This window comes from Actinomadura sp. 7K534 (genome assembly GCF_004348575.1).
Classification (GTDB): domain Bacteria; phylum Actinomycetota; class Actinomycetes; order Streptosporangiales; family Streptosporangiaceae; genus Spirillospora; species Spirillospora livida.
Genome location: NZ_SMKB01000043.1, coordinates 1 through 40507 on the forward strand (window position 1 = coordinate 1; position 40507 = coordinate 40507).

A 40507-nucleotide genomic window follows, 5' to 3' on the forward strand; every position below is an offset into this window, starting at 1 on the left:
TATAAGAGACAGCCGGAACTCCGGGTGCGCCTGCGTGCCGACGAAGAACGGGTGCTGCTCGCGGGGCAGCTCGACGTACTCGACCAGGCGGCCGTCGGGCGACAGGCCGGAGAACCTCAGCCCGGACTCCGCCAGCCGGTCCCGGTAGGCGTTGCTGACCTCGTAGCGGTGCCGGTGCCGCTCCGACACCTTCGCCTCGCCGTACAGCTCCCGGACGATCGACCCCTCGGCGAGGTCGGCCGGGTAGAGGCCGAGCCGCATCGTCCCGCCCATGTCCCGCTCGCCGGCGACCACGTCCACCTGGTCGGCCATCGTCGCGACGACCGGGTGGGCGGTGGCGGCGTCGAACTCGGCGCTGCCCGCGCCGGTGAGCCCGGCCAGCGTCCGCGCCGCCTCGATCACCATGCACTGCAGACCGAGGCAGATCCCGAGGAGCGGGACCCGGTTCTCCCGCGCGTGCCGCACCGCGCCGAGCTTGCCCTCGATCCCCCGCACCCCGAACCCGCCGGGGATGAGCACGCCGTCGGCGCCGTCCAGCTCCCGCTTGGCGCCCTCGGGGGTCTCGCAGTCGTCGCTCTTCACCCACCGGATGTGGACCTTGGCGTCGTTGCCGAACCCGCCGTGCCGCAGCGCCTCCGTCACCGACAGGTACGCGTCGGGCAGGTCGATGTACTTGCCGACCAGCGCGATCGTGACCTCGCGGGCCGGCTTGTGGACGCGCCGCAGCAGCTCGTCCCACGCGCCCCAGTCCACGTCGCGGAACGGCAGGTCCAGCCGCCGCACCACGTACGCGTCCAGGCCCTCGGAATGCAGCACCTTCGGGATGTCGTAGATCGACGCCGCGTCGACCGCCGACACCACGGCCTCCCGGTCGACGTCGCACATCAGGCTGATCTTGTGCTTGAGCCCGTCGGTGATCGGCCGGTCGGACCGGCACACGATCGCGTCGGGCTGGATGCCGATGGAGCGCAGCGCCGCGACCGAGTGCTGCGTCGGCTTGGTCTTCAGCTCCCCGGACGGGCCGATGTAGGGCAGCAGGGACACGTGCAGGAAGAAGCAGTTGTCCCGGCCGATCTCGTGCCGGATCTGGCGGACCGACTCCAGGAACGGCAGCGACTCGATGTCGCCGACCGTCCCGCCCACCTCGGTGATGACGATGTCGACGTCGCCGTCGGCGCCCATCCCGATGATCCGGTCCTTGATCTCGTTGGTGATGTGCGGAATGACCTGCACGGTGTCGCCGAGGTACTCCCCGCGCCGCTCCTTGGCGATCACGTTCGAGTAGACCTGCCCGGTGGTGACGTTCGCCGACCCGTGCAGCTCCGTGTCGAGGAACCGCTCGTAGTGGCCTATGTCCAGATCGGTCTCCGCGCCGTCGTCGGTGACGAAGACCTCACCGTGCTGGAACGGGTTCATCGTGCCGGGGTCGACGTTGAGGTAGGGGTCGAGCTTCTGCATCGTGACGCGGAGGCCGCGAAGGGCCAGAAGCCGCCCGAGGCTGGACGCCGTCAGCCCCTTGCCGAGGCTGGAGGCGACACCGCCCGTGACGAAGAGATGCTTGGTAGGCCGCGAGCTACCAGTGGCTGCCGAAGGCAAAGAAGATGCTCCCGTGGTCGTTGCGAGGCGGACAACGCACTGTCCACGGGCTCTCAGCTTATTGCATTTGCTGTGCTTGTTTGCATTGCCCTTGGCGTCGGGCCCTGGGGGCCCTCCTTCGGCGGGCAATGCGTGCGATCGCTGCATCGCTCCGGCTCGCCCAGGGGCTCGCTGCGCGATCAGGTTTCTCGCAGGCTCGAAACCTGCCTTCGGACGCGATCGCGACGGTTCTGGTTGTTGCGGGGTTGCGGCGGTGGCTGATGCAGCAGCGTCCGCAAAGACCCCTCTGCTCCCGGCCAGCGACCCTCCGCTCGCTTCGTGGCCGGTCTTCTGGCAGGTGTGGAAGCCGGCTGCGAACGTGAGCGCAGGCGTTGACGTTGTCGCAGGTTGGTCTGTGCCTGTGCTGGGTGGTCAGAGGCGGGGGGTGGCGGCGGTGGGCATTATGGTGCGGAGTTGGCGGGTCAGTTCGTCGATCAGGGAGCGGGCCTGGTCGGCGGCGGTGCGGGCGGCGTCGCGTTCCTGGGAGAGTTCGGCGATCTGGGCGCGCTGCTCGGTGACGGCCTGGGCCAGCTGATCCACCCACTGGTCGCGTTCGGCCAGCTTCTCGGCGATGGCGTCGCGTTCGGCGGCCATCTGGCGCATGGCCGCGACGGCCTTGTCGCGTTCGCGGCCGGCCTGGTCGGCGCGGCCGCGGGCCAGGGTCAGCTCCGACTCGGCGCGTGCCTGGGCCTGGACGGCGGCCTCGCGGGCCCGCTCGGCGGCCTCCTTGGCCTTGGCGTTGCCGTCGCGCTCGCGCTCGGCCTTCTTGGCGGCCTCCAGCGAGTGCGAGGCGGTGTCGAGGGCCTGCTGGCGCTCGGCCTCGGCGTTCTCGGCCCGTCCCACGGCCTCCTGGAAGCGGCGCTCGGCCTCCTGCGCGCGGCGCTCCGCCTCGATGGCGCGGCGCTCGTTCTCCTGGGCGCGGTGCTCGGCGACCTCGGCGCGGCGGCGGGACTCGTCGGTCTCCTTCCCGGCCGCGACGACGGCGTGCTGCAGGTTCTGGGCGGTCATCTCGGCGTCGGTGACCTTGGCGCGCAGCGCCGACAGCTCGGCGTGGGCGGCCTCCAGGCTGCGTGACAGATCGCCGGCCTGCTCGGCCACGCGGTCGCGTTCCGCCTCGGCGGAGCGGCGCCCGGTGACGGCCTCCTCGACGGCGCGGAGCGCGTCGTCGCGGGCCTCGCTCATGGCGTCGCGCTGCTGGATGGCCTGCCGGACGGTGGCCTCGGCCTCGGCGACGCGGCGCTCGGCCTGCTCGACCTGGCCCTGCACCTGCTCCATCTGCGCGCGGGTCTGCTCGGCCTGCGCGCGGGCCTGGTCGGCCTGGACGCGCGCCTGCTCGGCCTGGCCGCGGGCCTGGTCGGCCTGGGCGCGGCCCTGCTGCGCCTGGTTCCACGCGGCGGCGGCGTCCCGCTGCGCGTTCTCCTTCTCGGCCTGGAGCGCGGCGATCTGCGTGACGGCCTCGTTCTGGACCTCGGCGATGCGGCGGTCGGCGTCGGCGAACTGGCGCTCGGCCTCCACGGCGCGGCGCTCGGCCTGCTCGGCCTGGCCGCGGGCGCGCTGAACCTCGCCCCAGGCGGCCGCCGCGTCACGCTGGGCGGCCTCCTTCTCCGCGGCGACGGCCGCGACCTGCGAGGCGACCTCGTTCTGCGCATCGTTCAGGCGGCGCTCGGCCTCCACGGCGCGGCGCTCGGCCTGCTCGGCCTGGCCGCGGGCGCGCTGAACCTCGCCCCAGGCGGCCGCCGCGTCACGCTGGGCCGTCTCCTTCTCCGCGGCGACGGCCGCGACCTGCGAGGCGATCTCGCTCTGCACCTCGCTGACCTTGCGCTCACCGGCGGCGAGCGCGTCGCCGATGAGGTCGGCCATCTGGCGGAGCCGCTCGACCATGTCCCAGGGCTGGGCCTCGGGCTTCTCGAGTTCGGCGCGCACGAGCTCGGCGCGCACGAGTTCGCCGGGACGGCCCTGGCGGCCGTGCTGCCCCTGCGGTGCTTGGTGGGGCGGCTGCTGGGCCTGCTGCGGCTGCTGCTGGGCGGGTTTGGACATCTGGATCGGCTGCTGGGCGGCCGGCACCGGCGCCTCGGGTGCGCGGTTCGGGTCGCGCCCCATCGCGTTCCAGGGGGAACCCGCGTCCGGGACTCCGCGGGAACCGCCCGATCCGTTCAGCTCACTCACTGCTCTCCTCGCCTCACGGCTCGGTGCCACGTGAACGCCATGGCCCTGCTCGTCCCGCTCGCGGCGATCCTCGCCCGGCGGCTCGTCATCTCGCTCACGCGTCTCCTCGCCGGGCGGCGTCCGGCCGCGTTCGCGGGGGTAGGTCTGCACATCTCGTTCGCTCCGCCACCGGCCCTGCGCCTCGTCGCTTCGCTCACTGAAGGCACTCTAGTCGCGACCAGCGGAACCTTTGCCCAGTTTGGGGTTTACTTTCTTGATCCTCGCAGGGTATCCGCGCACACGGCGTCCCTGCTCGGGGCCAGTGCGGGCCGTCCGCGGCGGGCCCGGCGGGTGCCGCGGGTCACACCGCGCGGGACGGTGTGACGGGTGGGACAATCGCGCTCCATGGAGCTTCGCACCCTGTATCCGCCCATCGAGCCGTACGACTCCGGGCTGCTCGACGTCGGCGACGGCAACCGACTCTACTGGGAGGTGTGCGGGAACCCCGAGGGGAAGCCCGCGGTCATGCTGCACGGCGGGCCGGGCGCCGGGTGCAGCCCGGCGCACCGCAGGCAGTTCGATCCCGAGAGGTACCGGATCGTCCTGTTCGACCAGCGCAACTGCGGCCGGAGCCTGCCGCACGCGAAGGACCCGGAGGTGTCGCTGGAGGCGAACACCACCTGGAACCTGGTGGCCGACATGGAACGGCTCCGCGAGCACCTGGGCATCGAGCGGTGGCTGGTGTTCGGCGGGAGCTGGGGCAGCGCGCTGTCGCTGGCGTACGCGCAGACGCATCCGGAGCGGGTGACCGAGCTGGTGCTGCGCGGCATCTTCACGCTGCGGCCGTTCGAGCTGTACTGGTTCTACCAGGAGGGTGCGTCGCTGCTGTTCCCCGACCTCTGGGAGAAGTACCTGGAGCCGATCCCCGAGGACGAGCGGGAGGACCTCATCTCGGCGTTCCACGAGCGGCTCAACTCCCCGGACCGGGACGTGCGCGTCGCGGCGGCGAAGGCGTGGTCGACGTGGGAGGGCTCCACGATCACGCTGCGGCCCGACCCGGAGCTGGCCGGGGCGTTCGGCGAGCCGGACTACGCGGTGGCGTTCGCCCGCATCGAGAACCACTACTTCATGAACGAGGGGTTCTTCGAGGAGGAGCAGCTCATCCGCGACGTTGACAGGATCCGCGACATCCCGGCCGTCATCGTCCAGGGCCGGTACGACGTGTGCACGCCGGTCGCGACCGCCTGGGACCTCCACCGCGCGTGGCCTGAGGCGGAGTTCCACATCGTCGACGACGCCGGGCACGCCTTCAACGAGCCGGGAATCCTGCATCACCTGATCGAGGCGACCGACCGCTTCGCGGGAAACGGCCGTCCGGAAGCGACATAGGCAGGGACCGCGGAATCCGACCAGAATCGGATGGGTCACGTAACCCACTTGTGACATGTCCGTAAACGGTGCCGGCGCGGCGCCCATGCCGCGCCCCGGCCGGTCTCCTCGTGACCGAAACACCTGATTCCTTACCTTTCAGCCATCCCGCTCTTACCCGTTCGTGAGTGAACCTGCCCCTTGAAGGGCAGGGACGGGGACTCCCAGAACCCGCGCCAACGCCTTGCTCCACACGCGTCCCAGCACGCCCGCGACCGGACGACCTCGCGCGATGCGACGTGACGTCCGCCGCACCCGGGACGTTCACAGTGAATTTGTGTGACTTACCTCACACAACCGATACACAAAACCCCTCGCGCGGTCACGACAAAACATTAAGCTGACGTTCAGGAAGCGTCCCGGCACGTCCGGCCGCGGGTTCGCCAGTAACACCTGCGTAACACGGAGAAATGCGCGGAAGCGCCCGCGCAGGGCCCTCGCGAATTGCACCCAATTCGACAAAGCCTATTACCCTACCCAGCGGACCGGACCGCTAAACATCTCGCAGATAACATTCCTCTGCGATCACGGCGCGAGATTCGCTAAATTGCCTGGACATGGCAGCGCAACCCCTGGAATCACCGACCCGACGCCCCGGTCCGAACGAGACGAACGCGGACGTGCAACTCCAGGAGCCGAGCCTCTCCGACGGCCCAGAGCTCTGGCGGATGGCCCGGGACTCGCAAGTCCTGGACGTCAACTCGCCGTACAGCTACACGCTCTGGTGCCGCGATTTCGCGGACACTTCCGTGGTGGCATGCGACGCCGGCGCTCCCTGTGGGTTCATCACCGGCTACGTCCGCCCGTCCCGGCCCGACACGTTCTTCGTGTGGCAGGTCGCCGTAGACCACGACCATCGCGGCCAGGGCCTCGCCCGCCGCATGCTCGACCACCTCGCCGACCGGCTCGCCCCGCGCGGGCACCGGTTCATGGAGGCCACGGTGACCCCGGACAACACCGCTTCCACCGCGATGTTCGAATCGTTCGCCCGGGACCGCGGCTGCGAGGTCGCCCGCAGTCCGCTGTTCGGCACGGAGCACTTCCCCGACGGGGGACACGAGCCCGAGGTGCTCTTCCGGATCGGCCCGATCACCGACGCGAACTGATCCATCACATCCCAGTCCGCTCCCCCACGACGACCTGCCTGGAGGCAGACATGGACGTTTTCGCCAGCCTGGAATCGGAAGTGCGCGGTTACTGCCGCAGCTGGCCCACGGTGTTCACCACCGCGAGGGGCAGCTACATGACCGACGAGAACGGTAAAAGCTACCTCGATTTCTTCGCCGGTGCCGGAACGCTCAACTACGGGCACAACAACCCGCAGCTGAAACGGCGGCTGATGGATTACCTCGCGAGCGACGCCATCGTCCACAGCCTCGACATGTACAGCTCCGCCAAGCGGGAGTTCCTGGAACGGTTCAACGAGTACGTGCTCCAGCCGCGGGGACTCGACTACAAGGTCCAGTTCCCCGGGCCCGCGGGCAACAACTCGGTCGAGGCGGCGCTGAAACTCGCCCGCAAGTACACCGGCCGCGAGACGGTCGTCAGCTTCACCAACGCCTTTCACGGCATGACGCTCGGCGCCCTCGCCGTGACGGGCAATTCGATGAAGCGCACCGGCGCCGGCGTACCGCTCGGCCACGGGGTCGCGATGCCCTACGACAACTACCTGGACGGCCGGACGCCCGACTTCCTGCTGTTCGACACGATGCTGGACGACAGCGGCAGCGGCCTGGACAAGCCCGCCGCCGTGATCGTGGAGACCGTCCAGGGCGAGGGCGGCATCAACGTCGCCACCCCGGAGTGGCTGCGCGGCCTGGCGGACCTGTGCCGCCGGCACGAGATCCTGCTCATCGTCGACGACGTGCAGATGGGCTGCGGCCGCACCGGGTCGTTCTTCAGCTTCGAGGAGGCCGGGATCACCCCGGACATCGTCTGCCTGTCCAAGTCGCTCAGCGGCTACGGGCTGCCGTTCGCGATCACGCTGATGAAGCGCGAGCTGGACGTGTGGGACCCGGGAGAGCACAACGGCACCTTCCGCGGCTTCAACCCCGCGTTCGTCACCGCCGTCGGCGCGCTCGAGGACTACTGGGGCGGCGACGACATGGAGAAGGAGACGCTCGCCAAGGGCCAGCAGGTCCAGGCGGCCCTGGAGTCGATCGCGATCACGCACGCCGGCGCCGTCGACTCCGTCCGCGGCCGCGGCCTCGCGTGGGGCCTGGTGATGAACGACGCCGAGATGGCGCCGAAGGTGTGCGCCGAGGCGTTCGAGCGCGGGCTGCTGATGGAGACCTCCGGTCCGGAGGGCGAGGTGGTCAAGCTGCTGCCGCCGCTCACCACGACCGAGGCCGAGCTGGGCCAGGGGCTGGAGATCATCTCGGACTCGCTGGAGGCCGTCCGCCAGAAGGTGGCCGTCTGAGCATTTCCGCCCACATTGGGTCATAACGGGCCGTCAGCGGCCCGCTGAGCCGCTCGCACCGCTCCGGACCTGCCGGGACACCCCCGGGTCGTTCCGGGTCGCCTCGGGCCTGCTGAGCCGTCCGGCTCCGGACGGCGGGGGCCGCCTGACCGGGTGCCCCGGGACGATCAAGGCCTGACCGGGCACATACCTGGCGGACGCGGTCCGGCGACCCGAGTGAAACGCGACGAGGACGACCCCAGCGAACACCGCCCGAGCGGCACCGGGCCCTGCGCGGGCCCCGGTCCCCGGGCACAGCCGGAAAGAGGAGATTCATGATCGTTCGTTCCCTTGACGAGATCATCGGCACCGAGCGGGACGTGCAGGCGCCCACGTGGTGCAGCCGCCGGTTCGTCCTCGCCAAGGAGGGCGTCGGCTTCTCGATGCACGAGACGATCCTGTACGCGGGGACCGAGACGAAGATGTGGTATGCGAACCACGTCGAGGCCGTCTACTGCATCGAGGGCCAGGGAGAGCTGACCAACGACGAGACCGGCGAGAAGCACAAGATCGAGCCGGGCGTGATGTACCTGCTGGACCAGCACGAGCACCACACCCTCAGGGCGCACACCGACGTGCGGACCGTCTGCGTGTTCAACCCGCCCGTCACCGGCCGGGAGGTCCATGACGAGAACGGCGTATACCCGCTGCTGACGGAGGAGGACGCATGAGCATCATCGAGTCGCATCCGACGATCGACGACACCTACCCCACCCGGAAGGCCGCCGAGGCGGCGCTGCTGTACCGGCAGGACCCCGTCGTCTACGGCGCGCCGGAGGACGGCCCGATCGACCGCTCCACCCTCGACTCCTACGAGGCCGACGGCTTCCTGACGGTCGACCGGCTGATCTCGCCGGAGGAGGTCGAGGACTACCGCGCCGAGCTGCGCCGGCTGTCCGCGGACCCGCAGATCCTCGCCGACGAGCGCACGGTCACCGAGCGCGGTTCGGACGAGGTCCGCTCGATCTTCGAGATCCACAAGATCAGTGAGGTCTTCGCCCGCCTCGTCCGCGACCCCCGCGTCGTCGGCCGGGCCCGGCAGCTGCTCGGCTCCGACGTGTACGTCCACCAGAGCCGGGTCAACTACAAGCCGGGCTTCAACGGCAAGGACTTCTACTGGCACTCGGACTTCGAGACGTGGCACGCCGAGGACGGCATGCCCCGGATGCGCGCGGTGAGCATATCCATCGCGCTCACGGAGAATTTCGTGCACAATGGCGGGCTAATGATTATGCCCGGTTCCCACAAGACCTTCGTGGCGTGCGTCGGGGAGACGCCGGACGACCACTACAAGGAGTCCCTGCGCGGGCAGGAGATCGGGACGCCCGACCCCAGCAGCCTGTCGATCCTCGCCGAGAAGCACGGGATCGAGCTGTTCACAGGGGCTGCGGGCTCTGCCACCATGTTCGACTGCAACTGCATGCACGGCTCGAACGGGAACATCACCCCGTTCCCGCGCTCCAACGTGTTCATCGTGTTCAACAGCGTCGAGAACGCGTGTGTCGAGCCGTTCTCGGCACCGGCACCCCGCCCGGAGTTCATCGGCGCCCGCGACTTCACGCCCGTGGGCGACTGAATGAATACAACAATTCGATAACCCGACCCACCTCTGCTCCCGCGCCCGGGGGAGGCCGCGCCGGCCTCCCCCGGGCGCGGGAGCGCACCCATCAGGAGATCGATGATGACTTCCTCGAGACGCGACTTCCTCCGTACCGCCGTGCTGCTGTCCGCCGCGGTACCGCTGGCCGCGGCGGGCTGCTCCACGACGGATCCGGAAGAGGAGCGGTCCGGCGGCGGGACGCTGGAGAAGGCCAGGGAGGCCGGGACGATCACTGTCGGCTTCGCCAACGAGCCCCCGTACGGCTTCACCGACCAGTCCGGCAAGCTGACCGGCGAGGCGCCCGAGCTGGCCCGCGTCATCTTCAAGGAACTCGGCATCGACGAGATCAAGGGCGTACAGGTCGACTTCGGCGGCCTGATCGGCGGGCTCAACGCCAAGCGGTTCGACGCGATCGCCGCCGGCATGTTCATCACACCCGAGCGCTGCGCGTCCGCGGCGTTCGCCGACCCCGAGTACGTCGCCAAGAGCGCCTTCATGGTCAAGGAAGGCAACCCGATGGGCCTGGAGGGCGCAAAGGACCCGGCCGAGAAGGACGCCAAGGTCGGCGTCCTCACCGGCGCGGTCGAGGGGGACTACGCCGAGAAGACCGGCGTCTCCAAGGGCAATATCAAGACGTACGCCGACCCGCCGAGCGCCTACGAGGCGCTCAAGGCCGGACGCATCGACGCGATCTGGCTGACCCGCATCTCCCTCGCCGACCTGCTGTCCAAGCACGAGGGCGAGGGCTATGAGGTCACCGAGGCGTTCACCCCGGTCATCGACGGCAAGGAGCAGTTCGGCGCCGGCGCGTTCGCGTTCCGCAAGGCCGACACCGACCTGGTGAACGCCTGGAACGAGCAGCTCGAGAAGCTGAAGCAGGAGAACAAGCTGCTGCCGGTCCTGCAGCCGTTCGGCTTCACCGAGGCCGAGATGCCCGGCCCAGAGGACACCGCCGCCAAGTTCTGCCAGGGCTGATCCCGTGGGGGATGTCCTCGGCAGCTGGGAACAGTGGCTGGAAGGTGCGTGGCTCACCTTCCAGCTCACCGTGTACGGCGGCGTGCTGGCGCTGGTGCTCGCCCTCGTCTTCGGGATGGCGGGCACCTCGCGCCACGCGTGGGTACGCGTCCTCAACCGGGTCTACGTGGAGTTCTTCCGCGGGACCGCGACGCTGGTCCTGCTGTACTGGTTCTTCTACGCGCTGCCCCTGATCGGGCTGCGGTTCACCACCATGTTCGCCGCGGTCCTGGCGCTCGGCATGAACGTCGGCGCCTACGGCGCGGAGGTGGTCCGCGGCTCGATCAAGGCCGTGCCCAGGGCGCAGTTCGAGGCGACGGTGGCACTCAATTTCACGCCCTACCAGCGGATGCGGCGCGTCCTGCTGCCGCAGGCCGTCGCGCTGATGCTGCCGCCGTTCGGCAACCTGATCATCGAGCTGATGAAGGCGACGGCCATCGTCTCCCTCGTCGGCCTGGTCGACCTCACCCGCGTGTCGAAGAACATCCAGGGCAGCACCGGCGAGACGATCGCGGCGTTCACGGTGGTGCTCGTCCTGTACTTCGTCATCGCGCAGTTGCTGCAGTTGCTCGTCCGCTACGCGGAGCGCCGCGTGGACCGCATGCTGGGACGCAGGCTCCCCAGTGAGCCGTCGCTCGGGACGATCGCGGCCGGCGCTCCCGGAGCGGGGGTGTCGGGCTGATGACCTGGGACTGGCAATACACGGGCGAGATCATCCCGGACCTGCTGCACGGGCTGCGCTACACGATCACCGCCACCCTGGTCGGCTACGTGATCGCCCTGATCCTCGGCCTGGTGTGGACGCTGCTGCGCCGCACGCCGTACACGGCCGTCAACCAGACGGTCCGGTGGGTCACCGAGTTCATCAGGTCGACGCCGCTGATCCCGCAGCTGTACTTCGTCTTCTTCGTCCTGCCCGCGTGGGGCATCACGCTCGGACCGCTCACCGCGGGCATCATCACGCTCGGGATCCACTACTCGACCTACACGGCCGAGGTGTACCGGGCGGGCATCGCCGACGTGCCGAAGGGGCAGTGGGAGGCGTGCACCGCGCTGAACCTGCCCAAGTCGCGGGTCTGGGTGGACGTCATCCTGCCGCAGGCGATCCGCCGCGTGATCCCGACGCTCGGCAACTACCTGATCGCGATGTTCAAGGACTCGCCGATGCTGCTGGCGATCAATGTCACGGAACTGCTCTTCTCCGCCTACCAGGTGGGGGCGCGGACCCTGCAGTTCCTGGAGCCGATCACCATGGTCGGCCTGTTGTTCGTCTTGGTCAGCGTCATATCCTCGATACTGGTCCGCCGCTTGGAGAGTCGCTATGCCACCCACTGACACCACGCCAGAAGCACCGACGCCCCAGGACCCCAAGCGCGGCTCGACACCGGAGGACGCCCCCGAGGGCGCCAAGGACCCGGCGGGCAAGAGCGTCTCCACGCGCAAGGAGGACGCGGCCGGGGGCAGGCCGGCCGCGGACCTCCCGCGGGGCGGCGCGCCCGGCATCCGCTTCGAGAAGGTGGTCAAGCGGTTCGGCAGCAACGTCGTGCTCCGCGAGCTCGACTTCACCGTGGAGCCCGGCGAGCGGGTGACGCTCATCGGGCCGAGCGGGTCGGGCAAGACCACCATCCTGCGGTTGCTGATGACGCTGGAGACCCTCGACGAGGGCGTCATCTGGATCGGCGACCAGACGCTGTGGCACATGGACCGGGACGGCAAGCGCGTCCCGGCCAACCAGAGGCACCTGCACGAGATGCGCAAGCAGGTCGGCATGGTGTTCCAGCAGTTCAACCTGTTCCCGAACATGAACGTGCTGCGCAACCTCACCGAGGGGCCGGTGCGCGTGCTCGGGGTGTCGAAGGACGAGGCGGTCGAGCGCGCCAGGAGCCTGCTGGACCTGGTCGGCCTCGCCGACAAGATCAATGCGCACCCGACGCAGCTGTCGGGCGGCCAGCAGCAGCGGGTGGCGATCGCGCGGGCGCTCGCCATGCAGCCGAGGGTGCTGCTGCTGGACGAGGTCACCTCCGCCCTGGACCCCGAGCTCGTCGTGGGCGTCCAGGACCTGCTGCGCGACATCGCCCGGCAGAGCGACCTCACCCTGCTGTGCGTCACCCACGAGATGGCCTTCGCCAAGGACATCTCGGACCGGGTCCTGATGTTCGACCAGGGCCAGATCGTCGAGGAGGGTCCCCCGGACCAGATCTTCGGCGAGCCGGCCGAGCAGCGCACCCGGGACTTCCTGCAGGCGGTCCTGGCCTCCTGACCAACGCATCCGGTACCGGTCCGGTGGCGTGGCACGTCCAGGACGGTCCAGCGGATCGTCTTCTCCGTGGGCACAGCAATAAGGATCTACCGAAAGGGGCTGTCCGGCAGAGCCGGGCAGCCCCTTTGCATGCGTCGCCGTAATTAAGTCGTGTATTCCGCAATGCTTCGAACAGGCGAATGCCGCGCTGCACCGCGACGACCTCGCACCGGCATTTCACCGCGGCGGCGACCGGCCAATCCCCGTGTCCACATCCGGCCACCGTGAAGATCATCTGTGCTGTTTACCGCCCTCATCCGCACACCTACACTCCCCCAGAAAAGCGGTGCGGGTTGCATACTGTCGCAACCCCGTCTTTCATTGAGGTCGCCTCATCGTCCACCTCGACGCGCAGACGGGAGCTTCGATAAGGTGATCAGGACACTTATCGGCATTGAGGATCCGCTCGCCCGGTTCGGCCTGACCTCCCTGTTCAATCACGTGGACGGCATAAGTGTCGTCAATGATGTCGAGAACCTCGAGCAACTCATCGTCGAGTCCGTCGCCGCCCGCCCCGACATCGTTGTCATGGACGTGTCCTCGATCGCACAGGGCAGCACGGCGACCGAGCGCATCCTCGCCAGCTCGGGCTACGACGGACCACGCATCATACTTTTAACCGATTCGCTCGAATCCGAGCACGTCGCTCACGCAGTGCGAACGGGAATAGCCGGCCTTCTTTGCAGGGAAACCACTCCCGAGGAGATGATCCACGCAGTACACGCCGTGTCGGCCGGTAATGTGATCCTGCCACGACAACTGGCATCCGGCTTGTCAGAAAATGGAGGCCCGGACACACGCGATCCCACGGAGGGCCGGGACTCGATGATCGACAAGCTGACCCGACGGGAAGAAGAAATCTTCTGGATGGCCGTCAAGGGACTCTCGAACCCGGAGATCGCCAGCCATATGGGAGTGAGTCAAGCAACCGTGAAGACGCATCTGCACCGGCTCATGTCGAAACTCAGTCTCTCGAGTCGGGCGCAGACCATCGTGTTCGCATATGAGACCGGCCTGCTGGTGCCGAGATATCTCCGGGGGAGGCGCGTAGTCGCGCGACGAGACCCGCACGTCGAGTACGACCTGTTCAGGAGAACAGATCGACCAGGTCGTCAATAAAGATCAAGAATGTCGCCCCCACGATGCCGGTCAGAACTGGTCCAGGAACAAGTCTCCAGTCCACCTCTCCCATGCAGGCGGTGGCCCCGCCACCGGCAAGCGCGGCCAGCACCAGCGCCATATTGCGCGCTACATGACGGCGAGAGAACACTTCACCGCCCTTGCCGAAGCATGCACATCGGACGATCAGCCCTCGCTTGAGCGCAATGATGATCGTCAGTGTGAAGGCCGTGAGCAAACCCGTGGAGAGCGCGAAGGCCAGAAAGGCCGCCTCTCGCCCGGCGACCGGGGACACGATGAAGATGCCGAGCGTGCCCGCCTCTGCGACCAGCGCCATACCCGCCAAACAGGAACTGACGCGGCCCCTGGCGAAGCCCAGGGCGATCAGCGAGTTCATTAAGCTCGGCAGGTTTCGAACCTTTCCCAGGACCGATGCCGCGAGTATGGAGCTCAAGAGGACGCCGCAGCCGATCGATACGACCCCCGTCACGATCCCATCTTCCTTATGGCACGGCCCACCACATCGGTCATCGGTACGAAACCGAAGCATCTGGAGTCGCGGCTGAGCCGACCGTTGTCTCCCAGAACGACCAGGTGGCCCACCGGCACGACGTCGGCGGGCAGGCCGGCGGGCGCGGCTTGCCCGCCGACGGCGACGACCCTCTTGATGAGCCATAGTCCCGGACGTCGGCTCGCCGCGCGGTCCGGGTCGCGAAGCACGACGACCTGCCCGGGAGCAAAGACGGGGCGGCCGGCGGTGCGATACGTGAGTACGCGGTCACCAGGGACCAGCGTCGGCGCCATACTCGGTCCGGAGACCTCGGCGATGAGCAGTCTACTTCGCACGAACACCGCACTTCCAGCAATCGCCAGGACGCCTACCAATATCCCCTTAACAGGCATTAGGAATTCCATTCGCGATCATAGTCGGCGCTTTGGAGTTCGAAAAGGTCCGCGTACCTGCCGGCACGCTTGATCAGTTCATCGTGCGATCCCTGCTCGACTATGCTGCCCTGATGCAGGACCACCACCAGGTCCACGTGCCGCATTACGCCCAGCCGGTGCGAAGTGAGAACTCGTGTCCGGCCTTTCCAGTACCGAGCCAATCGTTCATGTAGTTCGTGCTCGGCCTTCGCGTCCAAAGCGGAGACGGGCTCGTCGAGGATGAGCAGGTCGCGGTCGGCCCGAAACATCGCCCGCGCGATCGCCAGGCGCTGGGACTGCCCACCGGACAGCATCACTCCCTGCGAGTCGCCGTCATCCTGGAAGAAGATGCGGCTGATCAGGGTGTCGAAGCCGCGTGGGAGCGCCATGACCAGCTCATGGGCCCCTCCGCGGTGGGCCGCCCCCTCGATGGCCTCGGTGTCATCGCGCCGGTCGAGATCTCCCAAGCCGATGTTCTCGGTAACGGTCATGTCGTAGCACATGAAATCCTGGAACACCGCCGATATCCGATGGCGCAACGTCTCCGGGTCGATCTGCCGGATGTCAACACCGTTCCACAGAATCGCCCCCTTATCCGGGTCATAGAAGCGGCATATCAGTTTTACCAGAGTACTTTTCCCGGTCCCGTTCGTGCCCACTACCCCGACACTCGTGCCGTAGGGAATCGTGAGGTTGACACCTTGCAGGATCCAGGGGTGCTCCGGCCCGTAACGGAACCACACGTCTTTCAGTTCGATCGTCCCCGCAGGTTCCGCTGGCCGGTTCTCTGTGGTTCGCAGGTCCGGTTCGGAGTTCACGATGGTCATATAGTTCTCGAAGAGGAGCAGGCGCTGATGGATTGACATCACCTGAGCGACCGTCATCGTCAAACCATTCTGGACCCCCGCCACAGCGGCAACGAAGAGCGCCAGGTCGCCGACCGTCAGGTTTCCGTGCCGCGTATTGATGACCACCCAGACGAGCGCTCCCCCGGAGACCAGTGCACTGAGCGAACTGAGACCGATCTGCGCATGGAGCTGGCGACGGTCCATACCCTGATTTTCGGTGTTCATGTGGCTGAGTTCGCGCAGCATCCGTCCATGCAGGAAGTTGCCTATGCCGAATAGCCGAATCTCTTTGGCCGCTTGGACATTCGACATCAGGTGACTATAGAAGACCTCCTTGCGCTGGGCAGCGGCAAGTCTCTGCATCATGGCGGCGCGCTGCCTTGACAATTTGAGCTCCGCGATGAAGACAGGTATGGCGCCACTGAACACCAGAATGGCCATCACCGGACTGATGATCAGCAGCGACCCCAGGAACCCGACGATGGTCGCGACGCTGCCGAGGAGCCCGAGCAGCGTCTCGCTCACCTGACTCGGCCCTGAACGCCCTTCGTTGACGGCGAGGCGCAGCCGATCCAGGAAACCGGGATTCTCGAAGTTCTTCAGACCGACGTAGCGATTCACCGCGCAGAACAGATTGTCTTGGGCGCGGAGGCTGATCCTCCTGCTCAACTCCGTGGTCATATAGCTGCGAAAGGCGCCGCCGGCCGTCGCCAGAAGACCCAATGCCGCAAGGACGGCACCAAGCGACAGGGCCGCCGCGGAGGAAACCGAGGCAGGTTCGGTCAACTGGTTTATGATTAGCCTGGTGACCCATCCGGTGGCGACGGGAACCGCGGCAAGGGCGAGTGTCAGAAGTGTGATGAGCGCCATCCACGAGGAACCCACCTGCCAGGCGAGTGCAAGAATGGCGAGAACACTCTTGTATCCGCTTGTGCGTCCAGGCTTTCCTACCGCGCTCATTCAGTCGTGAGGCCGGTGCCGGACCGGGCATCCACCGGCAACCCGGTGCCGACGATCCGCCCGTTCTCCACCGTCAGGACCGCGGGCGTTCCCTTGATGCCGAACGCCGCACTCATCGCGGCCCCCGGGGTCTCGATCACTACCGGGCAGACTTCTTCGAGGGATTCCGCCCATTGTCCGGCCCGGTCGGGTGAGCCCAGCACGACCGCGACCGCCGGCCGCTCTCTTGTCGATGCCTGCGCGACGAACTCCGGCAAGATCGCCTGACAGGGCTCGCAGTCCGGAGACAGGAAGGCGATCAGGGTCGGGGACGTGAAAGAGGCCCGGTCGAGCACGTCGTTCGCGGTCGTGACCGCAGAGAACTCCTGCACCTCGGCACCGACGGGGAAGCTGACCTCCGGTCTCTCCGCGGAGTGGCGCGACTGCATCGCTCGCACTTTTCGTATCAGGCCGTAAGTCAGGAGAAGATTCAGGAGGCACAGGATTCCGATGCAAGCGGTCCAAACGACGAGTACCGACATAGCAGACGACTTCTCTCTTCGGGGGTACAGGCATGTAAGGAAGACGAGCAGGCCGCTCTTCGGCGATTCCTGATCCGAAGAGCGGCTCGCCTCCGACCGACCGGGAGCATCGGCTGGCGCTCCGGTGACTGCTAGCTGTGGCCGATCAGGCCCAGCAACCGTTCGGGCTCACGACGTAGTAGCAGCTGTTCGCGCAGCCTCCGGTGTAGACCCGGCAGTACTCGAGCCGCATGTTGCCCATCGGGTCGAATGCCACGATCCTGCAGGTTTCGTGGCTGAAGTAGCACGGGTCGGCACTCACCGTCTCCGTTGGGACGAAAATGCCCAGCAGACTGTCGGCCACCCTTTCGACGATTCTCATCGAGCACCTTTCCAGACATGTTCGGCCACGACTTTCATGACCGCTTCGTCGCATATTAGTGCGTACTCATTTCAAAGCAATCGACAAAAGGTTTGAGGCGACGGTAAACCTTTGATGCATTGCGGCCTGCGATGTCAACTATCGGCGCAGTCCGAACTTGACCGCACTCGACCTCTTTCGACATCCCCGCGAAGCGCGACGTTGCGCGCCCGTTTCGCCCACCGCGGCGTCCCCGCCGGCGTGCCGGAGCGCGGTCCGGGCGAGCGCGCCGCCCTCCGGATCTTGGCCCGGCCCTGCCGTGGATTACACCGAACGTCATTCGGTACCGTGGCGGCATGAGTGGCGGAGGGGCACAGTGATGGGCACATCGATCGTGGGGCTCGGCATGACCGAGCTCGGCAGGGTGTACGGGCGCAGCCCGCGGCGGCTGGCCGCCGACGCGGTGCGCCTCGCCGTCGCCGACGCGGGGCTCGCGCTCGGCGACCTGGACGGGCTGCTCGTCAGCCACGGCATGGGCGGCTCCCCCGGCATCGAGCTGGCCGGCGCGCTCGGGCTCCGCGACCTGCGGCTGCTCTCCCAGGTCAACGCGTTCGGCGCGACCGCGGGCGCGATGCTGTCGTACGCGGCGACGGCGGTACTGAGCGGGACGGCGACCACCGTCGCCTGCGTGTTCGCGGACGCGCCGCTGAAGCCGAAGAAGTCCGCCGGGTCGGCCTACAACCGCGACGCCCGCGAGTGGTACGGGTTCGGCGGCATGACGGCGGCGCTCGGGCTGCGCAGCGTCAACTCCTTCTACGCCCTCGCCGCCCAGCGGCACATGACCCGGTACGGCACCACCAGCGAGCAGCTCGGCGCGATCGCGGTGTCGACCCGCGAGTGGGCCGCCCGCAACCCGCTCGCCCAGATGCGCGACCCGATCACCCTCGAGGACCACCAGGCGTCCCGCTGGGTGTCCGAGCCGCTGCACCTGCTGGACTGCTGCCTCGTCTCGAACGGCGCGATCGCCGTCGTGGTCACGGGCGCGGACCGGGCGCGGGACCTCGCGCGGCCGCCCGTCCACCTGTGGGGCTGGGGGCAGGGCCACCCCGGGCACCGCAAGGAGCGCGGCAGCGAGTTCGGCCTGACGACCGGCGCGGCCTCCTCGGGCGCGACGGCGATGAAGATGGCCGGGATCACCACCGACGACGTCACCGCGTGCGAGCTGTACGACTGCTACACCTACACGGTCCTGGTGTCGCTGGAGGACTACGGCTTCTGCGCCAAGGGCGAGGGCGGCGCGTTCGCCGCGTCCGGCGCGCTCGGCCCCGGCGGGTCGCTGCCGACCAACACCGGCGGCGGGCAGCTCTCGGCGTACTACATGTGGGGCATGACGCCCGTGTCGGAGGCCGTCATCCAGGCGCGCGGGGACGGCGGCGAGCGGCAGGTCCCGGCCAACGACGTGATCCTCGTCAGCGGCAACGGCGGCATCCTCGACCACCATTCGACCCTCATCGTCAGCCCGCACGAGAAGGGGGCCTGAGAGCCATGGACATCGGCGTTCTGCGGCGGGACGGCCGCACCGACCCGTTCTTCGACGGCACCGCCGCCGACCGGCTGGTCATCCGGCGGTGCGAGGCGTGCGACCGCTGGTTCGCGCCGGACGAGACCGGCTGCCCGGGCTGCGGCGCCGACGACCTCGCCTGGGCCGAGGCGAGCGGCGAGGCGACCCTGGTGACCTGGACCGTCACCCATCCGCGGGACGCGGACCAACCACCGGCGTACCTGGCGCTGGTCGAGCTGGCCGAAGGGCCGTGGCTGCACACCCGCCTGGACGGCGTCGACCCGGCGTCGCTGCGCGAGGGGCTCCCGCTCCGGGCGGCCTTCGTCCACCCGGACGAGGGCGAGTCCTACGTCCTCTTCCGCCACTAGACCGAACGTCATTCGGTCCGTTAGGTTCGAGGGTCATGAACACCGAGGTCTGCGCACGGTTCGGCATCGAGTTCCCGCTGTTCGCCTTCAGTCATTGCCGCGACGTCGTCGCCGCCGTGACCAACGCGGGCGGCTTCGGCGTGCTCGGGGCCGTCGCCTACACCCCCGACCGCCTCGAAGAGGAACTGCGCTGGATCGACGACCACGTCAACGGCCGCCCCTACGGGGTCGACGTCCTGGTCCCCGGCAAGATCGACAAGGCGGCGGAGGGCGGCGGCGGCCTCAGCGCGATGCTCGCCGCGATCCCCGAGGAGCACTGGAACTTCCTCACCGGCCTGTTCGCCAAGTACGACGTCCCGCTGCCGGACTTCGACAAGGCCAAGCGGTCCAACGCGCACAGCGGCGCGCAGGTCACCGCCAAGGGCGCGACCGAGCTGATCGACGTGTCGCTCGCCCACCCCATCGGCCTCATCGCCAGCGCGCTCGGCACCCCTCCCCCGCTCATGGTGGAGAAGGCCAAGGCCGCCGGGATCCCCGTCGCCGCGCTGGTCGGCACGTCCGAGCACGCCCGCCGCCAGGTCGCCGCGGGCGCCGACCTGATCGTCGCGCAGGGCGGCGAGGCCGGCGGGCACACCGGCGAGATCTCCACGATGGTCCTGGTCCCCGAGGTGGTCGACACCGTCGCGCCGGTGCCGGTCCTCGCCGCCGGCGGCATCGCCACCGGACGCCAGATGGCCGCGTCGATGGCCCTCGGCGCCTCCGGCGTCTGGTGCGGCTCGGTCTGGCTCACCACCGAGGAGGCGGAGACGCCGCCCCAGGTGAAGGAGAAGATGCTCGCGGCGACGTCCCGCGACACGATCCGCTCCCGGTCCCGCACCGGCAAGCCCGCCCGGCAGCTCCGCTCCGCCTGGACGGACGAGTGGGAGGGCCCCGAGAGCCCCGGCGCGCTCGGCATGCCGCTCCAGATGATCGTCGCCGAGGGCGCGATGCGGCAGATCACCAAGATCGCCGAGTCCGGCAACCCCGGCGCCCGGCAGCTCGCCAACTACTTCGTCGGCCAGTGCGTCGGCCTCATGAACACCGTCAAGCCGGCCCGCCAGGTCGTCTACGACATGGTCGAGGACTTCGCCAACGCCGTCGACCGCCTCAACGCCATCACCGGCGAGGACTGACCCGCAGCGTCCCCGGCGCCCGGTCAGGACGGGAAGCGGGTGGTGCGGCGGAGCTGGTCGAGGGAGCCGAGGATGTCGTCGAGGCGGCCGTCCGCCGGGTCGGCGACGTACTCGAGGACGGCGTGGTTGAACGCGGCGGCCATGACCGTCGGCATCGTGTCGGACCCGTCGAAGCGGACCGTCCCGGCGTCGGCGAGCGTCCGCGCGATCCGCCGCGCCGCCGGATCGGGGTAGTCGTCCGGCCGCACCTCGCGGTTCAGCGAGAAGGCGCCGCCGCCGGGACGGCCGGTCCACGTCCGCTGCGCGCCGGCCGTCGCCAGGTGGGCCACGAGCCGGCGGGTGGCCGGGGTATCGCGGAACACGCCGAGCACGTCCCCGCCGATCACGACCGACTCCGACCCCGGGAAGGGGATGTGGTCGTAGTCCCGGCCGGCCTCGGGTCGGCCCGGCGCCTGCCGGTAGAAGGCGGTGATGAACGAGCCGGCGTGGTCGAACCGGCAGCCCGGCGGGGTGGCGAACATCGGTGCCCCCGCCTGGCCGTAACCGGTGAGCAGTGCGGTCCGGGCGTCCCCGCGGGAGGCCGCCACGACGGAGCCGAACGCCCGCCAGGCGCTCCGCACCGGCTCCGACGTCCAGGCCAGGCGGCCCGACACCCAGGCGTCGTAGACCTCGGGGCCGGACTCGTGCAGCAGGAGGTCCTCGATCCAGTCGGTGCCCGGCCAGCCGGAGACGGAGGTATCGGCGAGGCCCAGGCACCAGGGGCGGGGACCTGCCTGCCCGGCGATCTCGGACAGCTCGTCCCACGTGAGGTCCGGGGCGGTGAGCCGCTCGCGAAGGCCGGACGGCAGGCTGCGCGGGTTGTACCAGATCAGGCTCTTCACCGACGCCTTGACGACGATGCCGAACGACCGGCGCCGGCCGTCCGGGCCGGTGGCGGACGTGAGGTCTCCGCCGATGCCCTGCGAGCCGCCCGGCAGCGGGCGCAGCTCGCCGGCGGCGGCGTACGCCCGCAGGTCGCCCGGCGTCGCCAGGACCGCCGCGTCGGGCGGGTGGCCGTCGTGCAGCTCGCTTGCCAGCACGGCGCGGGCGTCCCGCGTCCCGGTGTACTCGACGTCGATGCCGGTGTCCTTCTCGAAGCCGGACAGCATCTCCCGGAACGCGTCGCCCTCCTCCCCCGTCCAGGAGCCGAGCACGGTGATCACCCTGTCCGAGCCGGAACCGCCGCACGCGACGAGGCCGAGCGAGCACAGCAGCAGGATCGCCGACAGGATTCGCACGCTCATCTCCTGAACTCGCGCAGCCGGGACCAGAACCCCAGGCCGGTCAGACCGGCCACGGCCAGGCTCAGCAGGGGGACGCCGGCGGCCAGCGCCCCGGTGTCGGCGGCGCCCGCGAGCCGCGCGTCGACGGGACGGCGCGCATCGTCCACCGCCTTGACGTCCAGCCCCTCGGCCTGGTCCACCGGACCTCCCGCGCGCAGCGCGGACGCACCCGCGCGGGCCGTGCCGATCTGCGCCTCGACGACCCGGTCGAACGCCGGGAGGTCCCGGTCCCACGCCCGGTCGAACGAGCGGTCGAGGTTCAGGAACGCGTTCGCCGTCCACATGACCAGCCCCAGCAGGACCAGGCACGCGGCCAGCAGCGGCAGGTTGAACACGCGCCGGAACCGCCGGGCCATCGCCGCCTGCGCGTACACCAGCACGGCGAGGAGCGCGAACCCGGCCGCCGCCGTGCCGAGCGCGGCGGCGGTCCCGCCCCACGCGGAATGCCGCCGCTCGTCGATGGCCCGCAGGTCGCGCTTCGCTATCTCGTCGATCCGGGCGAGCACGCCGCCGTCGCCGTGCAGCAGGTCGGAGGCGTAACTCAGATACGCGTAACCGAGGTCCTCCAGCCCTTCCCGGTAGGTGGCGTCGGCCTGCTCCACCAGTCCCTGATAGGTCACGACCTGCGCATTGACGGCGCGCAGCAGATCGCGCTCGGCCGCGCCGCCGAAGTCGCGTTCGGCGATATGCGCGAGGCTGTCCCCCGCCGTCGTCAGATTGTCGCGGAACCGCTGACCGGGCCCGATCAGTTCCGCGGCCCCGGAACGGAAACTCTGCCAGGCCGCGCGGTCGGCGTCCGACAGCGCGGCATGGGCCGTACGTGCGCTGACGTAGGCGGGGACGCCTCGGCCCCGCACCGACGACACCGCCGACCCGCCGCCCACCAGGACCCCGGTCGCGGCCGCCCAGAACAGGAACGTCATGCCCAGGGCGAGGGCCATGATGGACCACAGCCAGCGCGGCGTACTCCATTTTCTCGGGGCCGCTCGAAACCGCTGGGCAAATGACACGGATGCCATAGTAGGCCAATGCCATTGCGGTGACGGCCGGCGACGTCCGCCACAAATAGTGGGAAATGCGCCGGAAATCAAGCGCAATTGCCGACCGCTTTCGGCCATCGCTGCGACATCGCGGAAATGGTGCGCCGCATGATGACCGCCGCCGGTCGTGCGGAGAAGTGCTGCGGCCGCTCGATGGGTCCCCGCCCGGGCGGGGAGCCGGCGCTTCGCCTATGCTTCTAATAAATGCATGTTCATTTATAAGGGGGGGGACAGATGGCGGGACGGCCTCGCGGGGTCGACGACGCGGTGATCCTCCGGGCGGCGGCCGAGGTCATCGGGCGGGTGGGCCCGGCGAAGCTCACCCTCGCCGCCGTGGCGGACGAGGTGGGGCTCGTGCCTGGGACGCTCATCCAGCGCTTCGGGTCCAAGCGCGGCCTGCTGCTCGCGCTGGCCGCCCGCTCCGTGCGCACCCCGGAGGAACTGCGCGAGCGGCTGCGCGAACGGCACGGGTCGCCGCTGGCCGCGCTGCTCGCCTTCGCCGTCGAGTCCATGTCCGACGCCGCCACCCCGCAGAGCTACGCCAACCACCTGGCGTTCCTGTGCATGGACCTCACCGATCCGGAGTTCCACGAGCACGCGCTGGCCGTCCACCGGGCACAGGGGCGGGTCGTCGAGGCACTGCTCGACGAGGCGGTCTCCGCAGGCGAGCTGGCGGCCGGGACCGACACCGCCGGGGTGGCGAGGTCGATCCAGGCGGCCATCGCCGGAGCCGGCCTAACCTGGGCGCTCGAACGCCGCGGCACGCTGGCGGAGCGCCTCGAACGCGAGATCGGGACCGTCCTGGCACCCCTGCGTCCGGGGATGCCCGCCGCCGGGCCGTCCGCGCCGGTCTGACCACCGCCCTCCCGGCTCCCGCGGTGGCGCCTCGCCGCGGCCGGGCACCGGGTGCGGCCGCCCGGGGCGTCAGCGGCCGGGGAATCGCATGACCGGGTTGGTGCGGCCCGCGAGCAGCAGCACGGCGGCGATGCCCGCGGCGGCGTAGCAGCCCAGGACGGCCAGGGGACGGCTTAGGTCGTGGCCGTCGAAGTAGACGGCGTTGCGCACGGCCTCCGTAGCCGCCCAGTTGGGCAGCCAGGGGCCGACGGCCCGCCAGAACGGCTCCAGGAACTCCAGCGGCCACGGGCCGCCCGCCGAGGGGTTCCCGAGCACCACGAAGGCGAGGATCGCCAGGGCCGTGCCGATGATGCCGAGCAGGCTCTCGGCCGCCGCCGTCGCCGACGCCACCGCGAACACGCACAGGGCGCCGACCCCGGTGAGCAGCCACGGATCGCCGGACAGGTAACCGTAGCCGTGCTCGACGATCAGCGTCCCCGCGGCGCCGGTGACGGCCGCGAACACCGCGAACGCCGCCAGGCGCACCACGGCGTCGCGGAACGTCACGGCGGCCATGCCCCGGTAGAGGCCCACGATCGCGGCGACCAGATAGGCGCTGACGATCCACCCGATCACCAGGTAGAAGGGGACGAGACCCTCCGGATCGCCGGGATCGGCGGGCACCACGTCCTGCACCGACAGCGTCTTTCCCTGGGCAGCGGCCGTCCGGGCGAAGGTGTCCTGGAGCAGACCGCTCGTGGTGGGCCCGAAAGCGGAGGTGATCAGCAGCCTGCCCTGCTCGGGCAGGTACGCGCCGTAGACGTCCCGGTCGAGGATCGCGCGCCTCGCGGCGTCCGCGGTCGGGTAGGCGTGCACCGCGAAGTTCTCGCCCTGCCGGCGCAGCGTCGCGCCGACCGGCGCCGTGGCCTCCGGCGGCCCGACGACCCCGACCGGCACGCGGTGCGGACGGGCCGCGTGCAGGCCGCCCACGTAGGAGGCGATGAAGGCGGCGCTCAGGAAGAAGACGGCCACCATGAGGATCGCGGTGACCTGGTAAGAGACGCCCGGCGCGGGCTCGCCCTGATGTGCCACTCCTCTTAGCTACCCCCTCATCACCGTCAGCAACTAAAGGGTGTCGCCAGTCCTGCGGCTTGCGTCGGCAAGGGTGGGGGGATTTAATAGCACGTTCATTTATGTTTTGTCGTTCCGGCACCGTGCGTTCGGAGGTAAGCATGGCCACGGAGAAGCGGCCGCTGGCCGGCAAGGTCGCGCTCGTCGCGGGCGGGACGCGAGGGGGCGGGCGCGGTGTCGCCGTCGAGCTCGGGGCGGCGGGGGCGACGGTGTACGTCACGGGCCGCAGCAGCTCGGCCGGGCGCTCCGGCCTCGGGCGGCCCGAGACCATCGAGGAGACCGCCGAGCGGGTGACCGCGGCCGGCGGGACCGGGATCCCCGTCCGCGTCGACCACGCCCGCCCGGACGAGGTGCGCGAGCTCACCGAGCGCATCGCGGCCGAGCAGGACGGGCGCCTCGACGTGCTCGTCAACTCCGTTTGGGGCGGCGATCCGCTGACCGACTGGGAGCACCCGCTGTGGGAGCAGGACCTCGACCAGGGGCTGCGCCTGCTGCGCCAGGCGGTGGAGACCCACGTGATCACCAGCCGCTTCGCGCTTCCGCTGATGGTCGCCCGCGGCCGCGGGCTCGTGGTGGAGGTGACCGACGGCAACACCGCCCGCTACCGCGGCTCGCTCTTCTACGACCTGGCGAAGTCCTCGGTGATCCGCCTGGCCGTCGCCCAGGCCGCCGAACTGAAGCCGCACGGAATCGCGGCCGTGGCCATCACCCCGGGCTTCCTGCGCTCGGAGGCCGTCCTCGACCACTTCGGAGTCACCGAGGCGAACTGGCGGGACGCCATCGCCGAGGACCCGCACTTCGCCCACTCCGAGACCCCGGCCTACCTGGGGCGGGCCGTCGTCGCCCTGGCCGCGGACCCCGAGGTCATGGCCAAGACCGGGCGGGCTCTCGCGACGTGGGGCCTGTACAAGGAGTACGGCTTCACCGACGTCGACGGCACGCAACCCGACTTCGCCGCGCACTGGGCCGAAGCCCTCGTGGAGGAGTACGGCCCGCTCGGAGACCCCCTCTAGGACGGCACCCCGATCACCAGACGGTCGCCTTCGGGGGTGACGCTCGTCCCGAAGGCGGCGCACGCCTCGCGGAGGCGCCCGGTGATCCACGTGTGGTCGGCTCCCCCGGCCAGGCGGGTGCGGGCGTGGTCGAGCCGCAGCGGGACCGCCTCGATCCGGGACGGTCCCGCGTCGTCCAGCGTGACCAGGAACAGCAGCCCCAGATCGTTGCGGAGCGACGCGCTGACGGCGTAGTCGTCGATGAAGTCGCCCATGTCGAAGATCACCGGCGGGGCCGCACCGTGGAAAACATGGGCCGAACTGCCGGCGACGAGCGTCGCACCGGCGTCCACCAGCTCCTTCGCCGCCCGCCGGACGTAGTACGGAGGCTCCCGCGTCATGTTCGGCCCCCAGTGCGGGAGGATGACCACCGCGTCGTTGCCCTCCCGCAACCGCCGGACGCGGTCCGCCAGCCACCGCGGGACGCCCTTCTCCAGGTGGGCGTGGGCGACGCCCGGACGGGCGGGCGCGGCGGCGAAGTCGGCCGGGTGATCCGTGATCCCCACGACCGCGACCCGGGTGCCGCGAGCCTCCAGCACGGCCGCCTCCCGCGCCTCCCCGAGGTCCGCGCCCGCGCCGACGGCCCGGATGCCCGCCCCGGTGAGGTGGCGGAGGGTGTCCAGCAGGGCGTCCGGGCCGTAGTCGAGCGCATGGTTGTTGGCGAGCGTCACGCAGTCCACGCCCAGATCGGCGAGTGCCCCGGCCGCTTCCGGAGGTGCACGGAAGTGGAAGGCCTTACCGGCCGGGTCCCACCGCCGACCACGGGCGGACACACAGCACTCCAGGTTGACCAGGGCCAGGTCGGCTTCGGCGAAGACGTCGCGCACACCCTGGGAGAAGAGCCCGTGCGTGCCGGACGCGGCGATCTCGTCCGCCACGCCTCGCCCGAGCATCGTGTCCCCGGCGAGCGCCGCTGTGACGGCCATCGGGTCCCCCAATCCGCGGCAGTGCCACATTGAGACCCCTACCCACGGAACGCCGGCCGGTGGCGGCTACGGCGCCGGCGGTTCGGCTCAGGTGGCGCGGGTGAACCACGTGACCTGGGCGCCGTTGCTGAACGACCGCCGGTCGGTCGGCGTGAACACCGTGGGATGGAACTCGCCGGAGAAGGCGGAGATGCCCGCACCGGCCACCACCGGGTAGCTCTTGATGATCAGCTCGTCGATCTCGGGAAGGAGGGCGGCGGCGAGCCGGCCGCCGCCGCAGAGCCAGATGTCCTTACCGCCTTCCTCCGCCTTGAGCGCGCGGACGGTATCGAGCGGCTCCCTGACGAGTTCCACACCGGGGTCGGCGATCTCCGCCAGGGTGGTGGAGGCGATGTACTGCCGCAGATGGGCGTACGGGCTGGTCACACCGATGTCGAGCGCGGGCTGGTACGTGGCCGACCCCATCACCACCGTGTCGAACCGCCTGTTGGGCGCGTCCTCCACGCCGGCGTCCCGGCGCATGTGGGTGGGCACGGTCTCCGGGAGGCGATCCTTGATCCAGGCCGTCATGTCGTCCGCGACCGGATAGAAGTCGAACTCGCCGCCGGGCCCGGCGATGAAACCGTCGATGCTCACGCCCACGTAGTAGACGAGCTTTCGCATATTTGAGTCCATTCGTAGTACTCTGTTCGTAGTGGTCTGAACGTAGTACTACAAGCGGAGTGGTGTCAACATGCGGCGGAACGTCGAGCGGAGGACCGCGCTGGTCGACGCGGCGATCGAGGTCCTGGCCAGGGAGGGCGCGCGCGGGCTCACCTACCGGGCGGTGGACGCCGAGGCCGGCGTGCCGGTCGGCACCGCGTCCAACTACTTCGCCAACCGGGACGAACTGTTCACGCAGGCGGGCCGGCGGATCTACGAGCGCCTGCAGCGGGACGCGGCCGCCGCGATGACCGGACCGCTCGAAGGGCCGCGCGACCTCGCCAAGGTCACCGAACTCCTCCGCGCCACCGTCGGGCGGATCGAGAGCTTCCGCACCGGCTACCTGGCGCTCCTGGAGCTGCGCCTGGAGGCGACCAGGCGCCCGGAGCTGCGAGCCGTCCTGACCGAACGGGTCCGCGAGGACGTGGAGGGCAACATCGCCTACCACCTGGACTCGGGACTCCCGGGCGACGCCACTTCGGTGCGCCTCCTCTACCTGGCGCTCAACTGGCTGATCGTGGAGCACCTCACCCTGCCGGGGGTGTTCTCCGACGAGGACGTCCAGGAGCTCGTGGCGATAGCGGTGGAGCGCGCCGTCCCCCGCTAGGGCGGCACCGCTAGGAGAGGGGGCGGCCGGGCCCCTTCTCGACCTGCTGGATGAAGAGCGCGGCCAGCGCGTGCTGCCCGGCGGCCGTGGGGTGGTAGCTGCGCGGCTCGGCTTCGAGCGCCGACAGGTTCAGCGTCAGGCCGTTCATGTACGGCTCCTTGCTGCCCACCTCGTGCCCGGCGAACGCGCCGTAGGCGTCGACGAACTCGACGCTGCCGCGGCCGCCGCGGGCGGCGATCTGCGCGTCGGCCTCGGCGGCGGACTGGCCGATCAGGCGGCTCAGGTCGTAGGCCCGGGCGTTGAGCCAGCGCTGGTCGGACACCGTGATGTTGTCCGCGCCGACCCCGCTCATCTCGGAAAACGCCCTGGGGTACCCCATCACGATCACTCGGGCGCGCGGCGCCTTCGCGGTGATCTTGTCGAGCAGGCCCGGCAGGTTCCTGCGCAGTTCTGCCATCCGCTCCGCGATGTCCTCGCCCTGCCGGGTGCAGTCCTTGCTCCACGGCAGCTTGACCACGCATCCGGCGAGCACCTTGGAGAACCCGACGTCGTTGCCGCCGATGCTCAGCGTGATCAGGCTGGTGTCGGGGCCGATGCGGTCGAGCTGCGGCGGTTCCCCGCCCCGCCCCTTCAGGACGTCGGACGTCGTGGCACCCGAGCAGGCCCAGAACCCGCTGCCCTTCGCGAAGTCGAACGCCTTCGAGACCTCGTGGTAGTACGCCTTGGACGTCCGGTGGCACCGGTCGAGCGGGTTGTGGTCGGACACCGTCGCCTCCGAGCCGACTCCCGACGAGTACGAGTCCCCCAGCGCCACGTACGATCCCCACGTTGCGGCCTCGACGGGCGTCAGCGCCCTCGCGGTGGAGACCGGGTCGGCGCGGACCTCGGGATCGGGCTCGCGGCACCCGATGTCGAAGGCCGCGCAGCGCGCCGCCGGCAGCGCCACCAGCGGCACGACGGCCAGCACCAGCAGCGCCACGAGGACGACGACCGCCGCCCTCCGCTCACCGAGACGATCCCGCAGCCACCCCGCCGGGCTGATCATCGCCCTCCTCCCGTGTCGTGCTCATGGGGCAGACGTCCGTCCGACGTTCCCGGTTCCCGCCTTTACATTGTAGATCAAGAAGTGCGGCCGGTCGGCGCCCACATCACCGCCCGGGGGCCCAGCTCGTGCAGCCCCGCCTTGACCTCCGCCTCCCAGTGGGACCTGATCCCCGGACCCCAGCGTTCTTCGGGCAGCTCCTCGAAGCCGTGCGCGGCGTACCAGGGCCCGTTCCATGGGACGTTCCGGAACGTGAGGAGGCTGACCCCGGGCGCCCCTGCCTCGCCGGCCCGCGTCATGACGGCGTCCAGCAGCCGGGCGCCGATCCCCTTGCCCGTCAGGTCGTCGCGCACCGAGATCTGCGCCAGGTACGCGGCACCGTCGACCTCCTCGACCACCGCGAACCCCACCGGCGGGTCGCCGGCGACGATGATCTCGGCGTCCCCGTCCGACATGAGCTCGACCACGGTCGGGCCGGGAGGGAACACGATCCCGATCTCGGCGAACATCCGCTCGCCGGAGATCTCGATCAGCGGCAGCCCCGGCAGATCCGCCGGCCGCGCCACCCGCACCTCGTAGTCCATCCCGCAATGGTAAAACGCCGCCGGCCCCCGCCCTTCCGGCATCTGCGTCCGGCCGACACCCGGCGACGGCCGTCGCACGTCTCCGGGATGCCCGCCGACTCGGCGGTGCGGATACGCGATAAATCGGATGCGCGGACGGGGCGACCGTGGTCATGATCGAGCATGGAATGGACGCTGAGCTACGACCTGGACGAATTCATGGCGGCGGCGGGTGGGTTCCTGCACGACGACCCAGCCCGGAACACCGTGGCGCTCACCGTGACCGGGGACATGCGCGCCGAGGGCCCCGAGGTCCGCAAGGACGTCCTGTTCGGATGGTGGCCGGGAGGCGAGCACGTCGAGGGCGCGTTCCTGTGGACGCCTTCGTATCCGCCGCTGCTCAGCGCGATGCCCGAGCGGGCGGCGCGGAACCTCGCGGACGTCCTGGCGGAACGTGAGGCGGCGCTGCCGGGCGTCAGCGGCTCCCAGGCCGCCACCGAGGCGTTCGCGGACGAGTGGAAGCGGCGGACCGGCGCCGCGAGCCGTGTGACCATGCACCAGCGCCTCTACCGGCTGGGCGAACTCGAGGTGCCCGATCCGCTGCCGGCGGGCACCGCCCGCACCGCGAACCGGGACGAGCGGCCGCTGATGCTGGAGTGGGCCACGGCCTTCTGGACGGAGGTCGACGAGCACGGTCCGGTGAACACGGCGATGATGGACGCCAGGCTGGAGACGGGCCGCATCGCGCTGTGGGAGGCCGGCGGGCAGCCGGTCGCGATGGCCTGGTGGTCCCCCGTGGCCGCAGGGATGTCCCGAGTCTCGGCCGTGTACACGCCGCCCGAGCACCGCCGCCGGGGCTACGGAGCGGCGGTCACCACGAAGGCCACCCGGTCCGCCATGGAGGAGGGCGCGACGGACGTCGTGCTGTTCACCGACCTGGCCAACCCGACGAGCAACGCCGTCTACCACCGCCTCGGCTACCGCCCGGTCGAAGACCGCATGGTCCTCGCCTTCACCTGACATTCCCAGCCCTGGCGCCGCCCTCCGACCGCCCGTCCGCAGCAGGTAAGTCTCCAGGACAAGCGCCTCGCCGATCCAGCATCCCCGCGGAATCCAGCGCACCCCGGGAACGGAACCTGCCTCCTTGCTGAGCGCGTCCGCAGGTGCGGCGGCCTCCGGGGACGGTTATCGCCGGCGGGCGTGGGCTAGTGGACGCCGGCCTCCTTCATGTCGCGCAGTTCGCGCTTGAGTTCCTTGATCTCGTCGCGGAGGCGGGCGGCGAGTTCGAACTGGAGGTCGGCGGCGGCCTGGTGCATCTGGGCGGTCATCTGCTCGATGAGGGCCTCCAGGTCCTCGCGGGGGTGTTCGCCGACCAGGTCGGCGGCATGCCGGCCGACGTCCTTGGTGCGGGACGCGAGCCCCGGGACGGGCGCCTTGCCGCGGCTCTGCTGGCGGCCGGCGCCGCCGATGAGCGTCTCGGTGTCGGCGTCCTCGCGGGCGAGGGAGTCGAGGATGTCGGCGATGCGCTTGCGTAGCGCCTGCGGCTCGATGCCGTGCTCCTCGTTGTACGCCTGCTGCTTGGCGCGGCGGCGGCTGGTCTCCTCGATCGCGCGCTCCATCGACGGGGTGACCGTGTCGGCGTACATGTGGACCTGGCCGGAGACGTTGCGGGCCGCGCGGCCGATCGTCTGGATGAGCGACGTCTCGGAGCGCAGGAAGCCCTCCTTGTCGGCGTCCAGGATCGCGACGAGGGACACCTCGGGCAGGTCGAGGCCCTCGCGGAGCAGGTTGATGCCGACCAGGACGTCGAACTCGCCGACGCGCAGCTCTCGCAGCAGCTCGATCCGGCGCAGGGTGTCGACCTCGCTGTGCAGGTAGCGGACCTGGATGCCGAGTTCGAGGAGGTAGTCGGTGAGGTCCTCGGCCATCTTCTTGGTGAGGGTGGTGACGAGGACGCGCTCGTCGCGTTCGGTGCGCTCGCGGATCTCGTGGATGAGGTCGTCGATCTGCCCCTTCGTGGGCTTGACGACGATCTCCGGGTCGATGAGGCCGGTGGGGCGGATGACCTGCTCGACCACGTCGCCCTTCACGCGGCCCATCTCGTACGGGCCGGGCGTCGCGGACAGGTAGACCGTCTGGCCGATGCGGTCGAGGAATTCCTCCCACTTGAGGGGCCGGTTGTCCATCGCGGACGGCAGCCGGAACCCGTGCTCGACCAGCATCCGCTTGCGGGACGCGTCGCCCTCGTACATCGCGCCGATCTGCGGGACGGTCTGGTGCGACTCGTCGATGACGAGGAGGAAGTCCTCGGGGAAGTAGTCGAGGAGGGTGTTGGGGGCGCTGCCCGGGCCGCGTCCGTCGATGTGGCGGGAGTAGTTCTCGATGCCGGAGCAGGTGCCGACCTGGCGCATCATCTCGATGTCGTAGGCGGTGCGCATGCGCAGCCGCTGCGCCTCCAGCATCTTGCCCTGCCGCTCCATGGCGGCGAGGGTCTCCTCCAGCTCGGCCTCGATGTCGCGGATGGCCCGCTCCATCCGCTCGGGGCCGGCGACGTAGTGGGAGGCGGGGAAGACGTACAGCTCGTCGTCCTCGGTGATCTGCTCGCCGGTGAGGGGGTGCAGGGTGGCGAGCTTCTCGATCTCGTCGCCGAACATCTCGATGCGGACGGCGAGCTCCTCGTACTGCGGGATGATCTCGATGGTGTCGCCGCGGACCCGGAACGTGCCGCGGGTGAAGGAGAGGTCGTTGCGGGTGTACTGCATGCCGACGAGCTGCCGCAGCAGGTCGTCGCGGTCGATCTCCTGGCCGACGCTGAGGCGCACCATCCGGTCGACGTACTCCTGCGGCGTGCCGAGGCCGTAGATGCAGGAGACGGACGCGACGACGACGGTGTCGCGGCGGGTGAGCAGCGAGTTGGTCGCCGAGTGCCGCAGCCGGTCGACCTCGTCGTTGATCGAGGAGTCCTTCTCGATGTAGGTGTCGGTCTGCGGGATGTACGCCTCGGGCTGGTAGTAGTCGTAGTAGGAGACGAAGTACTCGACGGCGTTGTTCGGCAGCATCTCGCGCAGCTCGTTGGCGAACTGGGCGGCGAGCGTCTTGTTCGGCTGCATGACCAGCATGGGCCGCTGCACCTTCTCCACCAGCCACGCGATCGTGGCGGTCTTGCCCGTGCCGGTGGCGCCGAGCAGCACCACGTCCTGTTCGCCGCCCTCGATGCGGGACGTCAGCTCGGCGATCGCCTGCGGCTGGTCGCCGGACGGCGTCATCTCGGTGATGACCTCGAACGGCGCCACGCGCCGCCGCAGATCCGTGATCGGCCGCATCGCGTCCCCCTGCTCCATCGGCTGCCTGCTCCATCAACTGTATGCAGCGGCTACGACAATCGGTATCCGCGCAGGCCGGCGGGCCGGCGCCCCGGTCAGGACGCGGGCAGCGGGATCCTGGCGCGGACGGCGTAGCCGCCGCCGCACGGGCCGGCCTCGAAGGTGCCGCCGAGGGCGGTGACGCGCTCGCGGAGGCCCACCAGGCCGTTGCCGCCGCTCGGCAGCCGGTGCTCGGGGCGGGCGACCGGCGGATCGTTCGCGACCTCCACCTCGATCGCCTCCGGAAGCAGGCCGAGGTCGACGCGGGTCCCGGCCATGCCGGCGTGCTTGTGGACGTTGGTGAGGGCCTCCTGGACGAGGCGGTACACCGTTCGCCCGACGGCGGCGGGGATGGGACGCTCGTCGCCGCGGATCGACAGGTCGACGCTGAGGCCGGCCGCACCGGACTGCCCGACGAGGTCGCGGACGTGGGCGACGGTCGGGGCCTCTAGGGTCAGGGACTCTTCACCCTGCCTCAGGACACCGATGACATGGCGGAGTTCCTCCAGGGCCTGGCGTCCCATGTCCCCGATGACGCCGGCCGTCTCCGCCGCCCGCTCCGGGTCGCGGACGGCGACCGCCTTGAGGGCGCCCGCGTGCACGACCATGACGCTGATCCTGTTGGCGACGACGTCGTGCATCTCCCGCGCGATGCGCGTCCGTTCCTCACCCCGCGCGCGCTCTGCGAGGAGGTGCTGTTCCCGTTCGAGGCGTGCGGCACGTTCCTGGAGCGACGCAAGGAGTTGCTTGCGCGCCCCCATGTACAGCCCGAGCAGGACGGGGACGCCGATGAACGCGACGCTGAATATCGCCTGCGCGATGAAGGGTTCCTTCGACGCCGTGGGCCCGGCGACGGCGAGCGAGGTGATGTAGCCGAGAATCGCGATCGTGATGACGGTCCGGCGGGACGCGGTGTAGGCGGCGAGCGAGTACAGGATCACGAGCGCGGAGAACGCGCCCGCACCGGTGATCGTGCCGAACGTCACCAGGAAGAGCGCGAGCCCCACGGGATGGATGCGCCGCACGACGACGGCCAGGCCGAGCACGACGCTGCACGCCGAAACGACGAGCGGCGGAAGGTAGAAGTCCTGCTCGGCGAACCAGAGGAACAGGCCGTCACCGACGGCGAGGGCGAGCGCCAGGGACACGTCGAGCGCGCGTGAACGTCTCGTCGGCCACGCCGCCGACCACCAGCCCCGCACGCGCATGCGATGAGCCTATAGCGCGCGGCAGGGTACCAGGACCGCTCAATGAGGAAGGTCACCGACACCTTCCCCGGCAACTGGATCTACCCAAGCCCGGTCACTGCTAAGCATGCCCCTGGAAGGGGTTCCCAGGGCATTGTCGGATGATCACAGCGAGCCATCAGTCTCCGCGCCGCGGCTGGTGAGGGCCTTCCAGAGGTTGTCCACCTGGCTCCGCAGGGCTTCGAGGGTTCCGGAGTTGTCGATGACGTGGGTGGCGACGGCGCGGCGGTCCTCGCGGGACGCCTGGTTCGCCATGCGGGCGCGGGCGTCCTCCTCGGTCATGCCGCGCCGGGCGACGAGGCGGTCGAGCTGGACGTCGGCGGGGGCGTCCACGACGACGACCTCGTCGTACATGGGGGCCAGATCGTTCTCCACCAGCAGGGGCACGTCGTAGACCACGACGGCGTCGTCGGGCGCGGCGTCCATCAGCTCCTGCATCCGCTCCCCCACCAGCGGATGGACGATCGCGTTCAGCGCCGCCAGCCGGTCGGGGTCGCCGAACACGATCCGGCCGACCTTCTCCCGGTCGAGGCCGCCGGACGGGAGCAGCACCTCCTCGCCGAACTCCGCGACGACGGCGGCGAGGCCGGGCGTGCCCGGCTCGACCACCTCGCGGGCGATCCTGTCGGCGTCGATGACCACGGCGCCGAGCTCGGCGAGCCGCGCCGACACCTCGCTCTTGCCCGACCCGATTCCGCCGGTGAGTCCCACTTTCAGCACGGGCTCACCCTAATGGTCACTCGGCCGCGGCCGGTACGAGGGGCTTGCGCATGTGGACGAGCGTGAGGTGCGCGGCGACGCGCTCCCGGTGCGTCTCGGTGTACCCGGCGCGGCGGTACAGCCGCAGGTTCGCCTCACTGAGGTGGCCGGTGAACAGCACGCACGCGTCGGCGCGCCCGGCCACCTCGTCCTCCAGCGCGGCGAGGAGGCGCCGCCCGATGCCGCGTCCCTGCAGGTCGGGGACCACGACGAGCCGCCCGATCAGGCAGGTGTGCTCGCTGAACTGGGCGCGGACGGCCCCGACGAGGCGACCGCCGAGCACCGCCTTCAGCACGACCGCGTCGCTCGACAGCACCTTCCGGAGCTGCTCGGCCGACTCGACCAGCGGGGGGATGAACGGGTCGCCGTACAGCTGCGCCTCCGCGACGTAGGCGGCGCGCTGGACGGTGAGCACCTCTCCGGCGTCCTGCGGGCCGGCCCGCTCGACCGCGACGCTCGGTTCGCTCATGGGCACGACCCTAGCGGCGGAGCGCGGGCCGGGTCCGCTCAGCGCCCGATCCGCACGGTGACCGCGACCGGGTAGTGGTCGGAGGCGTCCGACACCGGCACGTCGTACTCGGTGACGAGGATGCCGTCCGACCCGAAGATCCAGTCGACGCGCGCGCCGTCGGACCTGGTGGGGGACGTGTCGTCGCCGATGGCGGTGCTGCGCAGGTCGGTCCCTTCGGTCATCGCGGCGAGTTCCGGGCTGTCGGGGCCGGCGTTGAAGTCGCCGCCGATCAGCGTGCGGGGCGCCCCGCCCCAGGCCCGCAGCAGCGCCGCGATCGAGCGGGCGCGCTCGTCGGCCTGGTTCTCGCCGCCCTCCAGGTGCGTCGACCACACGTCCATGGTGGTGTTGCCGACGCCGAGCCGCGCCCAGACGTAGCCGCGGATCTGCGACCAGTCGCCGCGCGGCCAGCGGCCCGTCCCGGAGCTGTGCACCGGCAGCGACGTCAGGATCGCGTTGCCGAACTGCCCGTCGGCCGCCGGGCCCCAGATCAGCTTCATGCCGAGGCGCCGCGACAGCCAGACGCCGACGTCGGCGGTGCCCGACAGCAGCGACCCGCGGCTGGCCTCCTGCAGCAGGACGACCTGGGCCTGCTGCTCTTCGATGACGCGGGCGATGCCCTCCGGGTCGAGGCGTCCGGCCTGGTTGACGGCGTCGTGGATGTTGTAGCTGAGGACCCGCACGTGGCCCGGCAGCGGCGGCGCGGGCGCCTTCCCGTCCGGCGCGGCGACGGTGAACACCAGCGTGCCGGCCAGCAGCCCGAGCGCGGCGGCACCGGCGGTGAGGGCGCGCAGCGGAGCGCGGGCGGGCAGCGGGCCGCCGCGGGCGGACGCGATGGCGGCGAGCGCGCCGAGCGCGATCCCGGCGATCCCCGGCAGCACGTTGTTCGGGAACGGCAGCGGGGAGATGGCGCTGACCTGGTACGGGACGAGGATCAGCGCGATCAGCAGGCCGCCGAGGGCGGCGCCGGCGTCGACCCGCCAGGCCGGCCCGCCGGCTCCGGCGCGGCGCAGCGGCGCCCGCACCGCCACCGCCAGCAGCCACGCCGACAGCACCTGCCCGAGGATGACGATGGGGACGACCTCGATGCCGGACAGCGCGTACGTCCCGGCGACGGCGCCGGCGCCGACCCCGAGGACGGTGCCGCCGAGCACGCACACGCCGCCGGGGACCGCCCGCACGGCGAGGCCGGACGCGAGGAACGCCAGCGCGAGGCCCTGCCCGGCGACGATCGTGGCGTGCGCGGCGGTCAGCGACAGCCACCCGGACGACGCGACGAACGCGGGGCTGGACAGGATGAGCACCTGCAGGGCCAGGAACGGCCCGAACGCGGCCGCGCCGAGCGCGTCGCGCCAGGAGATCCCGGGCGCCGCGACGGGCTCGGCCGACATCTCCCGGTAGAGCGCGGCGGCGCCGAGGCCGACGAACGCCAGGCACGCCAGCCACGGCCCGGCGCCGCCGCGCCACACGGGGTCCCAGGTGGCGAAGCACATCCGTACCGCGGCGTCGATGGACAGGCCGGCGACGGTCGCGGTGGCGAACCCGACGCCGGACAGCCCGCGGGCGCCCTCGTACAGCGCGCCGACGGCGATCATGCCGATGGCGGTCGCGGCGAACGCGAGCCACACCCGCGGCTCGACGGCCTGCGCGAGCAGCCGGACGGCGAGCAGCCCGCCGACCGCGCCGAGCAGCAGGGCGCGGGAGCCGGCGGCGCGGCGCACGACCGGCGCGGCGAACCCGGCGAGGAACACGATGATTACGCCGACCGCGGCGACCGCGGGGCCGGTCCGGTCGGCGAAATGGTCGAGCTGGGGCAGTGCGAACCGCAGGGTCTGCGCGAGCACCGCGACCGTGACCGCGATGAGCGCGAGCCTCGCGGGGCCCGGCGGGACGATGGACGGGCCGGACGCGGCGGGGCCGCCGGTCCTGGTGCCGGCGTCGGTGTTGGCGTCTGTGCTGGCCACTTGAACGAGTGCTCCCCGGGGGACGAGCGGACCTGCGGGACGGGTGGGCGCTGCGTGGTGACGGGCCGGCGGTCATCGCCGGTGCCGCGCGCCGCCCGACATCATGGTGACGCAACCGAGGCACGGCCGGAGGCCGATCTCGCAAGATCGTTCTCCGGCCGTGTTCTGGGTCGTGTTGGGATTGTCGGTGGCCGCTTCGCGGCGGTCTCGCCCCCGGGGCGCTGGCCGCGGGGGGCGGAGAGCCGTCACCGGTATCCCGTCCTCCGGCGCGCCGCACGCGGCCCGCCGGAGGAGGGATGGGGCTTACTGGCCGCCGGAGAGCTTCTCCCGCAGCGCGGCGAGCGCCTCGTCGGTGGCCAGGGCGCCACCGGTGGTCTCGCTCTCGCCGCCACCGGAGTAGGAGGTCTCGCCGCCGCCTCCGCCGCCGGCCGCGGGCTCCGCGCCGGCCTCGGCCTCGGCCTTGCGGGCCTCTTCGATCTGCTTGCGGTGGGCGTCGAAGCGGGACCGGGCCTCGGCGTACTGCCGCTCCCAGGTCTCGCGCTGCTCGTCGAAGCCGGGCAGCCACTCGCCGGTCTCGGCGTCGAAGCCCTCGGGGTACTTGTAGTTCCCCTGCTCGTCGTACTCGGCCGGCATGCCGTACAGCGTCGGGTCGAAGTCCTCTTCCTCGATGCCGGCGGCGCCCTCGTTGGCCTGCTTGAGCGACAGGCTGATCCGGCGCCGGTCGAGGTCGATGTCGATGATCTTCACGAAGATCTCGTCGCCGACCTGGACGACCTGCTCGGGGATCTCCACGTGCCGCTCGGCCAGCTCGGAGATGTGCACCAGGCCCTCGATGCCCTCCTCGACGCGGACGAACGCGCCGAACGGCACCAGCTTGGTGACGCGGCCCGGGACGACCTGCCCGATCTGGTGAGTGCGGGCGAACTGCTGCCACGGGTCTTCCTGCGTCGCCTTGAGCGACAGCGAGACCCGCTCGCGCTCCATGTCGACGTCCAGGACCTCGACCGTGACCTCCTGGCCGACCTCGACGACCTCGGAGGGGTGGTCGATGTGCTTCCAGGACAGCTCGGAGACGTGCACCAGCCCGTCGACGCCGCCGAGGTCGACGAACGCGCCGAAGTTGACGATCGAGGACACGACGCCCTTGCGGACCTGGCCCTTCTGCAGCGTGTTGAGGAAGGTCTGGCGGACCTCGCTCTGCGTCTGCTCCAGCCAGGCGCGGCGGGACAGGACCACGTTGTTGCGGTTCTTGTCCAGCTCGATGATCTTGGCCTCGAGCTCGCGGCCGACGTAGGGCTGCAGGTCGCGGACCCGGCGCATCTCGACCAGCGACGCGGGCAGGAAGCCGCGCAGGCCGATGTCCAGGATCAGGCCGCCCTTGACGACCTCGATGACCGTGCCGGTGACGATGCCGTCCTCGTCCTTGATCTTCTCGATCGTGCCCCAGGCGCGCTCGTACTGGGCGCGCTTCTTGGACAGGATCAGCCGCCCCTCCTTGTCCTCCTTCTGGAGGACGAGGGCCTCGACGTGGTCTCCGGTGGAGACGACCTCGTTCGGGTCGACGTCGTGCTTGATGGACAGCTCGCGCGAGGGGATGACGCCCTCGGTCTTGTAGCCGATGTCGAGGAGGACCTCGTCACGATCGACCTTGACGACAGTGCCTTCGACAATGTCGCCGTCGTTGAAGTACTTGATGGTCTCATCGATCGCGGCGAGGAAGGCTTCCTCGGACCCGATGTCGTTGACCGCTACCTGCGGGGTGGTCGAGGTGGCCTCGGTGCTGCTCGTCATGTGTCGGCTGGCTCCGGTACGGACAGTGAAGTCGTTATGGGTTTCTGCGCGGAGGGCCGTTTTCCGCCCTGCCGAGGACCGGAAAGGGACGCGGACCTTGCCGCGTCAGTGCACCGAACCGTTGTCGCCGACCTGACCGAGCGCGAGCCTGCTCCGTCCGAAGCTCGCGCAGGCCCACAGCGCAGCGATCAGCATATGGGACCAATCTCCCGTGGTCAATCCGGCTCCCGCGCGCCGGTCAGTATGTCCGTGCCCGAGCCCGGTACTCCTTGGCCAGGCGGTCCTCCGCCGTCTTCGGAAACGTCACGGTGTTCGGGTCACCGTCAGATGTGTACCGCTCCGCCGGGTTCTTGTCCAGATGTTCGAGCCACGCGGTCGAGCAGAACTTCGTGCAGTCGTTCTCCTTGATCTTGCCCTCGGACCGGACGCGGGGGATGTTCCACCGGTCGAACTCCTCGTCGAACGGCGACGCCGACGGCCGCCATCCGGCGAGGAAGATCCCCTGGAAGGAGTACCGGCCGTCCTGCTTCCGCGCCCACTTCTCCTTGCTGGGCACGGCCCCGAACGGGTAGGCCAGCGTCGCCGTGTTCGCCCCGCTGAGCTGGACGACCCGCTCCTCCAGGGCGCCGATCTCGTCCTGCACCTTCTTCTCGGACAGCCCGGAGAGGTTGGGATGCGACTTCGTGTGGTTGCCGACGTCGTACCCGTGCTGGAGGAGCCACTTCAGCCCGGCCGACGCCTGCGCGTCCTCCATCCCGAAGATGTCGTCGACCAGGAAGAACGTCGCGGTCGGCCGGAACCCGGGGTTCTCGCTCGCGACCTGCTGGATGACCGCCACGGCGGTGTCCGGCGCGGGGTTGCCCTGCGCGTCGAGCGCGAACTGGTCGGGCGAGCTGTCGTCGAACGTGAGCACCACCGGGTACTTGCCGGCGGGGACGTTGAACCGCCCGCTGACGAACTCGGCCGCCGTGATCGGCTGGTATCCGCCCTTGGCCAGGCGCGTCAGCTCGTCGTAGAGCTCTTTGACGGACCGGTCCAGCGACCGGTCCGGCTTCTTCACGATCCGGTGGTACATCAGCACCGGAATCTGTCCGAGCTCGTTCGCCTTGACGGCCGCGGCCGCAGGCGCCGCCGCGGCGATGGGCGCACTGGGCGAGACCGACGGCGACCCGCTCCCGGCCGCAGGCGTGGTGGCCCCCGCCTCGACCGCCCCCGCGGCCGGCGAAGCCTTGGGAGCGGCCCGCTGGGCCGCATCCCCTTCCTCG

At 70.2% G+C, this 40507-nt stretch carries 37 protein-coding genes; 17 read left to right on the forward strand and 20 right to left on the reverse strand.

The genetic code is table 11. The features are described from left to right. Together E1266_RS11830 and E1266_RS11835 are read right to left on the reverse strand one after the other, a co-directional pair. The coding region (locus E1266_RS11830; RefSeq protein WP_132046383.1) for a CTP synthase at positions 1-1596 on the reverse strand (1596 nt) is incomplete at its 3' end. Between the two features lie 411 nt (positions 1597-2007). Continuing rightward, on the reverse strand, positions 2008-3801 hold the full coding sequence (locus E1266_RS11835; protein WP_132046384.1) for a hypothetical protein: 1794 nt from the start codon (positions 3799-3801) through the stop codon (positions 2008-2010). A 384-nt stretch (positions 3802-4185) separates the two neighbouring features. Between E1266_RS11835 and pip the strand changes: the two genes are divergently transcribed. The 10 genes from pip (at position 4186) to E1266_RS11885 (ending at position 13698) form a co-directional block, all read left to right on the forward strand. Beyond that, positions 4186-5169 (forward strand): prolyl aminopeptidase, encoded by a 984-nt coding sequence (pip, locus tag E1266_RS11840; RefSeq protein ID WP_132046385.1) that lies wholly within the window; start codon positions 4186-4188, stop codon positions 5167-5169. A 596-nt stretch (positions 5170-5765) separates the two neighbouring features. After that, positions 5766-6314: a diaminobutyrate acetyltransferase gene (ectA, locus tag E1266_RS11845; protein ID WP_132046386.1), complete on the forward strand. Its 549-nt coding sequence runs from the start codon at positions 5766-5768 to the stop codon at positions 6312-6314. A gap of 50 nt (positions 6315-6364) precedes the next feature. Beyond that, positions 6365-7627: a diaminobutyrate--2-oxoglutarate transaminase gene (gene ectB, locus E1266_RS11850; RefSeq protein ID WP_132046387.1), complete on the forward strand. Its 1263-nt coding sequence runs from the start codon at positions 6365-6367 to the stop codon at positions 7625-7627. A gap of 314 nt (positions 7628-7941) precedes the next feature. Continuing rightward, positions 7942-8337, forward strand: a complete 396-nt coding sequence (locus tag E1266_RS11855; RefSeq protein WP_131982395.1) for an ectoine synthase — start codon at positions 7942-7944, stop codon at positions 8335-8337. After that, a complete protein-coding gene (gene thpD / locus E1266_RS11860) occupies positions 8334-9242 on the forward strand; it encodes an ectoine hydroxylase (RefSeq protein WP_132046388.1) in 909 nt (302 codons plus the stop codon). The genes E1266_RS11855 and thpD overlap by 4 nt, the downstream gene beginning before the upstream one ends. A gap of 105 nt (positions 9243-9347) precedes the next feature. Then, positions 9348-10241 (forward strand): ectoine/hydroxyectoine ABC transporter substrate-binding protein EhuB, encoded by an 894-nt coding sequence (gene ehuB, locus E1266_RS11865; protein ID WP_132046389.1) that lies wholly within the window; start codon positions 9348-9350, stop codon positions 10239-10241. 4 nt (positions 10242-10245) lie between these two features. Beyond that, on the forward strand, positions 10246-10962 hold the full coding sequence (gene ehuC / locus E1266_RS11870) for an ectoine/hydroxyectoine ABC transporter permease subunit EhuC (protein WP_132046390.1): 717 nt from the start codon (positions 10246-10248) through the stop codon (positions 10960-10962). After that, positions 10962-11615 (forward strand): ectoine/hydroxyectoine ABC transporter permease subunit EhuD, encoded by a 654-nt coding sequence (gene ehuD, locus E1266_RS11875; protein WP_132046391.1) that lies wholly within the window; start codon positions 10962-10964, stop codon positions 11613-11615. The genes ehuC and ehuD overlap by 1 nt, the downstream gene beginning before the upstream one ends. Beyond that, positions 11602-12540, forward strand: a complete 939-nt coding sequence (gene ehuA / locus E1266_RS11880) for an ectoine/hydroxyectoine ABC transporter ATP-binding protein EhuA (protein ID WP_132046392.1) — start codon at positions 11602-11604, stop codon at positions 12538-12540. Before ehuD ends, ehuA begins: the two co-directional genes overlap by 14 nt. A 411-nt stretch (positions 12541-12951) precedes the next feature. Then, complete coding sequence (locus E1266_RS11885) at positions 12952-13698, forward strand: response regulator transcription factor (RefSeq protein ID WP_165966038.1); 747 nt, start codon at positions 12952-12954, stop codon at positions 13696-13698. Here E1266_RS11885 and E1266_RS11890 read toward each other — a convergent pair. The 4 genes from E1266_RS11890 to E1266_RS11905 form a co-directional block, all read right to left on the reverse strand. Continuing rightward, positions 13667-14188 (reverse strand): MauE/DoxX family redox-associated membrane protein, encoded by a 522-nt coding sequence (locus tag E1266_RS11890; protein ID WP_132046394.1) that lies wholly within the window; start codon positions 14186-14188, stop codon positions 13667-13669. The two genes, E1266_RS11885 and E1266_RS11890, sit on opposite strands and share 32 nt — an antisense overlap. Continuing rightward, positions 14185-14613, reverse strand: coding sequence for a S26 family signal peptidase (locus E1266_RS11895; protein WP_347876715.1), 429 nt, complete (start codon positions 14611-14613; stop codon positions 14185-14187). Before E1266_RS11895 ends, E1266_RS11890 begins: the two co-directional genes overlap by 4 nt. After that, entirely contained in the window at positions 14601-16340 is a 1740-nt protein-coding gene (locus tag E1266_RS11900) for an ABC transporter ATP-binding protein (protein ID WP_132046395.1), read from the reverse strand. The genes E1266_RS11895 and E1266_RS11900 overlap by 13 nt, the downstream gene beginning before the upstream one ends. Positions 16341-16426: 86 nt before the next feature. Then, positions 16427-16951 carry a hypothetical protein gene (locus E1266_RS11905; protein ID WP_132046396.1) on the reverse strand — a complete coding sequence of 175 codons (525 nt, stop codon included), beginning with the start codon at positions 16949-16951 and terminating at the stop codon, positions 16427-16429. Between the two features lie 719 nt (positions 16952-17670). Between E1266_RS11905 and E1266_RS11910 the strand changes: the two genes are divergently transcribed. The 3 genes from E1266_RS11910 to E1266_RS11920 are packed head-to-tail and all read left to right on the forward strand — an operon-like array spanning position 17671 to position 20392. After that, positions 17671-18831, forward strand: a complete 1161-nt coding sequence (locus tag E1266_RS11910) for a thiolase family protein (RefSeq protein WP_132046397.1) — start codon at positions 17671-17673, stop codon at positions 18829-18831. A gap of 5 nt (positions 18832-18836) precedes the next feature. Beyond that, the gene (locus E1266_RS11915; protein ID WP_132046398.1) at positions 18837-19220 is read left to right on the forward strand and encodes an OB-fold domain-containing protein; all 384 of its coding nucleotides are present in this window, start codon (positions 18837-18839) and stop codon (positions 19218-19220) included. A 35-nt stretch (positions 19221-19255) separates the two neighbouring features. After that, positions 19256-20392, forward strand: coding sequence for a nitronate monooxygenase (locus tag E1266_RS11920; RefSeq protein WP_132046399.1), 1137 nt, complete (start codon positions 19256-19258; stop codon positions 20390-20392). Between the two features lie 23 nt (positions 20393-20415). Here E1266_RS11920 and E1266_RS11925 read toward each other — a convergent pair whose 3' ends face one another. Together E1266_RS11925 and E1266_RS11930 are read right to left on the reverse strand one after the other, a co-directional pair. Then, complete coding sequence (locus tag E1266_RS11925; protein WP_132046400.1) at positions 20416-21675, reverse strand: ABC transporter substrate-binding protein; 1260 nt, start codon at positions 21673-21675, stop codon at positions 20416-20418. Next, on the reverse strand, positions 21672-22655 hold the full coding sequence (locus E1266_RS11930; protein WP_132046401.1) for a hypothetical protein: 984 nt from the start codon (positions 22653-22655) through the stop codon (positions 21672-21674). Before E1266_RS11930 ends, E1266_RS11925 begins: the two co-directional genes overlap by 4 nt. 333 nt (positions 22656-22988) lie before the next feature. Between E1266_RS11930 and E1266_RS11935 the strand changes: the two genes are divergently transcribed. After that, positions 22989-23609, forward strand: coding sequence for a TetR/AcrR family transcriptional regulator (locus tag E1266_RS11935; RefSeq protein WP_132046402.1), 621 nt, complete (start codon positions 22989-22991; stop codon positions 23607-23609). 69 nt (positions 23610-23678) lie between these two features. Here E1266_RS11935 and E1266_RS11940 read toward each other — a convergent pair whose 3' ends face one another. Beyond that, positions 23679-24680 carry a DUF3533 domain-containing protein gene (locus E1266_RS11940; protein WP_132046403.1) on the reverse strand — a complete coding sequence of 334 codons (1002 nt, stop codon included), beginning with the start codon at positions 24678-24680 and terminating at the stop codon, positions 23679-23681. A gap of 140 nt (positions 24681-24820) precedes the next feature. Between E1266_RS11940 and E1266_RS11945 the strand changes: the two genes are divergently transcribed. Further along, complete coding sequence (locus tag E1266_RS11945) at positions 24821-25732, forward strand: SDR family oxidoreductase (RefSeq protein ID WP_132046404.1); 912 nt, start codon at positions 24821-24823, stop codon at positions 25730-25732. Here the strand turns inward: E1266_RS11945 and E1266_RS11950 are convergent. After that, positions 25729-26697, reverse strand: coding sequence for a CapA family protein (locus E1266_RS11950; RefSeq protein ID WP_132046405.1), 969 nt, complete (start codon positions 26695-26697; stop codon positions 25729-25731). The two genes, E1266_RS11945 and E1266_RS11950, sit on opposite strands and share 4 nt — an antisense overlap. A gap of 87 nt (positions 26698-26784) precedes the next feature. Then, positions 26785-27360: a dihydrofolate reductase family protein gene (locus tag E1266_RS11955; protein ID WP_132046406.1), complete on the reverse strand. Its 576-nt coding sequence runs from the start codon at positions 27358-27360 to the stop codon at positions 26785-26787. A gap of 70 nt (positions 27361-27430) precedes the next feature. Here E1266_RS11955 and E1266_RS11960 point away from each other — a divergent pair, with 70 nt between their 5' ends. Continuing rightward, the gene (locus E1266_RS11960) at positions 27431-28006 is read left to right on the forward strand and encodes a TetR/AcrR family transcriptional regulator (RefSeq protein ID WP_132046407.1); all 576 of its coding nucleotides are present in this window, start codon (positions 27431-27433) and stop codon (positions 28004-28006) included. Between the two features lie 10 nt (positions 28007-28016). Here E1266_RS11960 and E1266_RS11965 read toward each other — a convergent pair whose 3' ends face one another. Further along, positions 28017-29051, reverse strand: a complete 1035-nt coding sequence (locus E1266_RS11965; protein ID WP_132046408.1) for an SGNH/GDSL hydrolase family protein — start codon at positions 29049-29051, stop codon at positions 28017-28019. A 74-nt stretch (positions 29052-29125) separates the two neighbouring features. Further along, positions 29126-29632, reverse strand: a complete 507-nt coding sequence (locus tag E1266_RS11970; RefSeq protein WP_132046409.1) for a GNAT family N-acetyltransferase — start codon at positions 29630-29632, stop codon at positions 29126-29128. Between the two features lie 162 nt (positions 29633-29794). Here E1266_RS11970 and E1266_RS11975 point away from each other — a divergent pair, with 162 nt between their 5' ends. Further along, positions 29795-30631 carry a GNAT family N-acetyltransferase gene (locus tag E1266_RS11975; protein ID WP_132046410.1) on the forward strand — a complete coding sequence of 279 codons (837 nt, stop codon included), beginning with the start codon at positions 29795-29797 and terminating at the stop codon, positions 30629-30631. A gap of 185 nt (positions 30632-30816) precedes the next feature. Here E1266_RS11975 and uvrB read toward each other — a convergent pair whose 3' ends face one another. The 7 genes from uvrB to E1266_RS12010 form a co-directional block, all read right to left on the reverse strand. After that, the gene (gene uvrB, locus E1266_RS11980; RefSeq protein WP_132046418.1) at positions 30817-32934 is read right to left on the reverse strand and encodes an excinuclease ABC subunit UvrB; all 2118 of its coding nucleotides are present in this window, start codon (positions 32932-32934) and stop codon (positions 30817-30819) included. A 95-nt stretch (positions 32935-33029) separates the two neighbouring features. Continuing rightward, the gene (locus E1266_RS11985) at positions 33030-34181 is read right to left on the reverse strand and encodes a histidine kinase (protein WP_132046411.1); all 1152 of its coding nucleotides are present in this window, start codon (positions 34179-34181) and stop codon (positions 33030-33032) included. Positions 34182-34325: 144 nt separating this feature from the next. Continuing rightward, positions 34326-34940, reverse strand: coding sequence for a dephospho-CoA kinase (coaE, locus tag E1266_RS11990; RefSeq protein ID WP_132046412.1), 615 nt, complete (start codon positions 34938-34940; stop codon positions 34326-34328). 16 nt (positions 34941-34956) lie between these two features. Then, entirely contained in the window at positions 34957-35448 is a 492-nt protein-coding gene (locus E1266_RS11995; RefSeq protein ID WP_132046413.1) for a GNAT family N-acetyltransferase, read from the reverse strand. A gap of 38 nt (positions 35449-35486) precedes the next feature. Further along, positions 35487-37451 (reverse strand): endonuclease/exonuclease/phosphatase family protein, encoded by a 1965-nt coding sequence (locus E1266_RS12000; protein WP_132046414.1) that lies wholly within the window; start codon positions 37449-37451, stop codon positions 35487-35489. A gap of 303 nt (positions 37452-37754) precedes the next feature. Beyond that, entirely contained in the window at positions 37755-39242 is a 1488-nt protein-coding gene (gene rpsA / locus E1266_RS12005; RefSeq protein ID WP_132046415.1) for a 30S ribosomal protein S1, read from the reverse strand. Between the two features lie 238 nt (positions 39243-39480). Next, on the reverse strand, positions 39481-40507 hold a 1027-nt coding region (locus E1266_RS12010; protein ID WP_132046416.1), incomplete at its 5' end, for a polysaccharide deacetylase family protein.

Excerpts from the sequence above, each read along its gene's own strand:
- ehuA (WP_132046392.1), top strand. The coding sequence starts at position 11,602 with ATGCCACCCACTGACACCACGCCAGAAGCACCGACGCCCCAGGACCCC.
- ehuD (WP_132046391.1), top strand. The coding sequence starts at position 10,962 with ATGACCTGGGACTGGCAATACACGGGCGAGATCATCCCGGACCTGCTG.
- rpsA (WP_132046415.1), bottom strand. The coding sequence starts at position 39,242 with ATGACGAGCAGCACCGAGGCCACCTCGACCACCCCGCAGGTAGCGGTC.
- pip (WP_132046385.1), top strand. The coding sequence starts at position 4,186 with ATGGAGCTTCGCACCCTGTATCCGCCCATCGAGCCGTACGACTCCGGG.
- E1266_RS11905 (WP_132046396.1), bottom strand. The coding sequence starts at position 16,951 with ATGTCGGTACTCGTCGTTTGGACCGCTTGCATCGGAATCCTGTGCCTC.
- E1266_RS11920 (WP_132046399.1), top strand. The coding sequence starts at position 19,256 with ATGAACACCGAGGTCTGCGCACGGTTCGGCATCGAGTTCCCGCTGTTC.
- E1266_RS11945 (WP_132046404.1), top strand. The coding sequence starts at position 24,821 with ATGGCCACGGAGAAGCGGCCGCTGGCCGGCAAGGTCGCGCTCGTCGCG.
- E1266_RS11975 (WP_132046410.1), top strand. The coding sequence starts at position 29,795 with ATGGAATGGACGCTGAGCTACGACCTGGACGAATTCATGGCGGCGGCG.
- E1266_RS11855 (WP_131982395.1), top strand. The coding sequence starts at position 7,942 with ATGATCGTTCGTTCCCTTGACGAGATCATCGGCACCGAGCGGGACGTG.
- E1266_RS11955 (WP_132046406.1), bottom strand. The coding sequence starts at position 27,360 with ATGCGAAAGCTCGTCTACTACGTGGGCGTGAGCATCGACGGTTTCATC.
- E1266_RS11915 (WP_132046398.1), top strand. The coding sequence starts at position 18,837 with ATGGACATCGGCGTTCTGCGGCGGGACGGCCGCACCGACCCGTTCTTC.
- E1266_RS11910 (WP_132046397.1), top strand. The coding sequence starts at position 17,671 with ATGGGCACATCGATCGTGGGGCTCGGCATGACCGAGCTCGGCAGGGTG.
- E1266_RS11900 (WP_132046395.1), bottom strand. The coding sequence starts at position 16,340 with ATGGCGCTCATCACACTTCTGACACTCGCCCTTGCCGCGGTTCCCGTC.
- E1266_RS11995 (WP_132046413.1), bottom strand. The coding sequence starts at position 35,448 with ATGAGCGAACCGAGCGTCGCGGTCGAGCGGGCCGGCCCGCAGGACGCC.
- uvrB (WP_132046418.1), bottom strand. The coding sequence starts at position 32,934 with ATGCGGCCGATCACGGATCTGCGGCGGCGCGTGGCGCCGTTCGAGGTC.
- E1266_RS11930 (WP_132046401.1), bottom strand. The coding sequence starts at position 22,655 with ATGGCCCTCGCCCTGGGCATGACGTTCCTGTTCTGGGCGGCCGCGACC.
- E1266_RS11965 (WP_132046408.1), bottom strand. The coding sequence starts at position 29,051 with ATGATCAGCCCGGCGGGGTGGCTGCGGGATCGTCTCGGTGAGCGGAGG.
- E1266_RS11925 (WP_132046400.1), bottom strand. The coding sequence starts at position 21,675 with ATGAGCGTGCGAATCCTGTCGGCGATCCTGCTGCTGTGCTCGCTCGGC.
- E1266_RS11935 (WP_132046402.1), top strand. The coding sequence starts at position 22,989 with ATGGCGGGACGGCCTCGCGGGGTCGACGACGCGGTGATCCTCCGGGCG.
- E1266_RS11970 (WP_132046409.1), bottom strand. The coding sequence starts at position 29,632 with ATGGACTACGAGGTGCGGGTGGCGCGGCCGGCGGATCTGCCGGGGCTG.
- E1266_RS11985 (WP_132046411.1), bottom strand. The coding sequence starts at position 34,181 with ATGCGCGTGCGGGGCTGGTGGTCGGCGGCGTGGCCGACGAGACGTTCA.
- ectA (WP_132046386.1), top strand. The coding sequence starts at position 5,766 with ATGGCAGCGCAACCCCTGGAATCACCGACCCGACGCCCCGGTCCGAAC.
- thpD (WP_132046388.1), top strand. The coding sequence starts at position 8,334 with ATGAGCATCATCGAGTCGCATCCGACGATCGACGACACCTACCCCACC.
- ectB (WP_132046387.1), top strand. The coding sequence starts at position 6,365 with ATGGACGTTTTCGCCAGCCTGGAATCGGAAGTGCGCGGTTACTGCCGC.
- ehuB (WP_132046389.1), top strand. The coding sequence starts at position 9,348 with ATGACTTCCTCGAGACGCGACTTCCTCCGTACCGCCGTGCTGCTGTCC.
- E1266_RS11960 (WP_132046407.1), top strand. The coding sequence starts at position 27,431 with ATGCGGCGGAACGTCGAGCGGAGGACCGCGCTGGTCGACGCGGCGATC.
- E1266_RS11895 (WP_347876715.1), bottom strand. The coding sequence starts at position 14,613 with ATGGAATTCCTAATGCCTGTTAAGGGGATATTGGTAGGCGTCCTGGCG.
- E1266_RS11950 (WP_132046405.1), bottom strand. The coding sequence starts at position 26,697 with ATGGCCGTCACAGCGGCGCTCGCCGGGGACACGATGCTCGGGCGAGGC.